General features: G+C 65.9%; 52 protein-coding genes and 1 pseudogene. 22 read left to right on the top strand and 31 right to left on the bottom strand.

Features of this window, described 5'->3' with window-relative positions; genetic code table 11:
- Nucleotides 1–471: 471 nt before the first annotated feature.
- The 8 genes from M2319_RS21505 to M2319_RS21470 all read right to left on the bottom strand — a co-directional run bounded on the left by M2319_RS21505 (nt 472) and on the right by M2319_RS21470 (nt 9706).
- Nucleotides 472–1785, bottom strand: a complete 1314-nt coding sequence (locus M2319_RS21505; RefSeq protein WP_264603528.1) for a glycosyltransferase family 4 protein — start codon at nt 1783–1785, stop codon at nt 472–474.
- Nucleotides 1782–3128 (bottom strand): lipopolysaccharide biosynthesis protein, encoded by a 1347-nt coding sequence (locus M2319_RS21500; protein WP_264603527.1) that lies wholly within the window; start codon nt 3126–3128, stop codon nt 1782–1784. The genes M2319_RS21505 and M2319_RS21500 overlap by 4 nt, the downstream gene beginning before the upstream one ends.
- Nucleotides 3125–3916, bottom strand: a complete 792-nt coding sequence (locus M2319_RS21495) for a polysaccharide deacetylase family protein (RefSeq protein ID WP_264603526.1) — start codon at nt 3914–3916, stop codon at nt 3125–3127. The genes M2319_RS21500 and M2319_RS21495 overlap by 4 nt, the downstream gene beginning before the upstream one ends.
- Entirely contained in the window at nt 3913–5118 is a 1206-nt protein-coding gene (locus tag M2319_RS21490; RefSeq protein WP_264603525.1) for a glycosyltransferase family 4 protein, read from the bottom strand. The genes M2319_RS21495 and M2319_RS21490 overlap by 4 nt, the downstream gene beginning before the upstream one ends.
- Nucleotides 5108–6265, bottom strand: coding sequence for a DegT/DnrJ/EryC1/StrS family aminotransferase (locus M2319_RS21485; protein ID WP_264603524.1), 1158 nt, complete (start codon nt 6263–6265; stop codon nt 5108–5110). Before M2319_RS21485 ends, M2319_RS21490 begins: the two co-directional genes overlap by 11 nt.
- 2 nt (nt 6266–6267) lie before the next feature.
- Complete coding sequence (locus tag M2319_RS21480; protein WP_264603523.1) at nt 6268–6993, bottom strand: nucleotidyltransferase family protein; 726 nt, start codon at nt 6991–6993, stop codon at nt 6268–6270.
- A gap of 88 nt (nt 6994–7081) precedes the next feature.
- On the bottom strand, nt 7082–8200 hold the full coding sequence (locus M2319_RS21475; RefSeq protein ID WP_264603522.1) for an NAD-dependent epimerase/dehydratase family protein: 1119 nt from the start codon (nt 8198–8200) through the stop codon (nt 7082–7084).
- Nucleotides 8201–8236: 36 nt separating this feature from the next.
- On the bottom strand, nt 8237–9706 hold the full coding sequence (locus tag M2319_RS21470; protein ID WP_264603521.1) for an undecaprenyl-phosphate glucose phosphotransferase: 1470 nt from the start codon (nt 9704–9706) through the stop codon (nt 8237–8239).
- A 405-nt stretch (nt 9707–10111) separates the two neighbouring features.
- On the opposite strand from M2319_RS21470, the gene M2319_RS21465 reads away from it, so the two are divergent.
- Nucleotides 10112–11179, top strand: a complete 1068-nt coding sequence (locus tag M2319_RS21465) for a polysaccharide deacetylase family protein (protein WP_264603520.1) — start codon at nt 10112–10114, stop codon at nt 11177–11179.
- A gap of 320 nt (nt 11180–11499) precedes the next feature.
- On the opposite strand, the gene M2319_RS21460 is transcribed toward M2319_RS21465, so the two are convergent.
- Nucleotides 11500–11712: a DUF2842 domain-containing protein gene (locus tag M2319_RS21460; RefSeq protein ID WP_264603519.1), complete on the bottom strand. Its 213-nt coding sequence runs from the start codon at nt 11710–11712 to the stop codon at nt 11500–11502.
- A 195-nt stretch (nt 11713–11907) separates the two neighbouring features.
- Here M2319_RS21460 and M2319_RS21455 point away from each other — a divergent pair, with 195 nt between their 5' ends.
- Entirely contained in the window at nt 11908–12990 is a 1083-nt protein-coding gene (locus M2319_RS21455) for a COX15/CtaA family protein (RefSeq protein ID WP_264603518.1), read from the top strand.
- A 268-nt stretch (nt 12991–13258) separates the two neighbouring features.
- Here the strand turns inward: M2319_RS21455 and M2319_RS21450 are convergent, their stop codons facing one another.
- The 3 genes from M2319_RS21450 to M2319_RS21440 form a co-directional block, all read right to left on the bottom strand.
- The gene (locus tag M2319_RS21450; RefSeq protein ID WP_264603517.1) at nt 13259–13738 is read right to left on the bottom strand and encodes a DUF2214 domain-containing protein; all 480 of its coding nucleotides are present in this window, start codon (nt 13736–13738) and stop codon (nt 13259–13261) included.
- On the bottom strand, nt 13731–14099 hold the full coding sequence (locus M2319_RS21445) for a DUF6152 family protein (protein ID WP_264603516.1): 369 nt from the start codon (nt 14097–14099) through the stop codon (nt 13731–13733). The genes M2319_RS21450 and M2319_RS21445 overlap by 8 nt, the downstream gene beginning before the upstream one ends.
- Nucleotides 14100–14311: 212 nt before the next feature.
- On the bottom strand, nt 14312–15601 hold the full coding sequence (locus tag M2319_RS21440; protein ID WP_264603515.1) for an O-acetylhomoserine aminocarboxypropyltransferase: 1290 nt from the start codon (nt 15599–15601) through the stop codon (nt 14312–14314).
- 255 nt (nt 15602–15856) lie between these two features.
- On the opposite strand from M2319_RS21440, the gene M2319_RS21435 reads away from it, so the two are divergent.
- Complete coding sequence (locus tag M2319_RS21435; RefSeq protein ID WP_264603514.1) at nt 15857–16609, top strand: hypothetical protein; 753 nt, start codon at nt 15857–15859, stop codon at nt 16607–16609.
- A 37-nt stretch (nt 16610–16646) separates the two neighbouring features.
- On the opposite strand, the gene M2319_RS21430 is transcribed toward M2319_RS21435, so the two are convergent.
- Nucleotides 16647–17132 carry a CoA-binding protein gene (locus M2319_RS21430; RefSeq protein WP_264603555.1) on the bottom strand — a complete coding sequence of 162 codons (486 nt, stop codon included), beginning with the start codon at nt 17130–17132 and terminating at the stop codon, nt 16647–16649.
- Between the two features lie 75 nt (nt 17133–17207).
- Nucleotides 17208–18026 (bottom strand): annotated as a pseudogene (locus M2319_RS21425) (enoyl-CoA hydratase); the annotation flags it as partial.
- 169 nt (nt 18027–18195) lie between these two features.
- On the opposite strand from M2319_RS21425, the gene M2319_RS21420 reads away from it, so the two are divergent.
- The 4 genes from M2319_RS21420 (at nt 18196) to M2319_RS21405 (ending at nt 20193) form a co-directional block, all read left to right on the top strand.
- Nucleotides 18196–18633 (top strand): PaaI family thioesterase, encoded by a 438-nt coding sequence (locus M2319_RS21420; RefSeq protein WP_264603513.1) that lies wholly within the window; start codon nt 18196–18198, stop codon nt 18631–18633.
- Between the two features lie 198 nt (nt 18634–18831).
- The gene (rplM, locus tag M2319_RS21415; protein ID WP_264603512.1) at nt 18832–19296 is read left to right on the top strand and encodes a 50S ribosomal protein L13; all 465 of its coding nucleotides are present in this window, start codon (nt 18832–18834) and stop codon (nt 19294–19296) included.
- 2 nt (nt 19297–19298) lie between these two features.
- A complete protein-coding gene (gene rpsI, locus M2319_RS21410) occupies nt 19299–19793 on the top strand; it encodes a 30S ribosomal protein S9 (protein WP_111434294.1) in 495 nt (164 codons plus the stop codon).
- 169 nt (nt 19794–19962) lie between these two features.
- Entirely contained in the window at nt 19963–20193 is a 231-nt protein-coding gene (locus M2319_RS21405; protein WP_264603511.1) for a hypothetical protein, read from the top strand.
- 188 nt (nt 20194–20381) lie between these two features.
- On the opposite strand, the gene M2319_RS21400 is transcribed toward M2319_RS21405, so the two are convergent.
- Both M2319_RS21400 and M2319_RS21395 read right to left on the bottom strand, forming a co-directional pair.
- On the bottom strand, nt 20382–21080 hold the full coding sequence (locus M2319_RS21400; protein ID WP_406682254.1) for a L,D-transpeptidase: 699 nt from the start codon (nt 21078–21080) through the stop codon (nt 20382–20384).
- Nucleotides 21068–22030, bottom strand: a complete 963-nt coding sequence (locus tag M2319_RS21395; RefSeq protein WP_264603509.1) for an ABC transporter substrate-binding protein — start codon at nt 22028–22030, stop codon at nt 21068–21070. The genes M2319_RS21400 and M2319_RS21395 overlap by 13 nt, the downstream gene beginning before the upstream one ends.
- Before the next feature lie 297 nt (nt 22031–22327).
- Here M2319_RS21395 and M2319_RS21390 point away from each other — a divergent pair, with 297 nt between their 5' ends.
- The 3 genes from M2319_RS21390 (at nt 22328) to argC (ending at nt 25164) form a co-directional block, all read left to right on the top strand.
- Nucleotides 22328–22927 carry a 2'-5' RNA ligase family protein gene (locus M2319_RS21390; protein WP_264603508.1) on the top strand — a complete coding sequence of 200 codons (600 nt, stop codon included), beginning with the start codon at nt 22328–22330 and terminating at the stop codon, nt 22925–22927.
- A gap of 106 nt (nt 22928–23033) precedes the next feature.
- Nucleotides 23034–23999, top strand: coding sequence for an agmatinase (speB, locus tag M2319_RS21385; protein ID WP_264603507.1), 966 nt, complete (start codon nt 23034–23036; stop codon nt 23997–23999).
- A 112-nt stretch (nt 24000–24111) separates the two neighbouring features.
- Complete coding sequence (gene argC / locus M2319_RS21380) at nt 24112–25164, top strand: N-acetyl-gamma-glutamyl-phosphate reductase (RefSeq protein WP_264603506.1); 1053 nt, start codon at nt 24112–24114, stop codon at nt 25162–25164.
- Nucleotides 25165–25244: 80 nt separating this feature from the next.
- On the opposite strand, the gene M2319_RS21375 is transcribed toward argC, so the two are convergent.
- Both M2319_RS21375 and phaC read right to left on the bottom strand, forming a co-directional pair.
- Complete coding sequence (locus tag M2319_RS21375) at nt 25245–25838, bottom strand: DUF6653 family protein (protein WP_264603505.1); 594 nt, start codon at nt 25836–25838, stop codon at nt 25245–25247.
- A gap of 96 nt (nt 25839–25934) precedes the next feature.
- Nucleotides 25935–27740: a class I poly(R)-hydroxyalkanoic acid synthase gene (gene phaC / locus M2319_RS21370; protein WP_319801810.1), complete on the bottom strand. Its 1806-nt coding sequence runs from the start codon at nt 27738–27740 to the stop codon at nt 25935–25937.
- A 223-nt stretch (nt 27741–27963) separates the two neighbouring features.
- On the opposite strand from phaC, the gene M2319_RS21365 reads away from it, so the two are divergent.
- The 5 genes from M2319_RS21365 to recJ all read left to right on the top strand — a co-directional run bounded on the left by M2319_RS21365 (nt 27964) and on the right by recJ (nt 34142).
- Nucleotides 27964–28407: a hypothetical protein gene (locus M2319_RS21365; protein ID WP_264603503.1), complete on the top strand. Its 444-nt coding sequence runs from the start codon at nt 27964–27966 to the stop codon at nt 28405–28407.
- Nucleotides 28408–28643: 236 nt separating this feature from the next.
- Nucleotides 28644–29861: an LL-diaminopimelate aminotransferase gene (locus tag M2319_RS21360; RefSeq protein ID WP_264603502.1), complete on the top strand. Its 1218-nt coding sequence runs from the start codon at nt 28644–28646 to the stop codon at nt 29859–29861.
- Nucleotides 29862–29899: 38 nt separating this feature from the next.
- On the top strand, nt 29900–31207 hold the full coding sequence (locus M2319_RS21355) for a homoserine dehydrogenase (protein ID WP_264603501.1): 1308 nt from the start codon (nt 29900–29902) through the stop codon (nt 31205–31207).
- A gap of 53 nt (nt 31208–31260) precedes the next feature.
- Nucleotides 31261–32253, top strand: a complete 993-nt coding sequence (glpX, locus tag M2319_RS21350; protein ID WP_264603500.1) for a class II fructose-bisphosphatase — start codon at nt 31261–31263, stop codon at nt 32251–32253.
- 65 nt (nt 32254–32318) lie between these two features.
- Entirely contained in the window at nt 32319–34142 is a 1824-nt protein-coding gene (gene recJ, locus M2319_RS21345) for a single-stranded-DNA-specific exonuclease RecJ (RefSeq protein WP_264603499.1), read from the top strand.
- Between the two features lie 31 nt (nt 34143–34173).
- Here the strand turns inward: recJ and M2319_RS21340 are convergent, their stop codons facing one another.
- The 6 genes from M2319_RS21340 to M2319_RS21315 all read right to left on the bottom strand — a co-directional run bounded on the left by M2319_RS21340 (nt 34174) and on the right by M2319_RS21315 (nt 40534).
- Nucleotides 34174–35724, bottom strand: a complete 1551-nt coding sequence (locus tag M2319_RS21340; RefSeq protein WP_264603498.1) for a trimethylamine methyltransferase family protein — start codon at nt 35722–35724, stop codon at nt 34174–34176.
- 15 nt (nt 35725–35739) lie between these two features.
- Nucleotides 35740–37821 (bottom strand): ASKHA domain-containing protein, encoded by a 2082-nt coding sequence (locus M2319_RS21335; protein WP_264603497.1) that lies wholly within the window; start codon nt 37819–37821, stop codon nt 35740–35742.
- A 7-nt stretch (nt 37822–37828) separates the two neighbouring features.
- Nucleotides 37829–38746, bottom strand: coding sequence for a methyltetrahydrofolate cobalamin methyltransferase (locus M2319_RS21330; RefSeq protein ID WP_264603496.1), 918 nt, complete (start codon nt 38744–38746; stop codon nt 37829–37831).
- A gap of 33 nt (nt 38747–38779) precedes the next feature.
- A complete protein-coding gene (locus M2319_RS21325) occupies nt 38780–39085 on the bottom strand; it encodes a virulence factor (protein WP_264603495.1) in 306 nt (101 codons plus the stop codon).
- Between the two features lie 110 nt (nt 39086–39195).
- Entirely contained in the window at nt 39196–39822 is a 627-nt protein-coding gene (locus tag M2319_RS21320; protein WP_264603494.1) for a DUF1638 domain-containing protein, read from the bottom strand.
- 10 nt (nt 39823–39832) lie between these two features.
- Nucleotides 39833–40534 (bottom strand): corrinoid protein, encoded by a 702-nt coding sequence (locus tag M2319_RS21315; RefSeq protein ID WP_264603493.1) that lies wholly within the window; start codon nt 40532–40534, stop codon nt 39833–39835.
- Nucleotides 40535–40869: 335 nt separating this feature from the next.
- Between M2319_RS21315 and M2319_RS21310 the strand changes: the two genes are divergently transcribed.
- A complete protein-coding gene (locus M2319_RS21310) occupies nt 40870–41601 on the top strand; it encodes a sulfite exporter TauE/SafE family protein (RefSeq protein WP_264603492.1) in 732 nt (243 codons plus the stop codon).
- 3 nt (nt 41602–41604) lie between these two features.
- On the opposite strand, the gene M2319_RS21305 is transcribed toward M2319_RS21310, so the two are convergent.
- Together M2319_RS21305 and pdxR are read right to left on the bottom strand one after the other, a co-directional pair.
- Nucleotides 41605–42540 carry a bifunctional enoyl-CoA hydratase/phosphate acetyltransferase gene (locus M2319_RS21305; protein WP_264603491.1) on the bottom strand — a complete coding sequence of 312 codons (936 nt, stop codon included), beginning with the start codon at nt 42538–42540 and terminating at the stop codon, nt 41605–41607.
- 197 nt (nt 42541–42737) lie between these two features.
- Entirely contained in the window at nt 42738–44270 is a 1533-nt protein-coding gene (gene pdxR, locus M2319_RS21300) for a MocR-like pyridoxine biosynthesis transcription factor PdxR (protein ID WP_264603490.1), read from the bottom strand.
- 183 nt (nt 44271–44453) lie between these two features.
- Here pdxR and M2319_RS21295 point away from each other — a divergent pair, with 183 nt between their 5' ends.
- The 4 genes from M2319_RS21295 (at nt 44454) to M2319_RS21280 (ending at nt 48952) form a co-directional block, all read left to right on the top strand.
- Nucleotides 44454–45770, top strand: coding sequence for an aspartate aminotransferase family protein (locus M2319_RS21295; protein WP_264603489.1), 1317 nt, complete (start codon nt 44454–44456; stop codon nt 45768–45770).
- A 151-nt stretch (nt 45771–45921) separates the two neighbouring features.
- On the top strand, nt 45922–46938 hold the full coding sequence (gene tauA, locus M2319_RS21290; RefSeq protein WP_264603488.1) for a taurine ABC transporter substrate-binding protein: 1017 nt from the start codon (nt 45922–45924) through the stop codon (nt 46936–46938).
- A gap of 321 nt (nt 46939–47259) precedes the next feature.
- Nucleotides 47260–48099 (top strand): taurine ABC transporter ATP-binding protein, encoded by an 840-nt coding sequence (locus M2319_RS21285; RefSeq protein WP_264603487.1) that lies wholly within the window; start codon nt 47260–47262, stop codon nt 48097–48099.
- A complete protein-coding gene (locus tag M2319_RS21280) occupies nt 48092–48952 on the top strand; it encodes an ABC transporter permease subunit (RefSeq protein ID WP_264603486.1) in 861 nt (286 codons plus the stop codon). Before M2319_RS21285 ends, M2319_RS21280 begins: the two co-directional genes overlap by 8 nt.
- 135 nt (nt 48953–49087) lie before the next feature.
- Here M2319_RS21280 and M2319_RS21275 read toward each other — a convergent pair whose 3' ends face one another.
- Both M2319_RS21275 and soxR read right to left on the bottom strand, forming a co-directional pair.
- The gene (locus M2319_RS21275; protein WP_264603485.1) at nt 49088–50419 is read right to left on the bottom strand and encodes a sodium-dependent transporter; all 1332 of its coding nucleotides are present in this window, start codon (nt 50417–50419) and stop codon (nt 49088–49090) included.
- A 343-nt stretch (nt 50420–50762) separates the two neighbouring features.
- Entirely contained in the window at nt 50763–51215 is a 453-nt protein-coding gene (gene soxR / locus M2319_RS21270) for a redox-sensitive transcriptional activator SoxR (protein WP_264603484.1), read from the bottom strand.
- Nucleotides 51216–51370: 155 nt separating this feature from the next.
- Here soxR and M2319_RS21265 point away from each other — a divergent pair, with 155 nt between their 5' ends.
- Complete coding sequence (locus M2319_RS21265) at nt 51371–52096, top strand: SDR family oxidoreductase (RefSeq protein WP_264603483.1); 726 nt, start codon at nt 51371–51373, stop codon at nt 52094–52096.
- A 141-nt stretch (nt 52097–52237) separates the two neighbouring features.
- On the opposite strand, the gene M2319_RS21260 is transcribed toward M2319_RS21265, so the two are convergent.
- Entirely contained in the window at nt 52238–53173 is a 936-nt protein-coding gene (locus M2319_RS21260; protein WP_264603482.1) for a restriction endonuclease, read from the bottom strand.
- Between the two features lie 844 nt (nt 53174–54017).
- Here M2319_RS21260 and M2319_RS21255 point away from each other — a divergent pair.
- Entirely contained in the window at nt 54018–55211 is a 1194-nt protein-coding gene (locus tag M2319_RS21255) for a tyrosine-type recombinase/integrase (protein WP_264603481.1), read from the top strand.
- On the opposite strand, the gene M2319_RS21250 is transcribed toward M2319_RS21255, so the two are convergent.
- Nucleotides 55201–55407: a helix-turn-helix domain-containing protein gene (locus tag M2319_RS21250; RefSeq protein WP_264603480.1), complete on the bottom strand. Its 207-nt coding sequence runs from the start codon at nt 55405–55407 to the stop codon at nt 55201–55203. The genes M2319_RS21255 and M2319_RS21250 overlap by 11 nt on opposite strands.
- A gap of 3 nt (nt 55408–55410) precedes the next feature.
- Complete coding sequence (locus M2319_RS21245) at nt 55411–55539, bottom strand: hypothetical protein (RefSeq protein ID WP_264603479.1); 129 nt, start codon at nt 55537–55539, stop codon at nt 55411–55413.
- Between the last annotated feature and the right edge of the window lie 127 nt (nt 55540–55666).

The following is a 55666-nucleotide window of genomic DNA, read 5'->3' as shown; positions in this document are numbered from 1 at the left end:
CGGCGATCCAGAGCCGCGCACTCCGAGCAAGCCGCTCTGGATCGCCGCGTCGGCCTTTCGGCCTCCTCGCGATGACGGGGCCCTTTCGGTGTCTTAGAAGACAGCACGCTCCCGCCTGCCAAAACCAACTGCCGTCACCCCGGCCTCCGAGCCGGGGCCTATTGTCCATCTCAACGCGGTATGCCGTTGGTTTGGGGGTAGGGGCATTGGCCCGGAAGATGGATCGTGCTGAGGCCGATGCGGGCTACCGTGCGGAAAGGGGCAATAGGCCCCTGGTCTCCGCTTCGCTCCGCCCGGGGTGACGGGGAGAGTTTGGGGCAACGGGAGCAACAATCGTCGCCGTCATCGCGAGCGAGCAACGCGAGCGCGGCGATCCAGAGCCGCGCACTCCGAGCGAGCCGCTCTGGATCGCCGCGTCGGCCTTTCGGCCTCCTCGCGATGACGGGGAGCTTCGGAAACGGCCAACGCCGTTCAGGCAATCGCCGCCAGCACCCCTTCGGCGAAATTCCGCGCCATGCGCTCGATCGTGTAGTCCTCGACGGAGGCTTTGGCCCCGTCCGACAGCCGCGCCTGGAGGGTGTCGTCGGTGAGGAGGGCGGCGACGGCGTTGGCGTAGTCGGTGACGTTCTCCGGATCGGAGGTGATCAGCCCGTTCTCGCCGTCCTTGAGATACTCGATCTCCGGCGAGTGGTAGGGAACGTCGGTCGTCACCATCGGGCAACCGGCGGCAAAGGAGTCGATGATCGCAAGGCCGACGAGGCCCGGCATGACGAAGGCCTTGGCCATCTTCAGGAGCGTCGCCTTTTCACGCCCGAAGCGCGGGCCGAGGAAGTGGATGTAGTCGCAGCTCGCCGCCGCGATCTGGGCGATCTCCGAATGCGAGCCGGAACCGACCATGACGAGGTGGAAGTCCGGCACCCGCGCGCGGATCTTCTCCGCCGCGTCGATCAGGAACGGCAGCCGCTTTTCCTGGTACATGCCGCCGATATAGATGGCGATGTTGTCCGAGGTGATGCCGAGCTTGGCCTTCTCGGCCGCAATGTCGGCGTCCGTGACGGCCGCAAGCTCGCCCTTCAGCGCACCGGTGTCGATGCTGTTGTAGTTGACGGTGATGCGCTCGCCCGGAAAGCCGTAGTCCTCGACGATCTTCTTCACGCCCGGCGTATAGGCGAACCACCAGTGGACGCGCGTCGCGAGCTGCGCCTTCAGCTTTTCGCGCCAGCCGTCGGGGCGGCTCGCCTGATAATTCTTGCCGTGGCCGAAAAAGGCAAGCCGGCTGCCGCCGAGGAGATAGCGCGCCTGCAGAAGATAGTTCACCAGCAGCTTGTTCTCCTGGGAAATGACGGTCAGCGCCGAGCCGCGGGTCGCGTCGAGCGCGTTCTGCCAGTAAAGGTCGACGCCCGGAACTGGAATGCGCGTCACCGGGATCTTGACCGCCCAGGGCAGTTCCAGCGTGTCGCCTTTCTTGGCATCGGACCCGACCGGATCGCTGTAGATCAGGCGGTAGTTGACGCCGTGCTCGGCGAGGATGTCCCGCACGATGGTGTGGAACGGGATCCGGTAGTGGCTGAGGACGAGCGTCAGGAAGCTGACGGTCGGTGCCGCATCGGCCCCGGCGTGCGCATTGGCTCCGACCTCCGCCCGAAGGGAAGCCCCCGTCCGGGTCGTGCCCGCGGCCCGCTCGCGAAGGGCGAGGCGCCCGAACGCGCGGCGCCGGGCCTCGGCCGTCGGCGCCGGCAGGTCGTGGGGGGTGTCGTCGGGTGTCGTGCGGGAGGAAAGGGTCACGACAGGGCTCCATCTGAATGGGGGCTGATGGGGGGATAGGCGGTGTGGCTCTGCATGCCGCGCCTGGCGCTAGCGGCCCTGCGCTGGTCGCGGATGATGACGGAAAGCACCAGGCTGACGCAGACCGCATGGGCGATGCTGAGGCAGATGGCGACGCCTTCGAGCCCGAAGGTATGCATCAAGGGATAGATCAGGATCACGGCGGCGACCGAGGAGACGGTATAGGACAGGAACACGCTCCTGGTGTCCTCGATGGCGCGCAGATAGTGCGTCCAGATGCTGTTGATGACGATCAGCGAATAGGTGATGCCGAGGATGTGCGTGAGGTGCGCATATTCGGCATATTGCGGCCCGAAGACGGCGGTCAGGAGCTCGCTGGAATAGACCGACACCAGGACGATGAGGGCGATCACCGCGCCGCCGAGAAAGGCGGACTGGCCGAGGAGATAGTCGCGCAGGCCCTCGCGGCCCTTCAGCCGAAGCTGTTCGGCCGCGTTGCGCGGGATGTGGTTCTCCATCGCCAGCGTGATGGTGTGGGTGATGCCGAGCATGTATTGCGCGGCCCTCAGCCCGCCGATGGCGGTATCGCCGAGCTCGACCCCGACGATCACCCAGATCGCCTGCTCCTGGCCGAGCGAGACCAGAAGCATCAGGATCATCCAGCGCGACATCGGCCAGTGGCGGGCAAGAACGGCGGTGAACAGCCGCTTCTTGTAGGGCCCGCGCATCAGGCCGAGCGAGAACGGAACGGTGGCAAGGAGCGCCGAGGCGGCGAGCAGATAGAGTAGCGTCGCGACATCGACGGAAAAGGCTTGCAAGACGATGACGGCGGCGGCGAGCCCCATGACCACCAGGCGCAGGATGTCGAGCCCTGCCGCGAACAGCCGCCGGCGCTGGGCAAACAGGATGCGCCGCAGCATGATCTGCTGGTTCTGGGCAAAGGTGATGGCGGCGCTGGCAAAAAGCACGTCCGGCGAAAAGCTGTCGCCGCGCAGCGCGCCGATAAGGAGGAGGATCAGCATCATCGCGGCGCCGCCGAGAGCGGAGAACACGGCGCCGAGCGCCCAGATCGTCGCGAAATAGCTCTTGGAACGCTGCGGCCGCGAGCCGGCGAACGTCATCATCGGCAGGGTCAGGATATGCCCCTGCGCCACCGCGACGACCATGGCGATCATCAGGATCAGCGTGAAGACGCCGAAATCTGCGATGCCGAGCAGGCGCGCGGCGGCGATGCCGACGGCGAAATTGAAGCCGCTGACGAACACCTGGCTCATCACCGAATAGGTGACGTCCCGCTGCAACAGGCCGGAAAGTCGGGAGGAAAGGCGAGCGGAAAGGCTCATCCGGTGAGGCTCCTTCCGGTCAGCGCGGCATAGAGCGAGCCGTTGATGCGGAGATCCTCCAGGTTTCGCTCAAGGCTGTTCTCGAATTTCCAGCCGGTGCGGTGCAGCGTCAGCGGATCGCGGGCCGACTGGAGCTGCAGGCCGGAAATCGCCGTTGCGATGGTGCGAAAGCCGATTTTGGAGCAGTAGGCCTTGAGGCTTTCGGAGAAGTGCCGCCGCATGCCGTAGGGGTAGGAGAAATCGACGATTTCCTCGCCGAAGAAATCCTCCAGATAGGCCTTGGAGCGGTCGATCTCGTCCGCCCATTCGCCGCGGTCGATCTGCGGCAGTCGCCGGTGGGTGTGGGTGTGGCAGCCGATGGCGTGGCCGGCCTCGTGGATTTCCCTCAGTTCCTGGCGCGACAGGGTCGGGCTTGCGCCCTCATAGCGGATGCGCCCGAAATAGGCGGCGATGTCGGAGGCGGCGGCCTCGTCGCGCATGACGCCGGTATTGACGTAGAAGGTCGCGTTGGCGCCGAGCCGGTCGAGGGAGCGCAGCGCCCGGTGCCAGCTCTGGAAGTTGTCGTCGAAGGAGAGGAACAGGAGCTTTCCGGTCGTGTCGGGGCAGGTGTACTCGCCCGCCGTCACCGTGCGGTAGCCGTGATCGAGGAAATGGCCGACGGCCTCGGAGAATTTTCCGAACTGGGTCGGCTCCAGGTCATGGAAATAGATCGCCACCCGCTCCGGCAGCTCGCGCATCTGGAACGGCACATGGACCGCGCGCAGGGTGGAGAGCACCAGTTGCTTCACGGTCGGACCTCTCCGATGCTCGGGGCAGGCGTCGGCGGAAAGGCGGGCTGCGTGGGATCCCATGACAACTCCTTGAGCACCCGGTTGCGATAGCGGTCCGGGCTGAATTCTTTCAGGTACTGGGTGCGGGCGGCCGCCTTGTCCCGTTCCAGGAGTGCCGGATCGGCCTTATAGGCGGCAAAGATTGTCTCGATCTCGTCGAGGAGCGCGGTTCCGGTGAGCGCCGGATCGAGGACGTTGCCGGCAAGGCGCGGTCCGACCATCTCGGCAAGCCCGCCGACATCGAGCACGATCGGCGCGGCGCCATGGGCGAGCCCTTCGATGAGGGCCAGCGGCGCAAGGTCGTGGCGCGAGAGATAGAGGAAGACGTCGAGACCACCGAGGATGCGGCTTTTGTCGTCTTCGGTGACGCGTCCGGTGACGGTGATCGAGTCCGAAAGGCCGCGTTCGGCGACCCGGGCCTTCAGGTCCTCGACCGAAAGCTGGGCCGTCGGGCCGCCAACCATGGTCGCGGCAACCGGAATGCCGGAATTTTCGAGCCGGCCGATGGCATCGACGAAATCGAGCACGCCTTTTCTGGGATCGAGATTGCCGAGGCAGCCGACCGTAAGCGGGGAATGCGGTGCGGTCGCACGCGCACCCGGGTCGGCCGCGATGTTCGGCAGGTCGATGACGTGGGAAAAGAGGCCCGAGCGACGCCCGAGCCGGCCGGTGTCGGCGGTGATCGCGATCAGTTCGGTGCCGCGCAGCAGGAAGCGCATCAGCGCCGCCTTCCTGCCCGTGCCGGTCAGGATCGCTTCCAGCCCGTCGCCGTGGACGTGCAGCCAGACCCGGTCGGCGAGAAGCCGGGCCATGCCGGCAAGGAGCGCGTCGCGGATCGCGGTGTGCGCCCAGGGCGCCATGCCGAGATAGGCGAGGCGGAACCGGCGGCCGGAAACGAGCATAAAGGCAAGGTCGAGGAGGAGAGCCAGAAAACCGAAATACTTGCCGAGGCTGCGCTTGCCGACATCGTTGTTGCTGGCCGCCCCGCCGCGCCATTTCTGGACGACGTCAAGGCCCGCGTCCCGTTCCAGAATGCCCTTCACGGTCGCGGCAACGGCGGACTGGCCGTGATGCGGCGGCGGCAACTGGGCAAGGAACAGCACCGCGCGGTTGCCCGCGCGGGTGTTTTCAGAACGGAGCTGGCGGGCTTCAGGCTGCATTTCGGGTCAGCTTTTCCGCGATGAGGCCGATGATGTCGCCGGGTGCCGCGTCGGGCAGATAGGCGTGCATCGGCAGGGTGATCATGGTCTCGGCGAATTCTTCCGAGAGCGGAAGGGCGTCGGACGCCGTGTCGGCAAAGGCGGTGAAGAGATGCACCGGCGGATAGTGCAGGCTCGACTGGATGCCGTTGTCGGCGAGCATCTGGCGGATCGGGTTGCGCGCCTCGCGCGGCACGAGGATGCCGGCGAGATGCGCCGTGCCGCCCTCCGGATCGGAGCCGTAGATGTAGCGCATGCCGGCGCCGGAGGCGCGGGCGACAAGGTCGGCATATGCGCGGGCGTGGCCCTGGCGCAGGGCGTTGAGGTCGTCGAGGCGTTCGAGCTGCGCGCGGCCGAGCGCCGAGCGCAAATCGTCGATCCGGTAGTTGTAGCCGTGCGCCGTGACGTCATAGGTCGCCGGCCGGCCGTGGTGGCGGTCCCAGGAGAGCGACGTCATGCCGTGCGAGCGCAGATTGCGGATCTTGGCCGCAAGGGCGTCGTCGTCGGTGGTGACCATGCCGCCTTCGCCGGTCGTCATGTTCTTGTTGGAAAAGAACGAGAAGCAGCCGACGGCACCGAGCGTTCCGAGCGCGCGGCCGGCAAAGTCGTCCATCCGGTAGAGCGGAGCGTGGCAGGCGTCCTCGATCAGCGGCAGGCCGTGCGCCTCGCAGATGTCGAGGATCTCGGCCATGCGGGCCGGATAGCCGCCGAAATGCATGACGACGACGGCCTTCGTGTTCGGCGTGATGCGCCGCTCGATCTCGGCTGGAGCGATGGTCGGCTCGTCGAGGGCGACGATGTCGGCAAAGACCGGCTTGGCGCCGACGGCGTTGGTCATGTTGGCCGCCGCAACGAAGTTGATCGAGGGCTGGATGACCTCGTCGGTCTCGCCAGAGCCGATCTCAAGGGCGGCCATCGCCAGGTGCAGCGCTGCGGTGCCGTTGGCGACCGCAATCGCGTGTTTGGCACCGGTCAGCTCCGAAAATCGCTTCTCGAAGGCCTGCGTATTCGGGCCCATGGAGAGCCAGCCGGACTCAAGGCACGACAGGACCGCGGCTTTTTCCGCGTCGCCGAGCACCGGCTCGGAGAGTGTGTATTTCCAATCCATCGTCATGCTCCGCAAGAGAACCGCATCGGGTCCTGTTCGAAAATGTCCTGGGCGAGGGCGTAGTCGTCGGGCCGGCCGATATCGAGCCAGAAGGCGTCCGACTTGTGGATGCGGACCTTCTCGCCCGCATCGAGCAGCTTCAGCACGAGGTCCGGGAAATCGAGATACTGGTCCTTCTCGATGTAGTTCAGCACCCGGGGCTCGTAGACGTAGACGCCCATGGAGACCGTGTGGGTGTGCTCCGGCTTCTCGATGTAGTTGGTGAGGACGCCGTTGTCGTCGGCCTCCAGGATGCCGAGATCGATCTTGGTCTTCTTCGAATGGGCCGCGATCGTCAGCGCCGCGCCGGACGCCTGGTGGGCATCGCACAGGTCGCGGAAATTGAGGTCGGTCAGGAGATCGCCGTTCATCACCATGAAGGTGCTGTCCAGATTTGGCACGCTGGCGAGCGAGCCCGCCGTGCCGGTCGGCGCCTCTTCTTCGACGAAGGAGAAGTTGATCTTCTCCGCCAGCGTCTTGTGCTGGCCGATGAAGGCACGGAAGAACTCGGCAAGGTGCCCGAGCGTCAGCGTGACGTCGTTGAAGCCTTGCGCGGAAAGCTGGCGCAGAAGCACTTCCAGGATCGGCTTGTCGCCGACCGGAACCAGCGGCTTGGGGAAGGTCGCAGTGAAGGGCCGAAGCCGCGTTCCCTTGCCCCCAGCGAGAATAACGATGCGATTACAAGGCATCTCAATTGTCCCATTCGTGGTCAGTCGGCGAAAGCGTGGCAAGAAGCGCGCCAGGGCGGCGGCAAAGCGGCCCCGGCGCCCGTATCGGTCAGCTCCGGGTGAGTTCGTAGTTACCGAAGAATGAACGGCGCTCCTCGACCTCATCGAGGAGATGGGCCTCAAGCGCCCACAGGATCTCGTCGATGCCGTCCTCGACCGTGTAGCGGCATTCAAAGCCGAGCTTGTCGTGGAGCTTCTGGAAGCTGACCCGGTAGTTCCGCGGGTCGGTGCTGTTCGACTTGTAGGCGACGTTGCGGTCGGGCAGGCGGGTCAACACCAGGTCGACGATCGACTGCTTGGTGTGGTTGTTGGCGTCGCTGCCGGCGTTGAAGACCTCGAAGGCGACCTCGTCGACCGGGAACTCCAGCACGTGCCGGATCAGCCGGCCGAAATCGCTGACATGGCAGTAGGGCCGCCAGGTGTCCGCATCATAGACCAGCAGTTCCTTGTCGAGCGCCAGCTCGCGGGTGAACTCGTTGACGGTGAGGTCGAAGCGCATGCGCGGGGCAAGGCCGAAGGCGGTGGCAAAGCGCAGGATGGTCGGCGCGAAGTCGACCTTGCCCTCAAGCGACAGCAGGTGCTTCTCGATCGCCACCTTGGATTCGGCATAGAGCGACAGCGGCTTCAGCGGGCTATCCTCGCGGGCCAGCGTTCCCTCGTCCATCATGCCGTAATTGGAGCAGGTGGAGACGAAGATGACCTTGTTGAGGCCCTTGCCGTTGAGGTGGTCGATGCATTTCTCAACGGCGACGTCGTTGACCTTGTGGGCCTCTGCCGGGAATTTCTTGGTGATCGGGTCGCCGACCAGGCCGCCGAGGATGACCACGTCGGTGACGTTCTCAAGGGCGCGGTCGAGGTCATCGGGGTTGCCCATGTCGCCGAAGACGAAATCGTAGTCCGGATGGGGCAGGGCGCCCATCATCGCGGACTGGTGATTGTAGACCAGAAGGTCGAGATTGGTGACGGCAACACCATTGCGCAGCAGTTCGGTGGCGACCGGGCCGCCGATATAGCCGGCGCCGCCGACGATCAGCACCCGGCGCTGGCGGTCGGCGCCGTAGCGCGCGGCGAAGCGCTCGGCCTCTGCGGCAATGCCGAGGGCGTTCCGGGTGAGGGCGGCGTCGCCGCTCTTTGCGGCGGGATGCGGGGGCTTGAAGGGCGTGTTCATGTCGGCGCTCACTTTCGCTGTGATGATGTCGGGCGTTTAGAGGGCGTTCTTGTGGACGATGCCGAGGAAGGGCGTCGCGGCGAGGATTTTGAGATCCATCCAGAGCGACCAGTTCTCGATGTAGTCGAGGTCGTATTCGACGCGCTTGCTCATCAGCTCCGGGTCCTCGGTCGGGCCCCGGAACCCGTTGATCTGGGCCCAGCCGGTGATGCCGGGCTTGACCCGGTGGCGGGTCTCGTAGCGCGCCAGCATGCCGGCATACTGGTCGTTGAGGGCGATCGGGTGCGGCCTGGGGCCGACGACCGACATGTCCCCGAGGAGCACGTTGAAGAGCTGCGGCAGTTCGTCGATGGAGGTCTTTCTGAGGAACGCGCCGACCCGGGTGACGCGCGCATCGCCGCGCACCGCCTGGCGGAAGTCGTCGCCGTCCTCCATCACCCGCATGGTGCGGAACTTGAAGACGTTGATGACCCGGTGATTGAAGCCGTGCCGGCGCTGGCGGAAGAAGACGGGGCCCTCGCTGTCCAGCTTGATGGCGATCGCGGCGCCGATCATGATCGGGGCGGCAAGGACGAGCGCGACGCTCGCAACCGCATAGTCCTCGACGATCTTGACCAGATAGGACCAGTCGGAGATCGGCTTGCGCTGGATGTCGAGCAGGCGAAGCTGGTTGAGGGACGAAACGCCCCTTATCGGGACATGGCCGTTGCCGATGCCGAGATAGAGCTGCACCTCGGTCGGCAGCACGGCGAGCGCCGTCAGCATCCGCTCCAGGTCCTTCGGCGACATCATGGAGGCGGCGACGATGATGGTGTCGAGGTGGTTGGCCTGGCCGTATTCCACCAGTTCGCCGATGTCGCCGGCCGGATTGCCGTCGGCCCGCGGCTCCTGGCGCGAGAAGACGCGTGCTACCCGGATGCCGAGGTCGGAGGTTCGGATTTCCTCCGCGATGTCCTTTGCAAGCCCGGCATTGCCGATGATCGCCACCGTCTTCTGGATGAAGCCGCGGGCGGCAAGGCCGGCGAAGATCCGCGCCGCGATGGCGCGCAGCACCGTGACGGAAACGACCGAGGCAAGCAGCCAGGAGACGAACCAGACGCGGGAATAGTCGTTGGCGACGCCGGCAACGAAGCCGATGACGATGACGGCGACGAAGGCAAGGATCACGCAAAGCGCGACCTTGCCGATGGTTGAGGAAAAGCGCCGGAGCTGGGCGAAGTCGTTGAGGCCGCGCTGGCGCTGGAAGAGGGCGGCGAGCACCGGCACGACGAGGAGCGGCGTCAGGTACTCCGCGAAATAGGCATCGACCTGAAGCCGGCCGCGCACATAGATCTCGGCGATGGCGAGCCCGATGAGGAAGATCGCCAGCATTTCCGCCGCGACATAGATGTCGACCGTGATCCGGTCGCCGACAAGCCGCGAAAACCGGCTGGCCCAGGCGCTGCGCGGTCCGAGATCGATCGGCGGCGATCGCATTTCGGACGGATGGATGTGGTCCGTCGACATGGCGGAGTCCTTATTTGGCGGACCGTATCGAAACACCGGAAAGGCATGCCGGATGTATCAATTCGGGCCGGTTCATCATTTTCTGTCGGGAAGGCAGCAAGGACTATGCCATGGGAGGTCTTGGTGCGGCTTCGACCAAGTCGTGACGCGCATGCCGGCGCATTAACCTTATCGCGTCGAAATTAACCTTTACGAAAGATAAACGGACACGCTCCCTTGGTCGCAAAACGTCCTTGCGTCATCTTTGCGGTAAGGGTCGTCCGACGATCGGGATCGATGCGCGCTGCCGGGTTCAAGGTTTTTAAAGGCGCATCGTCTAGTCTTGGTCTGGGCGGCACCGTTTCGCCGGCCGGCGTCGTCGTCGGCGCCACCAATGAGAATTTCGGATCAAGCGGTTTGTGACCGATGGCGACTATGGCGGGATTGTCGAAACGCGATGCCTACAAGGCCGGTCTGAACGCCCTCTATTTCACGGGGACGCACCGGCTTTTGGCGCCGTTCACCCAAGGTCTCGGCGCGATCCTGATGCTGCATCGGGTCGCGCGCGAGCCGGCGAGGGGCTTCAGTCCCAATGCCTTTCTGGAGATCTCCCCGGACTATCTGATCCAGGTGCTGGAGTATCTGCGCGCTGAGGACTACGACATCGTCGCCCTCGACGAGGTCCCCGGGCGGCTCCAGAACCCGGACGGACGGCGCTTCGTCGCCATCACCTTCGACGACGGGTTCCGGGACAATTACGAGATCGCCTATCCGATTCTGAAGCGCTACGGCGCGCCGTTCACGGTGTTCGTGGCGTCCGCCTTTGCCGACCGCACCATCGATCTGTGGTGGGTGGCGCTGGAGCGGATCGTCGCCCACAGCAACGAACTGACCGTGGCGCTGCACGGTCGCGAGCGCTCGTTTGAGTGCGCCCGTCCGGCCGACAAGATGAAGACCTTCGATACCTTGCAGAAATGGCTGACGATGACGGCCAGCGAGGACGAGCAGCGCGAGACCATCCGCCGGATGGCCGAGCGGGCCGACCTCGACCTTGCGGAAATGAACGCCGAACTGGCCATGACCTGGGGCGAGATCAGAGAGCTTTCCGACGATCCGATCGCCACCATCGGCGCCCACACGGTGAATCACTACGCCGTCGCCCGCCTCGACGCCGACCGTGCCCGCGAGGAGATCATCGCCGGCGCCGACCGCATCGCCCGCATGACAGGGAAGCGGCCCGAGCACTTCGCCTATCCCTATGGCAGCGCGATGGCCGCCGGCCCGCGCGATTTCGAGATCGTCCGCGACCTCGGCTTCAAGACCGCCGTGACGACCCGGCCGGGGCTCCTCTATGGCGATCACGTCGATCACATGACGGCGCTGCCGCGGGTCTCCCTCAACGGTGAGTTCCAGGCCATCCGCTACCTCGACATCCTGCTGACCGGCGGCCCGCTCGCCCTCAACAACGGGTTCCGCCGGCTGAACGTCGCGTGATGTTTTTTTGCGGATGCGGAGCAGGGCGGGCGTCACGTCGGTCGCGTCTAATGCCTCAGCGATAGCCACAAACTCCGCCGTCACCCCGGCCCCCCGAGTCGGGGTCTAATGCCCGTCTAACCGCGGTATGCCGTTGATTGGGGCACCGCCGCTCTGGATTGCTTCGCTTCGCTCGCAATGACGGGCGATAGTCTTTAGGTGTCTCAATGTCATTGCGAGGAGGCCGTCAGGCCGACGCGGCAATCCAGTCCGCCTCTCCAAAACGCGCGGTCTCAATTCTGATAATAAGCATAATAAAATCAACAAGAAAAAAGAAAAACCTAAATCACTTTATCAGGTTTCTGCATCCACGAAATGAGCGCCATGGCCGGCAGCACCCAGGCGAAGCCGGCGATGACGTAATAGACGATCTGTACCAGCTTGGTGGTGCCGGGCAGGAGCGCGACGCCAAGGATCATCGCCAGGAACACATAGACGATGACGAAGGCGACGAGGACCAGCGTCCCGACCAGTTTCCGCACCCGTTGCCGCATCGAATTCGCCCGTTTCCGTTGATCACCAAGCAGCGGCCCGGTACCGCCGCCGCCTGCCTACAGCCTTTCGCCCGTCCTTGTCGAGACGCAGCACGCGCGGCATTTCTCCTTGAGCCTCGTTGCCGCCGGGGATATTCGACTGGCAGCACGTCATTCAAGGAGCGGTGAGAGACGATGGTCGCGGCGATTGCTGGAATGGACGAGGGACGACGGGTCGGCAGGTATGGCGCCGACCGCACGCTGATCCGCACCTGGCTCACCGTCGTCGCGGTGCTGATCCTGGCCATGGTCGTCGTCGGCGGCGCCACGCGGCTGACGGATTCGGGCCTTTCGATCACCGAATGGAAGCCGATCCATGGCGCCATCCCGCCGCTCAATGCCAGCGAGTGGCAGGAAGAGTTCGCCAAATACCAGCAGATCCCCGAATACGACCTCGTCAACAAGGGCATGACGATCGATGAGTTCAAGACCATCTTCTGGTGGGAATGGGCGCATCGCCTGCTCGGCCGGCTGATCGGCGTCGTCGTCCTCGTGCCGCTGGTGGTCTTCTGGGCGAGCGGCCGGCTGGAGCCCTGGCTGAAGCCGCGGCTGGCGGTGCTCTTCATCCTCGGCGGGCTGCAGGGCGCTGTCGGCTGGTGGATGGTGGTCTCCGGGCTCGCCGACCGGGTCGACGTCTCGCAATACCGGCTCGCAACCCACCTGACCTTCGCCTGCATCATCTTCGCCTACACGGTCTGGCTCGCCGGCAGCCTCGCTCCGGCAAAGGAGCCGCCCATGCGCGCCGGCTGGGCGAAGGTGACGGCCTATCTGCTGCTCGCCATGGTCTTCGTCCAGATCTATCTCGGCGGGCTGGTCGCCGGCATCAAGGCCGGTCTCATCTACAACACCTGGCCACTGATCGACGGCGCGCTGATCCCGGACGGACTGTTGTTCGAGAGCCCGGCCTGGCGGAATTTCTTTGAGAACCACCTGACGGTGCAGTTCGATCACCGCATGGCCGGTTATCTGTTGTTCGTCCTGGCCCTCCTGCACCTGTGGGCGACGCTGCGCGCCTATGCCGGCACGGCATTCTCTCGCCGAGCCATCGCGCTCGCCGTCCTTGTCCTTGTGCAGGCGACCGTCGGTGTCCTGACGCTTCTGCACGTCGTGCAGATGCACCTGGCGCTGACCCACCAGGCCGGCGCCGTGATCGTGCTCTGGCTCGCCACCCGCCAGCTCCAGTCCGTCACCATCGGCGAGCGCGGGGTGGGCGACGGTAGGGTCGAGCCGGCAGAGTAGAGGGAAGCGTTCCCGGCGGCCCGAACGGTTCGCCGCTCCCCGTTGCCGCAAACTCCGCCGTCACCCCGGCCCCCGAGCCGGGGCCTATTGCCCCTATCCGCTCGGTATGTCGTCGGCAGGCTCATTCGGCAATTGCCACACTGCTGCAGTATGGCAAATCGCGGTCCGCGTACCGTATCGACAGGGGCAATGGGTTCCGGCTCTCCGCTTCGCTACGGCCGGAATGACGGGAGAGGGAATACCGGCGGCGTCACAAACGCGCCCGAACTTACCCCGCAAACGCGATCAACCGCCCGCAGACGAGCGCCGAAAGCCACCACAGGATCGACAGGCCCGGCAACCAGAACCGCTTTTCTTGCGCGCTGCGCTCCAGCCAGAGGCCGTGGCGGGCGTGCAGGGTCAGAGCGGTGACGATACCGGCGGCGACGATTCCCATTTTGGCAAGGAACACCGGTAGCGCGAGATAGTCGGCGGGCTGCACGGAAAACAGCAGCACCCCGCTCGCGATGGCGATGACAAGACCGGTCGCCGCCGTCGGCACCAGCACCCGCACCAGCGACAGCCGGTCGGCGGATTTCCAGAAGCCGAGCAGCTTCAAGTCGAGCGGCAGCACCGCGCCGACGAGGAGCGCGATGCCGAAGATATGTGCCGCACTGACGGCGGCGTAGCCATAGCGCGAGAAGCGCAGATAGTGCGCCACCGCGGTATCCCCGAGGAGCACCGCGGCGGCGAGGAACCCGTCAGTCACGGCCGGGATAGAGCAGGTATTCCCTGTCGCCGAGATAGATCTTCTCGGCCTTCATCAGGCGCTCCTTCATGTCCGCCGACGGCTCACCGACGATGCGGACCTCCACGCCCTCGGCAAGATCGCCGTCCTTGAGCCCCGCGCGCTCGTTGCGCCAGGGCTGGCCGACCTCCACGGTCCACATCTCGCCCTCCGCATCGACCGTCAGGACGCCATGCGGGTTGCCGAGCTTTGCCGTGCGGATGATGCCGGTGAGTTCGATGTTGTCGCCGGTCGTCCAGCGCCAGCCGTGATGGGCAAGCGCGGGGATAGCGGAAAACGCCATCAGGCCGACCAGCGCGGCCATCGTCCAAAGTCGGGTCATCGGGGCCTCCCGTGTCGTGCCAATCCCGGCACAAAGGCCGGGATGCGTTCGGATCGAGGATCGCACGCAAGGCGCACGACCCGAACCGGCAACGCGATCACAAGAGGGTCGGTGCCGTCACGTCTGCGTTATCCGCGCCGGCAGGCACACGAAAAAGGGCCGCACAGGGTTTTCCACCTGCGCGGCCTTGGCGTTCGAAATCGGGACGGCGATCAGCCGATGGCTGAAAGCGCCTGGTCGAGATCGGCGATGATGTCGTCGGCCTCCTCGATGCCGATCGAGACCCGGATCACGTCCGGGCCGGCGCCGGCCGCCACCTTCTGCTCGTCGGATAGCTGGCGGTGGGTGGTCGAGGCCGGGTGGATGATCAGGCTGCGCGTGTCGCCGATATTGGCGAGGTGCGAGAACAGCTCGACATTGGAGACGACGGCAACGCCGGCGTCGTAGCCGCCCTTGACGCCGAAGGTGAAGACGGCGCCTGAACCCTTTGGCATCAGGGCCTTGGCGAGCGCGTGATAGGGCGAGGAGGGCAGGCCCGCATAGGAGACCCAGGCAACGGCCGGATGCGCATCCAGCCATTCGGCGACGAGCTGGGCGTTATCGCAATGCTTCTGCATGCGAAGGCCGAGAGTCTCGATGCCGGTCATGATCTGGAAGGCGTTGAACGGCGAGATGGCGGGCCCCAGATCGCGCAGGCCGAGGACGCGCGCGGCGATGGCGAAGGCGAAATTGCCAAAGGTCTCGTGCAGCACCATGCCCTGATATTCCGGCCGCGGCTCGGACAGGAACGGATAGCGCCCGCCCTTCGACCAGTCGAAGCTGCCACCGTCGACCAGCACGCCACCCATGGAGTTGCCGTGGCCGCCGAGGAATTTCGTCGCCGAATGGACGACGATGTCGGCGCCGTGCTCCAGCGGCTTACAGAGATAGGGCGTCGCCATGGTGTTATCGACGATCAGCGGCACGCCGGCCTTTCGCGCGATATCGGCGATCGCCGCGATGTCGGTGATGCTGCCGCCCGGATTGGCGATGCTCTCGATGAAGATCGCCTTGGTCTTGTCGGTGATAGCGTCGGCAAAGCTCTGCGGGTTGTCGGCGTCGGCCCAGGCGACGTTCCAGCCGAAGCTCTTGAAGGAATGGTTGAACTGGTTGATCGAGCCGCCATAGAGCCGGTTGCCGGCGACGAACTCGTCGCCCGGCGTCAGCATGGTGTGGAAGATCAGCATCTGCGCGGCATGGCCGGAGGCAACCGCCAGGGCCGCCGTCCCGCCCTCAAGCGCCGCGACGCGCTCTTCCAGGACGGCCGTCGTCGGGTTGGTGATGCGGGTGTAGATGTTGCCGAAGGCCTGCAGCCCGAACAGGGACGCGGCGTGGTCGACGTCGTCAAAGACGAAGGACGTGGTCTGGTAGATCGGCGTCACCCGGGCCCCGGTGGTCGGGTCGGGCTGGGCGCCGGCATGGACGGCGAGCGTTGCAAAGCCGGGTTCGCGGTCGGCGGTCATGAAAATTCCCCCTGTTGGTGTCGGCGGGTTGTTGCGTATCTGGTTGTCAGATGTCAGGCGCGTTTGTTGCCGAGAACGGAGCTTCCGTCAAATGAGGCGGGGCTAATTTAGAGGCTGTTGAGAAAGTCGCTTAACCACGGCGACGCCGCCGCCGGATTCAAGCTTGCGGGCGCGCCTCTCAGGATATTTAACCTCTGATTGCGATTTTGAAATCGTGGTCCTGATGGATAGCGCATCGAACGGGTCGAAATCGACATGCCGCGCCCGCCCCGCATGCTTTCACGCGCTTTATTGCTGCGCCTTGCGCTTTGGATGCCGATGGCGGTCGCGGCGTCCCTGATTGTCTATATCTTCCTTGGCGTTGAAGGTCGCACGTGGGTCGCGCAGGCCGTCGATGTTTCCAGAAACGCCGGTTATTTCATAAATTTATTCGGGTTCGTCCTGATCTTGGCGGCGCGGCGGTATTTGTTCCTTGGCGTCAATATCCTCTTTTCGCTGTCGATGCTGGCGTGCGCGGGCCTGGGTGTGCTGGATGCTTTTCCCGGAACCGGAGCGCGGTACGGGAACCACGGGGCCGATGCCACAGCCGCAATCGGATTGGTCAACTATCTCGTGCTGAGCCTGGCCTTGCCGAAGCAAGGCAGGGCGGCATTTGCGGCATTGGCAAGCGCCTTTCCGGTCGTGGCGATAGCCGCGTACGTTGAGATAACCGCTCCCTTGGCGCGAGAATTCGACGCCGTCGACGCCAAAACGACCTGCATGTTTCGCACCCGGCTACCTGTCCGGGGTGCCGCCAAGGTGGAGCGGATCGACGCGTTCTCCGACCTGGATCTGGGCTACGTCGTCGGCGAGCGTTCGCCACGGGTCGCAAAGGTCAAGGGAGGAGAGGCGTATCTGTGGCGATACGGCGCCCGAGAATTCTCAAAGGCGTTCGACGACGCCGGATTGCCATCAACGCTGCCGTCGGACCTGGTTCGCCGATGTGCGGCCGAACGCGAAAATCGCTAGGTTATGCTGCACTTTGCGCGCTTACCTGCTGCATGCATCACGCATGCTTGTGCGGTCCGGCGCGCAGGCCCAGGTGCTGGAAACCCTTCTGCAGCTTGGGGCGCTTTGAGGAGATCGTGCGGCTGTTGACACCGGTCCAGGCGATCTCGTGGGAGAGGCGGCCGTATTCGATCTTCGGGCAGCGGTTCATGACGACGCGGACGCCGGCGTCCTCGGCCCTTGCCGCCGCCTCGTCGTTGCGCACCCCGAGCTGCATCCAGATCGCCCTCGGCCGCGGGTCGAGCCGCAGCGCTTCCTCGGTGATCGCCGCGGCGGCGGCCGAATTGCGGAAGATGTCGACCATGTCGATGCGGCCGGGAATGTCGGTGAGATTGGCGTGGACCGGCTGGCCGAGCAGGTCCTTGCCGGCAAGGCCGGGATTGACCGGGATCACCCGGTAACCCTTGGCGAGCAGATATTTCATCACGAGGTGGCTCGGCCGCGTCGGGTTGGCACTGGCGCCGACGATGGCGACGGTCTTCACGCTATCGAGGATGCCCCGGATATAGGCATCGTCATAGGCGTCGTGGTCGACCGCGACCGGCGCCGCGGCCGGCACATCCTCTTCCCAGACAGGCTTGCGCTTGTCGATGAAGGCGGCAATGCCGATTTCCGCATCCGCCATCATCAGGTTGTCGACAATGACGGTGCTCATCTCCGCATAGGCATCCGTGATGCCGGCCTCGACCTGGCGGTAGAAGGCGGCCTTGCCGAGGGCGACGACCTTGCGGGACTTTTCCGCCGCCTGCCGGGCGAGCGCCAGCGTCACCGAGGAGAGTTCCTCGGCCTGCACGACCCGGTTGACGAGGCCGAGCTCGCGGGCCCGTTCCGCATCGATGATCGTGCCCGTCGTCAGCATCTCCATCGCCGCCTTGCGCGGCACGTTGCGCGACAGTGCCACCATCGGCGTGGAACAGAAGAGGCCCGCATCGACGCCGTTGACCCCAAAGCGGGCAAGGTCCGAGGCGACCGCCATGTCGCAACTGGCAACGAGCTGGCAGCCGGCGGCGGTGGCGATGCCGTGCACCTCGGCAATGACGACGACGGGAAGCCGGGCGATCGTCAGCATGGTCTCGGTGCAGGCGGCGAACAGCGCATCATAAAACGCCTTGCCGCCGTCCTCGTCGGACCGGTGCGCCGTGATCTCTTTCAGGTCGTGGCCGGCGCAAAAGCCGCGCCCGGCGCCGCGGATGATAACCGCGCGCACCTTCGGGTCGGCGCCGACGGAATCGAGCTCGGCCTTCAGCGCCTGAAGCAGCGGCATCGAGAGGCTGTTCAGCGCCTTCGGCCGGTTCAGCGTCAGGATGGCGACGCCCTCGGCGTCCTCGCGGGTCACTGGCGGCTCGGCATCGGCGAAAGGGGCGGCTTCAACCGTCATCGCTTTTCCTCGGACAGGACAGACATTTTCGCGCAACACTAGCGGCCTTCGCCCGCGCCGTCGATGGCGAGGCACCCACATCGAACGGGAATGCGTCAGCCTCCTTGCCATAGCGCCCCGCTTCGGCAAAATGGCGACCAACGACAGAAAAACCGGGGGAGGGGTGCGGATGGCGCTCGAACCGATCATGAGCGCGGACGAGGTCATCGCGCTGCTCGACCGCGAGTTCCCGCAGATCCACGAGGGCGGCCAGTCCTATTTCATCGAGGGCATCGCGCCGGGCGCCGCGAGCCTGCGCCTTCATGCCGCCGCGCGGCACCTGCGCCCCGGCGGCACCGTTTCCGGCCCGGCGATGATGACGCTCTGCGATCTCGCCGCCTATGTGGTGATCCTCGCCCATATCGGCCCGGTGGCATTGGCCGTCACCACCAATCTCAACATCAATTTCCTGTCGAAGCCCGAGCCGGGCGACATCGTCGCCGACTGCCGGCTCCTGAAACTCGGCAAGCGGCTAGCCGTCACCGAATGCCGGATGCACTCGGTCGCCTCCGACACCATCGTCGCCCACGCCACGGCGACCTATTCGATCCCGCCCCGGGACAAATGAGTATTATTTTACCGCAATGGCAAATGACTGGTTTTGAACGTTTTTTTGAAGAAAGCGCTTGACGGCGGGGCGTCGCTCCCGTACATCACGCGGCGATTGGCGGCGGCCGGCTCGGCCGCCTTTCGCGTTTTTCCCGTCAAGGGGACTGCGCGCCGACCGATAAAACCCGATCGAAACACGAAAACCAGGGCTGATCGCATGAAGACCTATTCGGCCAAAGCGTCCGAGATCGAGAAGAAATGGATCTTGATCGACGCCGAGGGCGCCGTCGTCGGCCGTCTTGCCGCTTTCGTCGCAAATCGTTTGCGCGGCAAGCACAAGGCGACCTTCACGCCCCATATGGACTGCGGTGACAACGTCATCATCGTCAATGCGGACAAGGTGGTGTTCACCGGCCGCAAATATACCGACAAAGTCTACTACTGGCACACCGGCTATCCGGGCGGCATCAAGGATCGCACCGCGCGTGAGATCCTGGAAGGCCGGTTCCCCGAGCGCGTCGTCGAAGCGGCGATCAAGCGCATGATGCCGGGTGGCCCGCTGAGCCGCACCCAGCTCAAGAACCTGCGCATCTATGCCGGCGCCGAGCATCCGCACGAGGCCCAGCAGCCCGAGGCCGTCGACCTGGCGAGCTTCAATGCCAAGAACAAGAGGAGTGCCTGAGAATGGCCGACGAAATCCAATCTCTTGAGGATCTGGGTACGGCACTCGGCACCACGCCGGTCGCCGCCGCCGAGTCCGAGGGCCCGGTCCACGTCCAGAAGCTGGACGCCCAGGGCCGCTCCTACGCCACCGGCAAGCGCAAGGACGCGGTCGCCCGCGTCTGGCTGAAGCCGGGCAGTGGCCGCATCACCGTCAACAAGAAGGACTTCACCGAGTATTTCGGTCGTCCGGTGCTGCAGCTCATCGTCCGCCAGCCGATCCTCGCGGCTGACCGCGACGGCCAGTACGACATCGTCGCCACCGTCTCCGGCGGCGGCCTGTCCGGCCAGGCCGGCGCGCTGCGCCACGGTATCTCCAAGGCGCTCACCTATTACGAGCCGGACCTGCGCGGCATCCTCAAGAAGGGCGGCTTCCTGACCCGCGACTCCCGCGTCGTGGAACGCAAGAAATACGGCCGCGCCAAGGCCCGCCGGAGCTTCCAGTTCTCCAAGCGCTAAGGCGTTTTGCGAGACTGCACGAATTGGGAAAGGGCCGCGCACCGCGCGGCCCTTTCTGTTTGTGTCGACCAAAATCCGATGGGCTGACAAATGTCAGCCCGTCGGCGCTTTTTCTTCCGGTTACAATCGGCGATGATTGATCGGAAAGCGGGCAAGATGTGGCGGACACATGGGACGACGACTGCGCAACAAACGCTTCAACGAGCGCCTCAAGGCCGTCGGCGGCGCCTTGCGGCTCGCCGGACTTTTCGTCATTTCATGGGCGTTCGTCGCACCGGTGATCGGTCAGGGCGACACGGAAAGGCTTTCCGACTGGTCCGTTTGGGTTTGGATTTTCGTCGGCTTTGCCCTACTTTTAGCGGAATGGATTGCTTTGGGTTTCCTGCGAGAAGAAGACTAGCATGACCCTTTTGCCACTTTGGCCGCCATTGCTATTGCTCGCCGCCGCAGCGATGGTGCTTGTCGGCATCTACATCTATAGCCGGCGCCTGGACCGCCAGGATCACTCTCGTTCCCATCACTGAGGCGAGGCCGAGGTTAGACCAAGCGAGCACAGTCACTTCTCCAACTGCGCAATTTTGGCCTGACCTACGACTCATACAACGCCGCCCCCGACATCAGCACGATGACCTTCGAGCCGACGCCGACGCGGGTGTAAAGGTCCTTGATGTCCTCGTTGTTGAGGCGGATGCAGCCGGACGAGACGTTGAGGCCGATCGACCAGGGCTCGTTGGTGCCGTGGATTCGGTAGAGCGTGTCCTTGCCGCCGTAGTGCAGGTACATCGCCCGCGCGCCGAGCGGGTTTTCCGGCCCGCCGGGCATGCCGCTGGCATATTTCACCAGCTTCGGATCGCGCTCGATCATGTCGGTCGGCGGTGTCCAGGTCGGCCATTCGGCCTTGCGCCCGATGGTGACGACGCCGGACCAGCCGAAGCCGTCGCGGCCGACGCCGACGCCGTAGCGGATCGCTTTGAAGCCGGGCTGGACGAGATAAAGGAAATGCTGGTCGGCATCGATGATGATGGTGCCCGGCCGCTCCGCCGTCTCGAAGTCGACGACCGTGCGGCGGAACCGCTTCGGCGTGCCGCCCTGCGCCGTCGCCGCCTCTTGGACGCGCTTCGGATTGTAGACGATCCACTTCTTGGAGACAGGATCCCAGTAGCGGGATGCCTCGGCGACGGCCGCGGCCGAAATCCCGGCAATGCCGAGGATCGCGACCGCAAGGAACGCAGCCCTCTTCAGCCGGGAGAGGGGGGCGGTGTGAGTTCTCTCGGTCATTTCAGCCACCCCTCGATGCGCTCCGCATTGTCGGCGACCCACTCGCCGGCGAACTCCGCCGGGTCCTTGCGCTCCGCGACGAGGGCGTAGGTCATTGCCGAGATCGTGTCGGTGTCGAGCTCCACATTGGCGAGCAGCTTGGCGACGTCGGGATGGGCCTCCTCCAGCGCCTTCTGGTAGTGGATGTGCAGGAACGAGACGTCCCAGGCGACCGGTGCCGACGAATTCTTCAGCCAGTCCGGGTCGTCAGACGGCGTGTGCACGATCCACTTCGTCGGGTCGTGCGCCGGCTCGTCCAGGAGCTTGACGTCGTGGAGCTGGAACAAATGGTGCGGCGCGTAGCAGTAAAACACCAGCGGTTTGCCAGTCGCCGCCGCCACGTCGATCATCGCCATCGCCACCGTCTCCTCGCCCTCAAGCAGCGTCATGGTGGCGTCGTAGCCGTAGCTCTTGGCGCGGATCTTCTCGATCCGGGTCGAGGCCCAGTCCTTGTCGCCGATCCAGACCTCGCCCTTGCCGTTGCTGTCGGTGTCGAAGATCTTGACCTTTTCCGGGTCGGCGAGGTCGGAGATCGAGGCGATGTGGTATTTCTCCGCCGTCGCCGCCGTCGTGCACATCCCTTGCGTTGCCGGCACGCCGTGCCGGTTCATCGCCACCGTCTTGCGGCCGTTGACATAGTCGAGCATCAGGGCGCGGTGGTTCGGCAGCCAGACCTCCGGATGGACCTGCATTTCTCCGCTGTCCATGGCCGCGAAAATCTCCTCGTTGGTGCCGGCCTTGTAGGCGACCGAGACGCCGAACTTCTGGTGGATGATTTCGCCGAGAACGTGCGCCGTCGCCTCGGCCGAGGACCAACTCGGCACGCCGATGACGATATCGGCGGCCCGCGCCGGGCCATGGGTCGCCAGTGCGGCCAACATCACCGCAAGTGCTGCAAGAAAAACGCGTCGTTTTGCCATCAGAGCCGCCATCTCCGTCCATAGCCGACATGCACCCGACCCGATCGACCGCCGGGTCCGGAGGTCACACGCTACAAACTACCGGGCGTAGCTCGAAGTTTCTACATGTTTCCATTTAGGGTGGTGGATCCAACGCGTCGCCGAGTGCGCAGCGCGCCTCCGGACTGTTCGAACGGGTCCGCGTGAGCACCCGTCGACGGCGCATGTGCGAACGGGCGATGCCGTGGCGGCGCTGCCACGAAAAGAGTCGACATCGACGCCGTGCAATGAGAACATATAGAGAACAAATAGGGCGCGTTGGATAACGAGATGGCGGGCGGTCAGCTTTTTCTCGATCTGGGCATGCAGGAGCGGCCGGATCTCCTCTATTTCGCCCTGCGCCCGAACGCCGGCGCTGCAGCGGCGATGCTCGACGTCGCGCGGCGATGCAAGGAGCGTCACGGCCTTTCGGAGCGCCCCTTCGGCGCCGATCGGCTGCATGTTTCGCTCGTGCCGGCGATCTCCGGGCGTGGCGTCCGCAGGGACGATGCCGCGGCGGCTGTTCGCGCCGGCGCCTGCGTCAGGGCGGCGCCGTTTCCGGTGGTCTTCGATCGCCTGTGCACCTTCGGCGGTGCGCAGAAGCGTCCCGTGGTGCTCTGCAGTCGCTGCCGGATCGCGGCGCTGGAGGAGTTGCGGCAGGCGCTGCGGGGCGAACTCGTGAAGGCCGGGCTCTGGCAGGGTCCGGCGCTGTTCCGGCCGCACGCCACCTTGTTGTGGGGCCGGCGGCCGGTGCCGGACACCCGCCTCGACGAGGCGATCGGCTGGCTCTGCGACGGCTTCGTGCTGGTGAAAAGCCTGGTGGGCCAACGCCGCCACGTCGACCTCGGGCGGTGGCCGCTCGACGGCGCGGACGGGTGAGGGCGCCCCGACCCGATCGTTCGCGCAGCCAGGCGGCTTTACAGCCGGCATTTGCAACGTCAGGATCGTTTGCCGCGCAACACCGATTATTGTGAGCCGAGAACCGTTGAGCACAAAATCCGGACCGCCCAGAACCGACAATGCCGTCCACGGTACCTCGCTCTATGGCGGCAGCCACGAGCCGGCCTATTGCGGCGCGCTCTCCTTCATGCGCCGGCGCTACAGCCGCGACCTCGACGGCGTCGACGTGGCGGTCTGGGGCGTCCCGTTCGATGCCGCCGTCTCCGACCGGCCGGGCGCCCGCTTCGGACCGCAGGGCATCCGCAAGGCGTCTGCCACCTTCTGCGGCGACCCGAACTACCCCTTCGCCTTCGACATCTTCGAGACGCTCGCGGTCGTCGACTATGGCGACTGCGCCTTCGACTACGCACGCCATGCCGAGATCCCCGGCCATATCCGCCGCCAGGCGAGCGAAATCCTCGATGCCGGCTGTCACCTGTTCTCCATGGGCGGCGACCACTACGTCACCTGGCCGCTGCTCCAGGCCCATGCCGAGCGCCACGGCCCGCTCGCCATCGTCCAGTTCGACGCCCACCAGGACACCTGGGACGACGACGGCGACCGCATCGACCATGGCACCATGATCGCCCGGGCGGTGAAGGAGGGGATCATCGATCCGGCCGGCTCGATCCAGATCGGCATCCGCAGCCACGCGCCGGACGATTTCGGCATCGAGATCGTCTATGGCGACGAGATCGAGACCCTCGGCGTCAAGGGCATCATCGACGCCATCGTCACCCGCGTCGGCGACCGCCGCGCCTATATGACCTTCGACATCGACTGCCTCGATCCCGCCTTCGCTCCGGGAACCGGGACGCCCGTCGCCGGCGGGCTGTCGAGCCGCGAGGCGCTGTCGGTCCTGCGCGGCCTCGGCGCTATCGAATTCGTTGGCGGCGATGTCGTGGAAGTCGCGCCGGCCTATGACCACGCCGACGTCACGTCCTTGGCGGCCGCGTCCATCGCCCAGACCTATCTCGGCCTCCTTGCCGAGCGACGCCGCAACGGAAGCTGACGCCGATCCCCCGCGACAGGATTTTTGCCGCCGGGGCACTGGCGGCGGCGGTGCTGCTGGCGTAAAAGGCGCCGCGAGAAAGACATTTCCCGACAGTCAGATGGAGACGGCAATGGTCGAGAGTATCCGCATCGGCGTTTTGGGCGCGTCCGGTTATACGGGCGCCGACATGGTGCGCCTTGCCGCCCGCCACCCGCGGATCGAGATCGCCGCGCTGACGGCCAATACCCATGCCGGCAAGGAGATGGCGGAGGTGTTTCCCCATCTCGGCGTCCTCGACCTGCCGACCCTGCAGAACTGGGAGGAGGTCGACTGGGGCACGGTCGACGCCATCGTCTGCGGCCTGCCGCACGGCACCACCCAGGACATCACCAAGCAGATCCTGGCGGCCCATCCGCGCACCCGGATCATTGACATGTCGGCCGATTTCCGGCTGCGCGACACCTCCGTCTATGCCAGCACTTACGGCCAGAACCACCGCGCCCCGGAGATCCAGCCGGAAGCCGTCTACGGCCTGTCGGAGCACTATCGTGCCGAGATCGCCGGCGCCCGGCTCGTCGCCTGTCCCGGCTGCTATCCGACGGCCGTGCTGACGGCGCTCTTGCCGATCGTTGCCGCCGGCATCGTCGATGCCACCGATCTCGTCATCGACGCCAAGTCCGGCGTCTCCGGCGCCGGCCGCGGCCTGAAGCAGAACACGCTGTTTTGCGAGGCGGGCGAGGGGCTCTCGCCCTATTCCGTCGGCACCCACCGGCACGCGCCGGAGATCGAGCAGGAGATCACCCGGGCGGCCGGTGAGGCGGTGCGGGTCAACTTCACGCCGCACCTGGTGCCGATGAGCCGCGGCGAGCTGGTCACCTGCTACGTGAAGCTGACCAACGGCGCGTCCCCCGCCGACGTGCGCGAGGCGCTCAGGCGGCGCTATGCGGAAGAGCCCTTCGTCCATGTCCTGCCGGAGGGCGGCATTCCCGCCACCCAGGCCGTGCGCGGCTCCAACCACGTCATGGTCGGCGTCTTCCCCGACCGCATTCCCGGCCGCGCCATCGTCATCGGTGCGCTGGATAACCTGGTGAAGGGCTCGGCCGGCCAGGCGCTGCAGAACCTCAACCTCGCCTTCGGCATCGAGGAGACCGAGGGCCTGATGCAGATCGCGATGTTCCCGTAAGGGCTTCCGCGCTCCAGTCCGTCAGCCTTTGACGGCCATCGTGGAAACCGGGCTGTGCGGGCGATAGGGACGGGCGGGGCTTACCCCTCCCGCCGCTTCCGCCGCGGCCATTTGCGGGCCGCTTCGTTGTCGTTGACCGGGATGCGCTCCCAGGAGCGGTAGATCGGGTCCATGTCCTTCATGTCCTGGTAGAGCCAGACCATGCGGTCGAGGAACCAGAATTTTCCCAAAAGCACGATGACGATGCCGATGAGCGTCGGCCAGAACGCGGCGAGGAACGTGCCCCAGAGCGCGATCACCGCGCCGGTCGCGGCGATGCCTGCAAGGATATGCGCGACGACCGCATGGTGGCGCGGGATCGGGATGCGGTGGCGATTGAGCCAGACCCGCTCGCCGAAGGTCGCCCGCGCGTGCCAGGTGTCGGTGCGCTTGGGCGCAGGGAAGATGCGCGGATTGAGATAGGTCCAGACGGCGACGAGCCCGACGAGGGAGAGCGCGCCGCCGATGCCGACCCAGCGATGGCTCCAGACCGCGAGCACCAGGAGCGGCAGGCTCGCCGCCCGGGTCCAGACGCTCCAGCCGCTGGCGTGCCGGCGCCAGACGCCGTCATCCATCCGGAACAGGCGGCTCAGCCACTCGTCGTAGCGCAGTCGGTCCTTGTTGCCTTTCTTCATCGACGATTTCCGCCTCAATGGGGTCGCATCGCCCGCCCGCATGGTTGTCCGGCCTTTTGCCGCGATCGTCAACAATCGCGACGATGGCGCCCGCCCTCAGTCCCGCATCCTGACATAGCTGCCGGGCGCGTCCTCGATCGGCTTCAGCTTGCCGCCGCCCGGCTTTCGCGCCTTCACCTTTTCACCGGCAAGGCCTGAGACCCATTGCTGCCAGTAGGGCCACCAGGAGCCGGGCGTCTCCTTTGCCTTGCCGACCCAGCTCTCGAAGCTGCCGGTCGGTTTGCCGCCCGTCCAGTACTGGTACTTGTTGCGCGACGGCGGGTTGACGACGCCGGCGATATGGCCGGACCCGGCCATGACGTATTCGACCGGCCCGCCGAAGGAGGTGCAGCCGAGGAACACCGATTTCGCCGGCGCGATGTGATCCTCGCGGGCGGCAAGGTTGAAGATCGGCACCTTCGACTTGGAAAGGTCGAGGGTGACGCCGCCGACCACCATCCGCTTCTGGCTGAGATTGTTCTCCAGATAGCAGTTGCGCAGGTAGAAGGAGTGGTTCGCAGCCGGCATCCGTGTGGCGTCGGAGTTCCAGTAGAGGAGGTCGAAGGGGAACGGCTCGCGCCCCTTCAGGTAGTTGTTGACCACATAGGGCCAGATCAGGTCGTTGGAGCGCAGAAGGTTGAAGGCGTTGGCCATGCGCCTGCCTTCCAGATAGCCGCGCTCGGCCATCCGCCGCTCCACCGCCTCGATCTGCTCCTCGTCGACGAAGACCTTCAGGTCGCCGGCATGGGTGAAGTCGATCTGGGTGGTGAAGAAGGTGGCGCTGGCGATCCGCTTGTCCTTCTTGGCCGCCAGATAGGCGAGGGTAACGGCCAGCAGCGTGCCGCCCACGCAGTAGCCGACGGCGTTGACCTGCTTTTCCCCGGTCGCCTGTTCGACGACCTTCAGCGCTTCCAGCACGCCTTCCAGCATGTAGTGCTCGAAGCTCTTGCGGGCGAGGCGCTGGTCCGGGTTGACCCAGGAGATGACGAAGACGGTGTGGCCCTCGCCGACCGCCCATCGGATGAAGGATTTGTCCGCGTTGAGGTCGAGGATGTAGAACTTGTTGATCCAGGGCGGCACGATCAGGAGCGGCCGCTTCAGCACCTCGTCCGTCGTCGGCGTGTATTGCAGCACCTGGCAGATGTCGTTCTGGAAGATCACCTTGCCGGGCGTCGTCGCCAGGTTCTCTCCGACCTTGAACTTCGTCGGGTCGGACTGGCGCAGCCGCAGGTCGCCGCCGCCCGCCTTGATGTCCTCGGCCAGCATGTGCATGCCGCGCACCAGGTTCTCGCCGTTGGAATCCAGCGTCTCGCGCAAAAGTTCCGGATTGGTCAGGATGAAGTTGGTCGGCGACAGCGCATTGGCGATCTGCTTGACGTAGAAATCGGCCTTGTGCCGCGTGTGCTCGTCGAGGTCGGCGGCGTCGGCGACCATCGTCTCGGCCCATTGCGAGGTGATGAGATAGGCCTGCTTCAAGAAGTCGAAGAACTGGTTCTTCTGCCACTCCGGATCCTGGAAGCGCTTGTCGCGCGGATCGGGCTCGATCGTCGGCGAGGAGGCCTCGCCCAGCATGCGGCGCATGGAAGCGCCCCAAAGCTCCATGAAGCCGCTCCAAAGCCGCATCTGCGCCTCGAAGGTGCGCTGGGGATCGGACAGCCAGTATTCGCCGACCCGCGACAGGGTCTTGATAATCTCGGCGATGGTATCGGCAAGGTCGGACTGGATCTCGCCCTTTTCCCGCGGCTCCGAATAGGCGGCCATCGCCTTTCCGGCCTCCTCGATGACGCGGGCCAGATTCTGCGCAAAGACTTCGGGATCCTTGACGAGATAGGGCAGATTGGTGTCGTCGGTGCCGGACTCCATGCCCGTTTCCTCCCCGGTACTCTGGTGCATTCTTCAGGGAACTCCGCTCGATGAATCCGCCGGATGCAACCGTTTTGATTATAATAGGCAGCGATGGACCGCCCAATGCAAGGGCGCGTCGAGTTTTTGCCACGAACGGTGCGCAGTGTTATCGCACGTGACTGTGACAGCCGGTGGGGCCGGCGGACCGGCAATACCGGCTTCGATGAGATTCGCAAGACCTATGACCGATCAATATGTTGCGCTGCCGCGAAGGAGCCTTGCCGTGTGTCTCCTGTGCCTCGGTGCCCTTGCCGGGGCCGTAGGGAACGCGCGCGCGGACGACGGGCCGATGCAGCTTCTGCCGGAAGGGTTCCTCTCCGGCGCGCCGGTTGCAACCGAGGCCGCGCCGGCGGCGCCCTCGGACGGCGCTGCGCCGGCGACGTCCCGGCCTGTCGCCCCGGCAGCGTCGTCCGGACGCCAAGAGGGCGCGCCCGTCTTTGACGCTTCGGGCCGCCCGGACCTCCTGAAGGAGGAGGAAAAGGACCGCACCATCGAGGACCTGCGCGCGCTGGCGGCCCGCAACGCCGCCCGCGCCGGCGCCCGCGGGCCGGCCTTCGCCACCCGTCTGAAACGCCTCGGCGAGAGCCACGGCAAGGAGGCGCTGGAAGAGATCGAGAACAACTGACCCCGTTTCCCTTCCGTCAGGTGCTGCAGCGACAATTCGCGGGCCGACCGCCATTTCACGTTGAAAGGCGGCATCAGGTCCGGCACCATGCCGGGATTCAAGGGAAAACAGCCGAATCGGCGGGCCCGCTGACGCGCCGCCCCGCCGGACCGCTCTGAAACCAAGGGCCGTTCCGAACCGCGCAACCGCTGCAAAGCCGCCTGCGCCGCCGTTCGACCAAGCCTCCGGACGAGAAAATGGACGAATTCCACAAGATCCGCCGCCTGCCGCCTTACGTCTTTGAACACGTCAACCGCCTGAAGGCGAGCGCACGTGCCGCCGGCGCCGATATCATCGACCTCGGCATGGGCAATCCCGACCTGCCGACGCCCGAGCACATCGTGGAGAAGATGGTGGAGACCGTGCGCAAGCCGCGCACCAACCGCTATTCCGCGTCCAAGGGCATTCCGGGCCTGCGCCGCGCCCAGGCCGCCTATTACGACCGCCGCTTCGGCGTCAAGCTCGATCCGGAGACCCAGGTCGTTGCCACGCTCGGCTCCAAGGAAGGTTTCGCCAACATGGCCCAGGCGATCACCGCGCCGGGCGACGTGGTGCTGGTCCCCAATCCGAGCTATCCGATCCACGCCTTCGGGTTTTTGATGGCCGGCGGCGTCATCCGCTCCATCCCGAGCGAGCCGGGCCCGGATTTCTTCTTCGCCCTGGAGCGGGCGATCCACCATTCGACGCCGAAGCCGATTGCGGTGATCCTCTGCTACCCGTCGAACCCGACCGCCTGCGTCGCCGACATCGAGTTCTATCGCGATGTCGTCGCCTTCGCCCGCCAGCACGAGATCTTCGTGCTGTCCGATCTCGCCTATTCGGAGATCTATTTCACCGAGACGCCGCCGCCCTCGCTGTTGCAGGTGCCGGGCGCCATGGACATCGCGGTCGAATTCACCTCCATGTCGAAGACCTATTCCATGCCCGGCTGGCGCATGGGCTTTGCCGTCGGCAACGAGCGGCTCATTTCCGCGCTGGCCCGCGTAAAATCCTATCTCGACTACGGCGCCTTCACGCCGATCCAGGTCGCCGCCGCCGCCGCCCTCAACGGGCCGCAGGACTGCGTTGCCGAGTTCCGCGAGACCTATCGCAAGCGCCGCGACGCCATGGTCGACGCCTTCGCCCGCGCCGGCTGGGAGATCCCGGCGCCCGAGGCCTCCATGTTCGCCTGGGCGCCGCTGCCGGAACGCTTCCGCGAGATCGGCTCGCTGGAGTTCTCCAAGCTCCTCGTTGAAAAGGCCGACGTCGCCGTTGCGCCGGGAATCGGCTTCGGCGAGCACGGCGAGGGCTATGTCCGCATCGCCATGGTGGAAAACGAGCAGCGAATCCGCCAGGCCGCCCGCAATGTGCGCCGGTTCCTTGAAACGGCGGAGGAAACGTTGCACAACGTGGTCCCGATCAGCGCCCGCGGTTAGCCACGGGCGCGCGCCAGTTTTAGCGGACCACCTTCACCATGCAGGAAGTGCTCAGAGCCGGCCTTGCAGGCCTTGGAACGGTCGGTGCCTCGGTCGTTCGGCTGATCGCCCGCCATGAAAACGATCTCGCCGTGCGCTGCGGCCGCCCGATGCGGGTGGCCGCCGTCTCCGCCCGCAGCCGCGACAAGGACCGCGGCATCGACATCTCGGCCATGGAGTGGTTCGACGATCCGGTGGCGCTGGCGACGAGCGACGGCATCGACGTCTTCGTGGAGCTGATCGGCGGCGACAGCGGCCCGGCCGAGGACGCCGTGCGCGCCGCCCTCAAGGCCGGCAAACATGTCGTTACCGCCAACAAGGCGCTGCTCGCCAAGCACGGCGTTGAGCTTGCCCGCCTTGCCGAGGAGAACGGCGCCAGCCTCAATTTCGAGGCCGCGGTCGCCGGCGGCATTCCGATCGTCAAGGTGATGCGGGAGTCGCTCGCCGGCAACGCCGTCAACCGCGTCTACGGCATCCTCAACGGCACCTGCAACTACATCCTGACCCAGATGGAGCAGGAGCAGCGCTCCTTCGAGGAATGCCTCGCCGAAGCCCAGCGGCTCGGCTATGCCGAGGCCGATCCGACCTTCGACATCGAGGGCAACGACACCGCCCACAAGCTGGCGATCCTGACCAGCCTTGCCTTCGGCACCGAGATCGACGACGCCTCGATCTATATCGAGGGCATCAGTTCCATCACGCTTGCCGACATCGAGGCCGCCGACGAACTCGGCTACCGCATCAAGCTCCTCGGCGTCGCCCAGCGCACCGAGACCGGCATCGAGCAGCGCGTCCATCCGACCATGGTGCCGAAATCCTCGGCGATTGCCCGCATCGACGGTGTCCTCAACGCGATCGCGGTCGATGCCGATTTCGTCGGCGAGATCGTGCTCGTCGGACCCGGTGCCGGCGGCGAGGCGACGGCCTCTTCGGTGGTCGGCGACATGGCCGATCTGGGCCGCGGCCTCTCCGTGCCTGTGCTCGGCCGCCCGGCCGGCGAGCTGGAGCCCTACCGCCGCGCCCGCATGCGCCTGCACGAGGGCGGCTATTACATCCGCCTGGAGGTCTACGACCGGCCCGGCGCCTTCGCCAGGATCGCCGCGCGCATGGCCGAGAAGGAAATCTCGCTGGAATCCATCGTCCAGCGCCGCGAGGAAGGCCCGAACGGCAAGGGCAAGCCGACGCCGGTAATTCTGATAACCTACGAGACCACCGAGGCGGCGATTCGCGAGGCCATGGAACAGATCGCGGACGAGAACGTGATCGCGGCCGCGCCGCAGGTCATCCGTATTGAGAAAATGGTTTAGTTAGCTCCGTTAAAGGATTGATTTAACTCCATTCTGACCCTTTTGGTGAGAGAATGTCGAAGAAGAAGATCAGCGCCACAATCGACCGCATCCTGACCATCGAGCTGGTCCGGGTCACCGAGCGCGCCGCGGTGGCCGCCGCCCGGATGCGCGGCCGCGGCGACGAGCGCGCCGCCGATCTCGCCGCCATCGACGCCATGGAGCGCGAACTCAACCACCTGCCGATCGACGGCACCATCGTCATCGGCGAGGGCGCCGAGGACGCCGTCGACCACCTCTATATCGGCGAGAAGGTCGGCACGCTCAAAGGCCCGGAGGTCGACGTCGCCGCCGTGGCGCTGGAAGGCGCGACGCTGTGCGCCAAGAACCTGCCGAACGCGCTCACCGTCGTCGCCATGGCGACGGGCGGCAGCTTCCTCAACGTGCCCGACGTCTACATGGAAAAGATCGCCGTCGGCGGCGGGCTTCCCGACGGGCTCATCGATCTCGACGCGACCCCGGCCGAGAACCTTGCCGCGCTCGCCAGGGCCAAGGGCGTTGCGGTCGAGGACCTCTCGGTCTGCATCCTCGACCGGCCGCGCCACGCGCGCCTCATCGAAGAGGTGCGCGAGGCGGGCGCCGCCATCCGCCTCATCGGCGACGGCGACGTCTCCGGCGTCTTCCACACCACGAGCCCCGAACGGTCCGGCGTCGACATCTATATGGGCACCGGCGGCGCCTCGGAGGGCATCCTTGCCGCCGCCGCGCTGCGTTGCATCGGCGGCCAGATGCAGGGACGCCTGGTGCCGCGCAACAAGGAAGAGCGCGACAGGATCAAGGCCGTCGGCCTCAAGGACGTGGAGCGCAAATACGCCATCGAGGACATGGTGCCGGCCGACGTCTATTTCGCCGCGACCGGCGTTACCGACGGCAATCTCGTGCGCGGCGTCCATTTCCGCGGCGACGAGATCCGCACCCACAGCGTGGTGATGCGCTCCTCCACCGGCACCGTGCGCTGGGTCGATGCCTGCCACCACCGGCTGGAAAAATTCCACCTGAACAGGTGAGCCGGGGGACGGGCTAGCGCAGCCGGACCGGCCGACATTTGTGACGAACCGGAGGGACACCGGCGGTGCTCCAGCCAACGGGCTTTTGTGACGATCCCGAGACCCGTGCCGTTCTCGGCGTCACCCGCTCCGTCAGCGGCCGCGTCTGGCGCGAGCGGCTCGATGCGCCCGCGGCCCTGGCGGCCGAGACCATCGCCCAGCGCCACGGCCTTCCCGACATCATCGCAAGGGTGATCGCGGCACGGGGCGTCGCCCCCGATGCCGCCGAAGGTTTCTTGGAGCCGCGCCTCAAGACGCTGATGTGCGATCCGTCCGTGCTCACCGACATGGACGCTGCGGCCGCCCGCATCGCCGATGCTGTGATGGCGGGAACGCAGATCGCCGTCTTCGCCGACTACGACGTCGATGGTGCCACGTCATCCGCGCTCCTTGCCCGCTTCCTGAGGTCGCTCGGCGCCGATCCTCTCATCCGCATCCCGGACCGTATTGCGGAAGGCTACGGCCCGAACCCGGAAGCGGTTTCAGAGTTCGCCGAAGCCGGTGCAAAACTCCTCGTCACCGTCGACTGCGGCACCAGCCCCTGCGCGGCATTCGAGGAGGCGGCGAAACGCGGGCTCGACGTCGTCGTCCTCGATCACCACCAGGCCGGGCTCGACCTTCCGGCGGTCTCGGCCCTCGTCAATCCGAACCGCCAGGACGACCTCTCCGGCGAGGGGCACCTCGCCGCCGTCGGCGTCACGTTCCTCGCCGTCGTCGCCGTCAACCGCGAGCTTCGCCGCCGCGGCTTCTACGCCCGCACGGGAACGCCCGAACCCAACCTCATCTCCTGGCTCGATCTCGTAGCGCTCGGCACCGTCGCCGACGTCGTTCCGCTGAAGGGCCTCAACCGTGCCTTCGTCGTCCAGGGCCTCGACATCCTGCGCCGGCGCGGCAATGTCGGGCTCGCCGCGCTCGCCGACATCGCCCGGCTGTCCGGCCCGCCGTCTCCCTATCACCTCGGCTTTTTGCTCGGGCCCCGCATCAATGCCGGCGGCCGCATCGGCGATGCGGAGATGGGCATGCGGCTGCTGACGTCGGACGATGCCGCCGAGGCCGCCGACATCGCGCGCCAGCTCGACACCCTCAACGCCGAGCGCCAGGCGCTGGAGGCCGAGACGCTGATAGAAGCCGATGCCCAGGTCGCGGTCGTGGCTAGCGGCGGCAACCGCCAGGTCATCGTCGCCCATGGCGAGGGCTGGCACGCCGGCGTCGTCGGCCTCGTCGCCTCGCGCCTGAAGGAGCGCTATCGCCGCCCGGCCTTCGCCATCGCCTTTTCCGGCGATACCGGCACGGGTTCCGGCCGCTCCGTCTCCGGCGTCGACCTCGGTGCGGCGGTCCGCAAGGCCGCCGCGGAGGGTCTTCTCGTCAAGGGCGGGGGCCACGCCATGGCCGCCGGCCTGACGCTCTCAAAAGACCGGCTGGAAGATTTCGAGGCTTTTTTGGAAGAAGCCCTTGGCGAAGCGGCGATGGCCGCCCGCGAAAACGATGCGCTTTCCATCGACGGCGCGCTGACCGCCGGCGGCGCGACGACGGAACTCTGCGAGATGCTGGAAAAGGCCGGCCCCTTCGGCGCCGGGCATCCGCAGCCGGTGTTCGCCTTTCCCGCACATCGCGTGACCTATGCCGAGCCCGTCGGCAACGGCCATGTCCGCTGCACCATCGCCGGCTCCGGCGGCGTCTCCCTGAAGGGCATTGCGTTCCGCGCCGCGGAAGAGCCTCTCGGTGAGGCGCTTCTGTCCGCCCGCGGCGGCGCACTCCACCTCGCCGGCTCCATCGGCCTCGACCATTGGCGCGGCCAGAAGAAGGTCCAGCTCCGGCTTATCGATGCGGCCGACCCGCTGAAGGGCTGATCCCCACCGCGATCGCCGCCTTTTCGAAAAACTAATGCCAGGCGTCGGGCATTGATTCCTTGCGCTTCGAAATGAACTCCTGAAGCGCCGCGTCGCGGTCGGGGTCGATCTCCGGCGGCACATAGGAGTCCAGCATCGCCTTCCAGCGCTCGTGGGCGCGCATGTTGGCGTCCTTCTCGCCGCCGTCGTGCCACTGCTCGAAGGATTCGGAATCCGTCAGCGGCGGGTTGATATAGGCGGTCTCGAAATTGGCCATGGTGTGGGCGCAGCCGAGGAAGTGGTTGCCGGGCCCGACCTCGGCGAAGGCGTCCATGCCGAAGCCGTTGTCGTCGAGGTCGATGCCCTCGAGATAGCGCGCCATCATGCCGAGCCGGTCGGCATCGAGCACGAATTTCTCGTAGCCCATGACGAGCCCGCCTTCGAGCCAGCCGGCGGCGTGCAGCACGAAGTTGACGCCCGACTGCACCGCCGGCACCAGCGAGTCGACGCTCTCTTGGGCGGCCTGGAAATCGGCCACCTTGGACGCCGTCAGGGAGCCGCCGCAGCGCAGCGGCACGCCGATCCGCCGGGCGAGCTGGCCGATGGCGAGATAGGAGAGCGCCGGCTCCGGCATGCCGAAGGTCGGCGCGCCCGTCTTCAGCGACAGCGAGGAAAAGAAGTTGCCGTAGATCACCGGCGCCCCCGGCCGGATGAGCTGGGTGAGGGCAATGCCGACCCGCGCTTCCGCATGGGCCTGGGCGAGCGCGGCGGCGATCGTCACCGGCCCCATGGCGCCGCCGAGGATGAACGGCGTGACGATGCAGCACTGGTTGGCCGCGGCATAGACCCGGAGCGCCGACGACATGACGTTGTCGAAGACGAGCGGCGAGTTGATGTTGATGAGGTTGGTGACGACGCAGTTCTGGTCGACGAAGTCGGCACCGAACAGGACCTTGCACATCTCCACGGTGTCCTGGGCCCGCTCCGGCGCCGTTACGGAGCCCATGAACGGCTTGTCGGACCAGCGCATATGGGCATAGACCATGTCCAGATGGCGCTTGTTGACCGGGATCTCGACCGGCTCGCAGATCGTGCCCCCCGAATGGTGCAGGTGCGGCGTCATATAGGCGAGCTTGACGAAGTTCTCGAAATCCTTCAGCGAGGCGTAGCGCCGCCCACCCTCAAGGTCGCGCACGAAAGGCGGGCCGTAAGCGGGCACGAAAACGGTATGGTCGCCGCCGATCTGGACCGACCGGGCCGGATTGCGGGCGTGCTGGGTGAACACCGGCTGGACGTTCTCGGCGATGATCCTGTCGAGCATGCCCTTGGGGAACCGCACCCGCTCGCCGTCGATCTCCGCCGCCGTTCCCTTCCAGAGGGCGAGGGCTTCGGGATCGCCGCGGAACTCGATGCCGACCTCGGCAAGGATGCGGTCGGAATGGTGGACGATCCTGTCGAGCTCTTCCTCGCGCAACAGGTCCACATAGCCGATCCTGCGGGTGAGATAGGCCGGCGCCACCGAGCGCGCGGCATCCCTCTGGGCCCGCTTGGCGCTGCGCCCGCCCCGTCCGCGCCGCGAGGCGCCTTCCGTGTCTGATGCCATCGCCGTTTCTCCAGATCAGGTCTCGTCCGGCTGGGTCTCGCCGGTTCTTGCTTGTGGGGTGCCGCGCCGCCGCCGGCGCCGCTCGCCGCCGCGCGCCGCCCCGGCCGATGCCGTGCGCTCCGGCAGCGGTACTTTCGAGGCGAGCCGGGCATAGGGGTCGGTCTTGTGGGGGATCGCCATGGCGGCGACGAAATGCTCCTGGAAGGCGGGCTCCACGGCCGTTTCCACCTTCTCGATGCGGGTCACAACGTCCTCGATCTCGGTCCGGGCGCGCGTATCGAGCAGCGCCATCTGGGCGCCGGTGCCGGCCGCATTGCCGATGGAAGTGACCTTGTCGAGGTCACAGTCCGGGATCATGCCGAGCAGCATGGCGTATTTGACGTCGATATGGCTGCCGAAGGCGCCGGCGAGCCGGATCCGGTCGACGGAGGCGGCGCCGAGCCGGTCCATCAGGAGCTGGATGCCGGCGCGCAGCGCGGCCTTGGCAAGCTGGATGGCGCGGATGTCGTTCTGGGTGATGCGAAGGGCCGGGGGGCCATCGGCGAGGACGTAGGAAAAGGTCCGCCCGTCGCCGACGACGCGGGGAGAGACGGCGGCCTTGGCGCCGTCGATGATGCCGTCGGTGGTGAGGAGGCCGGCAAGGAACATCTCGCCGATCGCCTCGATGATGCCGGAGCCGCAGATGCCGGTAACGCCGGTGACCGCGACGGCCTCCTCGAAGCCGTCCTCGGTCGACCACAGATCGCAGCCGATGACCTTGAAGCGCGGCTCCAGCGTCTCCGCATCGATCCGCACGCGCTCGATGGCGCCGGGGGCCGCCCGTTGGCCGGAGGTCAGTTCGGCGCCTTCGAATGCCGGCCCGGTCGGCGAGGAACAGGCAAGCACGCGCTCCGAATTGCCGAGCACGATCTCCGCATTGGTGCCGACATCGACGATCAGCGTCAGGAGATCGTCCCGGTAGGGCTTTTCGGAGAGGATGACAGCGGCGGCATCGGCGCCCACATGGCCGGCGATGCAGGGAAGGGTGTAGACGCTGGCGCCTCTTGCGAGTTCCAGGGCGAGGTCGCTGGCGGCAAGGGTCTGAGCCCCGGAAGTGGCGAGCGCAAAGGGCGCCCCTCCGAGCTCCGTCGGGTCGATGCCCAGCAGCAGGTGGTGCATCACCGGATTGCCGACGAAGACGGCTTCCAGGACGTCGCTGCGCTCCGCGCCCACATCGGCGACGACCTTGCCGACGAGCGCGTCGATCGCCTCGCGCACCGCGCCGACCAGATCGTCAAGGCTGTCCGGGTTCATCATGATGTAGGAGACCCGGCTCATCAGGTCCTCGCCGAAGCGGATCTGCGGGTTCATGATGCCGGAGGAGGTGAGGGTGCGGCCTCGGTTGAGGTCCATCAGGTGGCAGGCGATGGTGGTCGAGCCGACATCGACGGCAATGCCGAGGAGCTTGTTGTGGCTGCCGGGCCAGGCGGCGACGATCGTCGGCGGCCCCCGTCCGTCGTCATGGACGGCGACGGTGACCTTCCAGTCGCCGGCGCGAAGGGTCTTTTGCAGGGACCGCAGCACAGAGGGCGCGCAGCGCTCGACCTTGACCTCGAAGCGGCTTTCCAGCGCTGTGACCAGCCGTTCCAGATCGCCGCTCGGATGGTGCATGTCCGGCTCGTCGACGGCGACGGTGTAGAGCTTTGTGGCCGGATGAAGCGGCAGCTTGCGGCCCTCGGCGCGCTTGCGCACGACCTGCCGGTGCATTTCGGAATCCGGCGGCACGTCGACGACCATGTCGCCGAGGATGCGCGTCTGGCAGCCGAGGCGCCGGTCGGGCCTCAGCCCGAAATCGGTCTTGAACCGGGCCTCCACGTCCGAAAAGGCGGTGATGTGGTCGGGCTGGGACTCAATGTTGTGCTTGGCAAAGGATCCGAAGACCGGAAGGAGTTGGCAGCGCCCGCAGATCGCCCGCCCGCCGCAGGCCGATTCCAGATAGACGCCGAGCGAGCGCGCCGCATCCAAGAGCGTCGTGCCGTGCGCAAACGTGCCCCGCCGGCCGCTCGGCAGGAACACCACGCGGGCCGTCTCGCTCTCCGGGGGACGCTCCTCGGCCATTGCGGGCTCAGCCGGCCCGGCGCCGGCGCCGTTCGCGCCGGCCGCCCGCCGCGCCGTCACCCTCGGGGGCGGGTTCGCGATAGGTGCGGATCCAGGTGGCGCAGTTCCTGTCGGTCGACATCAGCACGTCGGCCGCGCGCACCGCTTCCATCTCCTGGGGCCTCAGCGGGTTCATGATCGCCGACGTCATGCCCGAGGCGATCGCCATCGGCAGGAAGGCGGCGTTGATGCCATGACGGTGCGGCAGGCCGAAGGAGACGTTGGAGGCGCCGCAGGTCGTGTTGACCCTCAGCTCCTCGCGCAGCCGGCGCACCAGCGCGAACACCTGCAGCCCGGCGGTCGCCATGGCGCCGATCGGCATCACCAGCGGATCGACGACGATGTCCTCCGGCTTGATGCCGAAGTCCTGCGCCCGCTCCACGATCTTCTTGGCGACCGCAAAGCGCACGTCCGGGTCTTCGGAAATGCCGTTCTCGTCATTGGAGATCGCCACCACCGGCACGTCGTATTTCTTCACCAGCGGCAGGATCAGCTCCAGCTTCTCCTCCTCGCCGGTAACGGAGTTGATCAGCGGCCGGCCCTTGCAGACCTGGAGCCCGGCTTCGAGCGCGGCCGAGACCGAGGAATCGAGCGACAGCGGCACGTCGACGAGGTTCTGAACCAGTTCCACGGTCTTGGCCAGGAGCGGCGGCTCCGTCACGTTCGGGTCGACCGAGGTGACGCCCGCATTGACGTCGAGCATCGTCGCGCCGGCCGCGACCTGGGCGATGGCGTCGGCTTCCACGGTGGAGAAGTCGCCGTCCTGCATTTCCGCGGCAAGCTTCTTGCGGCCGGTCGGGTTGATGCGTTCGCCGATGACGCAGAACGGTGCATCGAAGCCGATGACGGCTTCCCTGGTGGCGGAGGCGACGATGGTGCGGGTCATGGCGATGCTCCGGAAAAAGCGGCAAAAGGCCGGTCAGGGCGCGCTGTCGCGCCCGCCGGCGGCGATCAATGTTTTGAGCCGTTCCATGTCATAATCGGCCTCGATGGCGGCGGCGGCTTCGCCAGCGACGGCTTCGAGATCACCTGCGACATCCTCCGCCTCGCCGCGCCGCCAGTCGGCGAGATAGGCATCGGTGCCGGCCGCGCCGGTGCGCATGGCGCACTGGTCGATGGCCTTTTCGAAACGCTCGGGGAGCACCCGCTTGGCGGTCTTGCGGCCCTCGCGCGCGATCACCTGGGCCGGGATATCGCGCCAGTAGACGATCTGCAGCTTGGCCATCGGACGGCCCTCCGCTCGAACGGGACACGCGCGGTCCATGCCGCGACCCACGTAGTGTTACGTATGACGCGGGCGCCGGGCGACGATGGAAACGACGTTGCGTTTTCGGATTACGACACGGCTTCCAAAGCGCGCGCAGGAACCGCTTCTGCGGCATCGGAGAGCGCCGATACCAGGTCGCCATAGCCGGTGAGGCGGCGCTCGAAGGCGAGCCCGAGCCGGTCAGCGGCCGCGCGGGCCTTTTCGGTCAGCACCGGGTCCTCGGTCTGGGCGAGATAGACCAGCTTTTCGTAATTGCCGAAATACATGTCCGCGAGTTCCGGATGGCGGTCGAGGCCGAGCGGCTTGATCACCATCGCCTCGAACTGGCGGGCGAGGAAATCGGTCAGGTAGAACGCCGTGATCTCGTCTTCTGCCACCTTTGCGAACGCGTCCACGCCGGAGAAGAACGAATAGCAGTGCGGGCCGTCGATCCGCTCCGCGCCTTCCTCGGCCAGCACGGCATCAAGCCGCCAGCCGGTGCCGCAATCGGCATAGGCAACGAAGATACGGCCATAGACCGGCCGCATCGCCCTTATCGCCTCGCGCACGGCGGCCGGGATCCGCTCCGGCGTGTTGTGGAGCTGGGCGGAGAGGCAGGTGAGCGTCACGTGCTCCCAGCCGTTGAGATCGATGACGGCGCGGATTTCCCGCGCCAGCGCCCCGCAGGCAATGATCAGGAGCGGTTCGGGGACCATGTCGGCCGGCTCAGGCGATCTGGCGCTGGTTGTGCTTGCGCATCATCAGCTCCTTGGCCGTCTCGACCGTCACCGCCGCGTCGCGGCAATAGGCATCGGCACCGACCGCCTTGCCGAATTCCTCGTTGAGCGGCGCGCCGCCGACCAGCACGATGTAGTCGTCGCGCACGCCCTTTTCGACGAGCGTGTCGATGACGACCTTCATGTAGGGCATGGTGGTCGTCAGAAGCGCCGACATGCCGAGGATGTCCGGCTGGTGTTCCTCGATCGCGGCGAGATAGTCCTCCACCGGATTGTTGATGCCGATGTCGACGACCTCAAAACCCGCGCCCTCCATCATCATGGAGACGAGGTTCTTGCCGATGTCGTGGATGTCGCCCTTGACCGTGCCGATGACCATCTTGCCGACCTTCGGCGCTCCGGTCTGGGCGAGCAGGGGCCTGAGGATCGCCATTCCGGCCTTCATGGCGTTGGCGGCCAGCAGCACCTCCGGCACGAACAGGATGCCGTCGCGGAAGTCGACGCCGACGATGCGCATGCCTTCGACGAGTCCTTCGGTCAGCACCTTGTAGGGCTGCCAGCCGCGTTCCAGGAGGATGTTGACGGCCTCGACGATCTCGTCCTTGAGGCCGTCATAGAGGTCGTCATGCATCTGCTCGATGAGTTCCTCATCGCTCAGTTCGTTGAGGTCCAGATCGTCTTCGTCACTCATCGGGCATCTTCCTGATCGGCGCGGGCGCGGGAGGCATGGGTAAAACCACGTTGCCGCAACCGCCGCGACGTGATGCGACAGGAAGCGACAGCCGGCATCTGGAATGCGACACCCTGGCGCACGCGCTCGTCGCTGCCGGATCGTCCGGACGGAGCCGTCGTCAAGAAAAAGGGGCGGATTTTCGGGCCGGTCGGGCCATCGGCGAGGGCGGGCTTGATTGCGCCCGCGCCGCGGCGCATGGTGCACCGACTCGCGGCAGCCCGCCGACGCATTCACTGTATATATCCCCTGACGAAGCCGCGGCGCAGGCGCGCCTGCGGCCCGGAGTCTTCCCCATGATCGCCGACCTGCCGCTCTGGATGCTCGGCCTCGCCAGCCTGATCGTCGTTCTCGGCGTCATCGTCCAGACGACGACGGGCATGGGTTTCGGGCTGACGTCGGCGCCGCTGCTGGCCATGATCGACACCCATTTCGTGCCGATCCCCATCATCGTTCTCGGCATCGTCACGGCGAGCCTTGCGGCGACCAAGGAACGTGGTCAGGTGCGGATGGACGAGGTCGGCGTCGCGCTCGCCGGCCGCTTCGCCGGCATGCTGTGCGCGATCGCTGTGCTCCTGGTGCTGCCGGGAAAGGACAGCTTCGCGGTGCTGTTTTCCGCCGGCATCCTCTTTGCCGTCGCCCTCAGCCTTGCCGGCTTTCGGCTGGCGCTGACGCGCGGAGCACTGGTCTCCATGGGCTTCATTTCCGGCCTCATGGGGACCATCACCTCCGTCGGCGCGCCGCCGATGGCGTTGATCTACCAGGATGTGAAGGCCGACCACGCTCGGTCGACTCTGAACGCGTTCTTTGCCATCGGCGCGGCGGTCTCGCTTTTCGGGCTGATCGCCATCGGCCGGGTGCACTGGAGCGATGCGGTGCTGATCGCCGTGCTCGCGCCGGTGATGCTGGTGGCGAGCTATTTCGCACCAAGGCTCAATGCCCGCGTCGCCCGCCGCTACCGGCCGGTGGTCCTGGCGTTGTCCGCCGTCGCCGCGATCAATCTCCTCGCCCGCGCCTTCCTGTGGTAGGCCTCACGCCCCGTCCTGCTGTTTCATATGGGCGTTGACGACGCTGCCGAGGGCTGCCGAGGCGAGCCGGGCCGCCGGCGGGTCGGCGCGGCTGGTCAACAGGATCGGCACCTTGGCGCCGAGGACGAGCCCGGCCGCGCAGGCGCCCATGAAATAGACCATCATCTTGAAGAGGGCATTGCCGGAGACGATGTCCGGCACGATCAGGATGTCGGCATTGCCGGCCACCGGATGGTCGACGCCCTTGATGCGCCCGGCATCGGGCGAGACCGCGAGGTCGAAGGCGAGCGGCCCGAACACCTCGGCGTCGGCGACGTTCTCGCTCGCCCAGTCTGACAGTCTCTGTGCCTCGATGGAGGAGGGGATGGTCTCCGTCGCCTCCTCGGTCGCCGACAGGATCGCCACATGCGGCCGCTGGTTGCCGAGGGCGCGGGACATCAGAACGGCGTTCTTCAGGATCGACTTGCGGGTCTCGAAGTCCGGATGGACATTGACCGCGCCGTCGGAGATCAGCAGCGAGCCCTCCCGGTCCGGCGCCGTCATGTGGAAGACATGGGTGTAGCGCGCGCCGGTGCGCATGCCGGAGGCCTTGGAGACCATCGCCCGCATGAAGACGTCGGTGTGGATATGGCCCTTCATGACCATGCCGACATCGCCGCGCCCGCCCCAGGCCGCCGCCTCTTTGGCCGCGTCCGCCTCGTTGTCGGTCGCGACGATGCGGTAGCCGGAGATGTCCCAGTCGAGTTCCAGGGCATGGTGGGTGATGGCGTCCGGATCGCCGAAGAACACCGGCTCGATCAGGTTGAGGCGGGTGGCATCGTGGGCGCTCAGCATCGCAAGCTGGGCGCCGGCATTGACGATCGCGGTCGGCGTTGCCGGCAGCGGTTCGGCGAGTTCCAGGAGCGAGGGCGGGCAGGTGACGGCCTGTCGGCTGAGCATGGCTGGAGTCCTTGTTGTCTTGTCCGAGGCGGCCCGTTTTTTCGTTTTCGTGCGGCAACGGTCTTGGGATGCCGGTGCCGGAAGCCGGTGCGAACGCCCCGGCTTAGGGGAGAGATACCGTCATCGGAAGCGATCGCAAATGCGAGTAGGTCCAATTCGCAGGATTCGATAGGGCCAGACGGGCTCTCAAACGCCGCTCAGGCCTCCTGCGCGGCCGCCTGGGGCGGCAAGATCTCTGCGCCGCCCTGCCGGGTTTGCCGCGTGGCGAGCTGGCCCTCGATCAGCCGCGCAAGGATCGCGATCCCCGGTTCGATCCAGTCATGGGCGATGGAGGAAAAGCCGAGCCGGAAGCAGTTCTTCGGCGCCGGCTGGCGGGCGAAGTTGACGCTGCCGGATTCGATGACGACGCCGTGGGAGAGGGCGTCCTCGCGCAGGAGATCGGCATCGAGGTCTTCGGGGCCGGCGACCCAGTAGCTGGTGCCGCCGAAGCTCGGCACCGCGCCGGCATTCGGCAGGTGCCTGTCGAGCGCGCGGCCGAGCTCCTCCCAGCGCCGCCGGTAGACCCGGTGCAGCTTGCGGATCAGCGCGTCGTGGTGGCCGAGGGCGAGGAACAGGGCGACGGTGCGCTGATTGTTGCTCGGCGGGTGGCGCACCATCAGCCGGCGCAGCGCCCGCGCCTCGCGGATCAGTTCCTTGGAGCCGACGAGGAAGCCGAGCCGAAGCCCCGGAAACAGCGTCTTGGAGAGGCTTCCCACATAGACCACCCGGCCGCGCGTATCGATCGACTTCAGCGCCGGCGTCGGCTCGGTGACGTAGTTGGTCTCGAACTCGTAGTCGTCCTCGATGATGACGAAATCGTGCGTCTCCGCCGCCTCAAGCAGCGCCGTGCGGCGTGTCCGCGACAGGGTCGCGGTCGTCGGAAACTGGTGGCTGGGCGTGACGAAGACGACGTCGCAGGCCTTCACTTCCGGGCCGACCTGGATGCCCTCGTTGTCGACGGGGATCGGCACCATCCGGTCGGAGTGGATGCGGATGATGTTGCGGGCATCGGGATAGCCCGGCTCCTCCATGCCGACCCGCGTGTCGCGGGACATCAGCAGCGTCGCCAGCAGGAAGAGCGCGTTCTGGGCACCGAGGGTGACGAGGATCTCCTCATCGTCGGCAAGGATGCCCCGCCGCGGCAGGATGCGCTTGCGGATCTGCTCCACCAGCATCGGATCGTCGAGGTCGCGCAGATCGTCAGCCCAGACGTCGAGCCACTGCTTGCCGAGCGCCTGTCGCGAGCATTCCCGCCATTCGGAGATCGGAAACAGCGACGGGTCGATCTGGCCGTAGATGAACGGGTAGGGGTATTGCCGCCAGTTGGCCGGCTTGGAGATGTTGCGCATGGTGGCCGGGCGGACGGTGAGGGGACCCTTCCAGTCCGGCCGGTCGCCGGCCACCGGCGCCGCCTCGCCGTCGCTCGCCGCATAGCCGGCCGCGGTCCGGCCGTTGACGAAATAGCCGGAGCGTTCGGAGGCGATCAGGAATTCGTCGTCGATCAGGCTCTGATAGGCGAGCATGACAGTGTTGCGCGAAACGCCGAGCGAGCGGGCGAGCTCGCGGCTCGACGGCAACCGCTCGTTTTCCAGGAGGTGCCCGGCCAGGATGGCGGTGACCAGCGTCTCGCGGATCTGCGATTGCAGGCTGACGGAGGAGGACCGGTCAAGCTGGAAGAGGATGTTCGACACCAACTGGCCTCATGAAAACCACGTATCTGGTCCTATAACATGGTACCAGCGGCAGCGTACCGTTCGGACCAATCAAAAACAAGGAACCGCGCGGGTAGCCGGACCGATCGTGACCGGCCATGACAGCGCCATGGCCGTTCGCCTTTCGGGTCGCCAGGCCCGTCAATTGAGGACATGCGACTAATGAATATCGCGGCCAATTCCCTCGAGCATCACTGGATGCCCTTCACTGCCAACCGGGCCTTCAAGTCCGACCCGCGCCTCGTCGTCAAGAGCGAGGGGGTCCATCTGTGGGACCACCGCGGCGGCCAGCTTCTCGACGGCTCGTCGGGCCTGTTCTGCGTTGCCGCCGGGCACGGCCGGACCGAGATCGCCGACGCGGTCCACGCCCAGCTCCAGACCAACGACTACATGTCGCCGTTCGCCTCCGGCACGCCTGGCTCGTTCGAACTGGCGCGCAAGCTCGCCGCGATCCTGCCGGAAGGCATCGACCACGTCTTCTTCGTCAATTCCGGCTCGGAGGCGGTCGATACCGCGCTGAAGGTCGCCATGGCCTATAACCGCGCCAGGGGCGAGGGCCAGCGCATCCGGTTCGTGTCGCGCGAGCGCGCCTATCACGGCGTCAACATCGGCGGCGTGTCGCTCAGCGGCATGGTCAAGAACCGCGAGACCTTCCCGGTGGTGATGCCGAACGTCGTCCTGATGCGCCACACCTGGTCGCCGAACGAGCGCTTCGTGCGCGGCCAGCCGGAAGGGGGCGCGGAGCTTGCCGAAGACCTGCAGCGCATGATCGACGCCTACGGCGCCAGCACCATCGGCGCCTGCATCGTCGAGCCGATCGCCGGCTCCACCGGTATCCTGGTGCCGCCGAAGGGCTATCTGGAACGCCTGCGCGAGATTTGCGACACCTACGGCATCCTTCTCATCTTCGACGAGGTCATCTGCGGCTTCGGACGCACCGGCAAGGCGTTCGCGTCCCAGTCCTTCGGCGTCACGCCGGACATCATGACCATGGCCAAGGCGCTGACCAACGGTGCCCAGCCGATGGGCGCGGTCGCCGTCAGCGACAAGGTTTACGACACCATCGTCGATGCGGCGCCGGAGAACGCCATCGAGTTCTTCCACGGCTACACCTATTCCGGCCACCCGGCCGCCTGCGCCGCCGGCATCGCCACCCTCGACATCTACGAGAACGAGAAGCTGTTCGAGCGCGCCGCGGCGCTTTCGGACTATTTCCTCGACAAGATGTTCGAGCTGCAGGACATCGACCTGATCACCGATATCCGCGGCTACGGCCTGCTCGCCGGCATCGACCTGGCGCCGGGCGCCGCCCCGGGCCTGCGCGGTTCGGAAGTGCAGACCAGGCTGTTCTGGAACGGCCTGCACGTGAAGTTCACCGGCGATTGCGGGATCATTGCTCCGCCGCTCGTTGCGGAGCGCTCGCATGTCGACGAGATTTGTTCCATCATCAGAAAGACACTGGAGGAAACCGGCCACTGAGAGAGGGCCCACATTCGCTTGGGGAACAGCGCATTGCCCGGACAGTCCGGCTGCCGTAGCTTCGGCGGCGTAATGGACGGTTCGCAATGACAGGAACGCCGCACCGATGGCAAAGAACCACGGGTGGCATCATGCAAATCAGGAGAACAACATGTTGAAACGTGTAATCGGTTCCATCGCTGCGGTCGCGACCGCCGCCGTGCTGTCGGCCGGCGTCGCTTCGGCCGCCGACAAGGAGGTAACCATCGGCTACCAGACCATCTACAATCCGTGGAAGGTCGCCATCGCCGATGGCAAGTTCGAGGAAGCGACCGGCTACAAGATCAAATGGGCCAAGTTCTCGTCCGGCGCCAAGGTGATCAACGCCATGGCCTCCGGCGACGTGCAGATTGCGCTTGCCGGCTCCAGCCCGATCGCCGCGGGCGTCTCGCGCGGCCTCGACATCGAGCTGTTCTGGATCACCGAGGACATCGCCTCCGCCGAGGCGCTGGTCGTGCGCGACGGCTCCGGCATCACGGCGCCGCAGGACCTGAAGGGCAAGACGCTCGGCGTGCCGTTCGTCTCCACCACCCACTTCCACACCCTGTTCGCGCTCGAGCAGTTCGGCATCGACCCCTCCGAGGTCAAGATCCTCAACATGCAGCCGAACTCCATCGCCGCCGCCTGGGAGCGCGGTGACATCGACGCCGCCTTCATCTGGGATCCGGCCCTCGGCCGCATCAAGGAGAGCGGCAAGGTGCTGATCACCTCCGGCACCCTGTCGAGCTGGGGCAAGGCGACCTTCGACGGCATGGTCGTCAACAAGACCTGGGCAGGCGAAAACAAGGACTTCATGACGACCTTCGTGAAGACCATCGCCGACGCCGACGAGGCCTATCGCAGCAATCCGGACGCCTTCGGCGCCGATTCCGAGAACGCCAAGAAGATCGTCAGCCTGGTCGGCGGCGAAGCCGCGGACGTTCCGGGCGTGCTCGCCCTTTACGGCTTCCCGACGCTCGAGGAGCAGGCCTCCAGCCGCTGGCTCGGCGGCGGGGCGGAAGGCGGTGCCGCCAAGGCGCTCTACTTCACCTCCGAGTTCCTGAAGGGTGAGGGCAAGATCGACAAGATGCTCGACGACTACGGCACCGTGGTGACCGACGAGTTCGCCAAGGCCGCCCTCGGCCAATAAGACTGGCAGAAAAACACGCCCTTGGCGGGCCGCGGCCTCAGATGGCTGCGGTCCGCCGGGGCATTTCGGGCATCGGCGCCAAAGGGGACGCGCCGGGGCGGACCGCAATTCCTCCCGTTGCGGCGCCGCCCGATCGGGGCTCCATTCCAAGGAAAACAGCCGGTTCGCCGCGTTTTTTTGAGGCTGGACTGCCGGGCAATTCCGGCCTCCGGCCGACGCCGCCGTCCTTTCCGAGCCGCGGCGTCCTCGATTTTCGCTGCGGCCGCGCCGATGCGGTGCTACTCAACGGACTCCCGGACCATGCCAGCGAAAGGGGCTATCATGGCAGAAACACAAGGTGCAGCTCCCGTACCTGCTGCCAGCAAGACGCTGAAGGCAGAGGACGTCACGGTCATCTACCCGACAAAGGGTGGCGGCGACGGCGTTCATGCCCTGGAAAAGGTCTCTCTCACCATCCAGGACGGCGATTTCGTCGTCGCACTCGGCGCCTCCGGCTGTGGCAAGACCACCTTCCTCAACCTGCTCGCCGGCTTCATCCAGCCGAGCTACGGCACCGTCACCCTCGGCGGCAAGCGGGTGAACGGCCCCGGCGCGGACCGCGGCGTGGTGTTCCAGAAGCACGCGCTGATGCCCTGGCTGACGGTCCTGAAGAACGTCACCTTCGGCCTCAAGCTGCAGGGCGTTGGCCAGACCGAGCGCCGCGAGATCGCCCGCAAATACCTGAAGCTGGTGGGCCTGGAGGATTTCGAGACCCGCAACATCTACGAGTTGTCGGGCGGCATGCAGCAGCGCGTCGGCCTTGCCCGCGCGCTGACCTCCGATCCGGATGCGCTCCTTATGGACGAGCCGCTCGGCGCCCTCGATGCGCTGACCCGCGAGTCCATGCAGGAACTCATCCTCGACGTCTGGCGCGAGACCAACAAGATGGTCTTCTTCATCACCCACAGCGTCGAGGAGGCCCTGTTCATGGCGACGCGGCTGATCGTCATGTCGCCGCGTCCGGGCCGTATCACCCACGAATACGAGCTCGATTTCTGCCACCGCTTCTTCGAGACCCGCAACGCGCGGGCCGTGAAGTCCGATCCGGACTTCATCGCCATGCGCGAGAAGATCCTGTCGATCATCCACGGCGACGAAATGGGCGGAGGCGCCAATGTCTGACCAGTCCCGATCCAATGGCTTTTCCGGCTCAATCGGCAACATCTTCGGCGCCGGCCCGGTGCAGCCCGGCGAGTCCTACGGCGCACCCGGCTCCGGCCGCAGCCTCAGCATTTCCATCGTCACAGCGATCCTCATCCTCGGCCTGTGGTGGGTGGCCTCCAACTACGAGTGGGTGAAACCGCTGTTCCTGCCGACGCCGGAATCCGTGTTCCACCGCTTCATCTCCATCTCGCAGGAGCCGTTTTCCGGCGGCACCCTGTGGGATCACACCTCCCAGAGCCTGATGCGAGTGTTCTCCGCCTTTTTCCTCGCCTGCATCACGGCGATACCGGTCGGCCTTGCCATGGGCATCAACCGCATCGCCCGCGGCATCTTCGATCCGCCGATCGAGTTCTACCGGCCGATCCCGCCGCTGGCCTATCTGCCGCTGACCATCATCTGGCTCGGCATCGACGAGAGCCAGAAGATCTCGCTGATCTTCCTGGCCATCTTCGCGCCGATGGCGCTGGCCGCAAGGGCCGGTGTGCGCTCGGTGCAGATCGAGCAGATCCACGCGGCCTATTCCATGGGCGCCTCGCGCTTCCAGGTCATCTGGCACGTCATCTTCAAGGCGGCGCTGCCGGAGATCCTGACCGGCATGCGCATCGGCATCGGCTTCGGCTGGACGACCCTTGTGGCGGCCGAAATGGTCGCCGCTCAGGTCGGCCTCGGCCACATGGTGCTCGACGCCGCAGAGTTCCTGGTCACCGAGGTGGTGTTCATGGGCATCATCGTCATCGGCGCCATCGCCTATATCTTCGACCTGATGATGCGCCTGGTCGAAAAGAAGCTGGTGCCCTGGAAGGGGCGGTAGCACCAGGTAAGTTCCGAGAGGCTGGCATGGCGACAGTGCTGTGCCGCAAGAACAAGGCCCGGGATGGCGATCGACCGTCCCGGGCCTTTTCGGTTTTTCATGCCCCTGCCTGGCGCAGGAACATCGCGCGTGGTGCTACATCAGCCCGTTGATGAGGATCGCCAGGATGGCGACCGGTGCCACGAAGCGCAGGATGAAGATCCATACCGTCAGCAGGATGCCAGGATGCTCGCCGTCCATGGTCACCTCGTCGGCGGCCCGCGGCCCCATCACCCAGCCGACGAAGATCGCCAGCATCAGGCCGGAGACCGGCAGCATGATGTTGGAGGTCAGGAAGTCCAGGAGGTCGAGGAAGCCCATGCCGAAGAGCCTGTAGTCGGCCCAGATGCCCTGTGACAGCGAGGACGGGACGCCGAGCAGGAAGGTGACGCAGCCGATGGCGATCGTCGTCGGGACACGGCCGAAGCCGCGGTCCCGGAACAGGGCAACGAGCGGCTCCAGCAGCGAGACCGACGAGGTCAGCGCCGCGATCAGGAGCAGCACGAAGAAGGCGGGCCCGAAGATCGCGCCGCCCGGCATTGCCTGGAACACCGTCGGCAGGGTGATGAAGGTCAGCGCCGGCCCGGCCTTGGGGTCGAGGCCGAAGGCAAAGACCGCCGGCAGGATGGCAAGGCCGGCCAGCACCGCCACCATCGTATCGAGGGAGACGATGTACCAGGCCGAGCGGCCGATGCGCGTGTTGCGGTCCAGATAGGAGCCGTAGGTCAGCATCGCCGCCATGCCGATGGACAGCGAAAAGAAGGCCTGGCCGAGGGCGGCCATGAAGACGGCGCCGTTGATTTTGGAAAAGTCCGGCGCCAGGAAGAACCTGAGGCCGGCTTCCGCGCCCGGCAGGGTCAGCGAGCGGGCGACAAGGGCGATGAGGATGAAGAACAGGATCGGCATCAGGATCTTGCTGACCCGCTCGATGCCGGAGGCGACACCCTTCAGCACCACGAAGACGGTCAGGACGACGAAGATCGCCTGGTAGATCACTGGCTGCCAGGGGTTTGAGATGAAGTCGACGAAGGAGTTGCCGATCGCGCCGATATCGAGGCCGCTGAAGGCGCCGTCCGCGGACTTGATCACATAGGCGATCGTCCAGCCGGCAATCACCGAATAGAACGACAGGATGAGGAAGGCGACGGTGAGGCCGATCGCGCCGACCACGGTCCAGCCCCTGTGGCCGAGCACCTTGAAGGCCGAAAGGGCATCGGTCTGGCCGGCGCGGCCGACGGCGACCTCGGCCAGCAGGACGGACAGGCCGATGGTGAAGACGATGGCCAGATAGAGCAGGAGGAACGCCGCGCCGCCGTTCTCGCCGGTGATGTAGGGAAACTTCCAGATGTTGCCGAGGCCGACGGCGGAGCCGGCAGCGGCGACGACGAAGCCGATGCGGGAATGCCACTTTTCTCGCGGTGCGTTCATGAATCGATCCTGTGGAGTGTTTCGCATGCCAACCGGCCGTCGCATGGCCGGCCTCGATGCGGTCGTGTGGTGGATACCGGCGCAGGGGAGGGAGTGTCGTGCGACCGGCTCGGGCTGCCGGCCTTAAAACCCGGTCCGGGACCGAAAGTCGATGATCGAGAACAAAAAAAGGGCGTTCATTGCCGATTTTATGGGCATCTGAGCAACTTCGCCACATGTCGGCACACCCGATGCCCCCAATGGCGGGCGTTGCCGACGCCGCAAGGGCAGGGCATGGCGACACTGCCGCCCCGCAAATGCACGTCCCGGGATGGAGATTTTCCGTCCCGCACGTTTTGCGTCGTCATTCCCCCGCTTGCCCCAGCAGCACGGCGCCCGTGCCGTGGGTGGCCAGTTCGTCGGACGGGTTGCGGAGCGGGCACTCGGTGAGCGACAGGCAACCGCAGCCGATGCAGCCATCGAGCTTGTCGCGCAGCTCCGCCAGATCGTCGATGCGCTTTTGGATCGCCAGACGCCAGTCGGCCACCATCTCCTTGACGTCGGCTGCGCTCGGCGACTGGCCCTCCGGGATCGGCTTCAGCAGCGGGGCGATCTCCGCCAGCGAAAAGCCGAGATCGCGCGCCACCCGGATGATGGCGATGCGGCGAAGGATGTCGCGCGAATAGCGGCGCTGGTTGCCGCGGGTACGGGCCGCCGAGATCAGCCCCTTGGCCTCGTAGAAGTGCAGGGCCGAGACCGGGACGCCGCTGCGCTCGGAAACCTCGCCGACCGTAAGGAATGATCCGGGCTGTGCCATTTTGTCCGGGGCTGTTTTCTTGACCTCAACCAAGCTTGAGGTTTTATACGCAAAGACGGTTTGCCGGCGCAAGCCCTTCGGTTCTCCTCCCGGCCGAAGTGACTTGCCGGAGTCGATGCGCGTGCACCTCCGGCCCATTTGGAGCAAACGTTGACATGGAAAACAGCAAACTGATTGCGCTCGTCAGCGGCGGCAATCGCGGCATCGGCGAGGCCGTGACCGTTGCCCTCGCGCGCCAGGGCGTACACGTGCTGATGGGCTGTCGCGACGTCGCCCTCGGCGAGGCCGCCGCCGCCCCGATGCGGGCCGAGGGGTTGTCCGTTCAGCCCGTCCAACTCGACACCACGGACGACGCCAGCGTCGCCGGCCTTGCCGCCCTCATCGAGCGCGATTTCGGCCACCTCGACATCCTCGTCAACAATGCCGGCGTCGGCCTCGACTACGACCCGACCCTGACGGTGCTGGAGAAGCTGGAGCGCACGCTTGAGGTCAATGTCGTCGGCACGGTGCGCGTGACCGAGGCGATGATCCCGATGCTGTCGGCATCGAAGGCCCCGCGCATCGTCAACGTCTCGTCGGAACTCGCCTCCTTCGGCCTGCACTTCACGCCGGACTGGGAACACTCCGACAAGAAGATGCCGACCTACAAGGCCTCCAAGGCGGCCCTCAACTCCCTGACCCTCAGCTACGCCGACCAGCTCCAGGACAAGGGCATCAAGGTCAACGCCATCTGCCCGGGCTACACGGCAACCGCCGCCACGAATTTCGGCCCCTCCCGCACCCCCGCCGAGGCCGCCGTCATCGTCGTCCGCATGGCGCTTCTGGACAATGACGGCCCAACGGCGAGTTTCCACAACGACGTGTGTGAGTTGCCCTGGTAGGGGGCGCACAGACCGCCTGAGCATCCTTGCAGGCACAAGAAAAACTAGCGGCGCGGGAGTGGGCCTTCCGCGCCGTTTTCAGGTGGTCCTGCCGCAATTGACCAGCTGCAAATCAGACGGTCCCGGAACCGGTCGATTGCCTCAGCCGTCCTCGGAGAAGAAGTCCTCGTCGAGGCGCTGGACCTGGATGGTGCGGTGGGGACGGGTTCCGACGCCGTGTTCGATCATCAGATCGGCGAGCCGGTTGCCGTCGATCAGGATGACCCGCTGTGGCAGATTCTTGGCGTAGCTGACGGCGCCGCTGGAGAAAGTGGAGGCGGTGACGAAGACACCCTTGGTGGCGCCGAAACCGACCAGCGAGCCGACGAAGCCCTGAACGGCCGGCCGGCAGATGGTGTTCTCCTCCGCATAGCGCTTGGCCTGGACGTAGATGCGGTCGAGGCCGAGCCGGTCCTCGTTGATGACGCCGTCCACACCGCCATCGCCAGAGCGGCCCAGTTGCTCGGCCGCGTTCCGGTGCGAGCCGCCATAGCCCATGGCGACCAGCAGATCGACGATGAGCTTTTCGAAGAAGGCCGGGGAGTTCTCCCGGATGCGGTCGAGGAGGTCGGCCCTCAGCGCCGCGTTCAGCGAGCGGTAAGCGGCCTCGATCTGCTCCTCGGGTGTCTCGGTTTCGTCCACGACGATGGCGGGTTCTTGGTCAGGGGATCGATCGCTGCCGCTGCCCTTGCTGTGGCTGTTCTCGTAAAATTCCAGGAACCCCGGATAGTCCATCAGCATCCGGGTATCGAGGCGGGTGGGGTCGGTTGCGAGCAATGCCCGGCCGGCCTCGGATGCAAGGAAACGGCCGCGCGCCGGGCTGTCGATCAGACCGGCCTTGGTCATGTAGAATTTCGCCCAGTGGATGCGGTTGTGCAGCACCCGCTGGCGCCCGCTCGGCAACATCTCCTCGCGCTCGTCGGGTGCGAGCCCCAACTCGTCGGCCATCTTTTCGGCGACCTCCGGCACCCGCGTTTCGCCCTTAGCGGCAATGCGCAGCACGGGAAGCATCAAGGTCTGGTAGTCCGGGATCGCCATGTCGCTCCAACTTTGCCTCTGGGTTCCGCCGCGGTCGAACCGCCAGGAGGCGTGACCGTCATCGGGAGAGCGTAGTTGCCTGCGTCTCACTCTTCAATTGAGAGCTGGGTCGCACAAAGAGTCAGATCGGTCGGCTTCGGTCCTCGTGCAGCCACCCATTGTGAGACCTTTGCTTGCTGCTGTCCCAGGCAAGCATTAGGTCGAGCCGCCGGAAAAACGGGGCTTACGCGGCGAATGGAACATTGATGCGTGTCACTCGACTTGGAGTCACCGGAGGCGTCGAGCGAAGCGAGACTGTCGTGAGCGAACTAACGAACCGTCAGGTTCGCAAGCACGACCGTGCGCCGGCCGGTCAGGCCGCCCCGCCGGAGGCGATGAGCGCAGCGAATTCGTCGTGAGGCAAAAAATGGCGCTCCCTAGGGGAGCCCAATATCCGTCCGTGGCCGTTCGCCAGCGTTCGCGATGCCTCTGAATCCTTGCCTTCTTTTATCGTTTTGTGTTCATTGACGTTCGCAGCCGTTCGCTGCAATCCGCGTCGGATGTTAGGGTATTTGTTAGGGTGCTGGCAGCCCCGGAAGATGCGTCCACTGCTTCGGTTCGACGGTCATCAGAAAGTCGCAACCAGGCCATGGGGCCACCATCCACGCCCAACATCCGGGATATGCCCGGTGGCGCTTCCATTGCGCGATGACAATTCCCCCCTCTACTTCAACGACGATTTTGGTGCCGTCCGTTGGCGCGCTGTCCATTGACCGCCAAGTCGTTTCCATGATTGCTTCCGTTACCATTTATTCTCGATGCCTTTCCAGTTGAAGCCCCCGCCCCGCCGTGGTTCCATCCTCACATGGTGAGGCAGGTCAAAAAGCTCTCTGCCCGGTTTGTGGCGTCCGTCGCCGGGCCGGGGCAGTACAGCGACGGCGGAAATCTCTATTTGATCGTGGACGCCAGCGGCGCGAAGCGCTGGACGTTCATCTTTCGGTGGCAGGGCCGGCGCCGGGAGATGGGCCTCGGCGGCACCGACACAATTTCCCTCGCCGAAGCGCGAGAATTGGCCGCACAGGCGCGAAAGCAGGTATCCGCGGGTGTTGATCCGATCCGGACGCGCCGGGCCGCACGGACCTCCCAGGGCGCTGTCACGTTCGGTGATTTCGCCGACCAGGTGTTTGCCGATCTTCTCCCGAGCTTCAGGAGCGAGAAAAGCCGGCGAAGCTGGGAATGGACGATGGCCGAATACGCCAAGCCCATCCGGGGAAAGCCGATCGACGCCATTGAGACAGCGGATATCCTGTCCCTGCTGAAGCCTATATGGCTGGCGAAGGCGGAAACGGCATCCCGCGTTCGCGGGCGGATAGAACGCATCCTGGACGCGGCCAAGGCGACGGGCCTGCGATCCGGCGACAACCCCGCGCGCTGGCGCGGGCATCTTGACCACCTGCTCCCGAAAAGACAAAGGCTGCAGCGCGGCCACCACGCGGCCATGCCTTTTGCAGAGGTTCCGGCGTTCATGGAGCGACTGCGGGGGCTGGACAGCGCGTCGGTGCGGGCGCTCGAATTCACGATCCTCACGGCCTGCCGATCGGGCGAGGTTCGGCTCGCCACATGGGATGAGTTCGACCTTGACGGAGAGGTGTGGACGATTCCCGGTGGCCGGATGAAGGCGGGCAGGGAGCATCGCGCTCCAATCACCCCGCGCATGGCCGAAATCCTCACCAGCCAACGGGGCGCGGCGCCCTTTGTTTTCGAGGGAGCGAGGTCCGGCCGGCCGCTCTCCAACATGTCCTTCACGATGGTCCTGAGGCGTATGGGGCATCCCTACACCGTGCATGGCTTCCGGTCCTCTTTCCGCGACTGGGCCGGCGAAACCACGTCGTTCGCCAGAGAGGTCGCCGAGGCCGCGCTTGCCCACACGGTCGGAGACGAGACCGAGCGCGCATATCGCCGGGGCGATGCGCTAGCAAAGCGCCGCCGGTTGATGCTGGCGTGGGAGCGGTATTGTCTCGGCGAAGAGCGCGGCAAGGTGGTTTCCATCACTCGGTAGCCTGTGGCAGGCGTTCCAAAAACCCTTCCAGATCCCGCCTCAGTATCAGCGTCTTTGTGCCCAGCTTTCGGGGCGTTAGATGCCCCGCCTTGATCGCCGCATAGAGCGTCGTCTTTCCGATTCCGCACGCGCGACAAGCCTCCTGCACCGAATAGGCGAGGGTGTCGGCTTGGTCTCTGCGGGCGGCTTCGGCCATCGGTTAGTCGGCCTTGTTTTTCATCGTCGGCCCAGGCAGAGGCGAATGCTTCGGTTTGGCGGCCTGCTTGGCGCGGATCTGGTCGATCTTTGTCCATACCCGCTTCAGTTCTGCGTCTCCTGCAGCCGTCATATCGATCTCCACGGCATTGCAAAGCGCGGCAAGGGTAGTGTCTCAGTTTGAAAATCAATGAGCTTGACGTCTCTTCCGACCTTGCCCACCTCTAGTGAGCATGCTTTTCGCTAAGCATGTCGATTTG

It is taken from the genome of Rhodobium gokarnense, assembly GCF_025961475.1.
Taxonomy (GTDB): Bacteria; Pseudomonadota; Alphaproteobacteria; order Rhizobiales; family Rhodobiaceae; genus Rhodobium; species Rhodobium gokarnense.
Note: the sequence above shows the minus strand (reverse complement) of the source record. Positions and strands in the feature narration are given on the sequence as shown.

What these genes read in the sequence shown, in the direction of transcription:
- M2319_RS21485 (WP_264603524.1), bottom strand. Translation starts at nt 6,265, where the DNA reads ATGGATTGGAAATACACACTCTCCGAGCCGGTGCTCGGCGACGCGGAA.
- rplM (WP_264603512.1), top strand. Translation starts at nt 18,832, where the DNA reads ATGAAGACCTATTCGGCCAAAGCGTCCGAGATCGAGAAGAAATGGATC.
- M2319_RS21320 (WP_264603494.1), bottom strand. Translation starts at nt 39,822, where the DNA reads ATGGTCCCCGAACCGCTCCTGATCATTGCCTGCGGGGCGCTGGCGCGG.
- M2319_RS21295 (WP_264603489.1), top strand. Translation starts at nt 44,454, where the DNA reads ATGAATATCGCGGCCAATTCCCTCGAGCATCACTGGATGCCCTTCACT.
- phaC (WP_319801810.1), bottom strand. Translation starts at nt 27,740, where the DNA reads ATGGAGTCCGGCACCGACGACACCAATCTGCCCTATCTCGTCAAGGAT.
- M2319_RS21435 (WP_264603514.1), top strand. Translation starts at nt 15,857, where the DNA reads ATGCCGCGCCCGCCCCGCATGCTTTCACGCGCTTTATTGCTGCGCCTT.
- M2319_RS21315 (WP_264603493.1), bottom strand. Translation starts at nt 40,534, where the DNA reads ATGAGTGACGAAGACGATCTGGACCTCAACGAACTGAGCGATGAGGAA.
- M2319_RS21330 (WP_264603496.1), bottom strand. Translation starts at nt 38,746, where the DNA reads ATGACCCGCACCATCGTCGCCTCCGCCACCAGGGAAGCCGTCATCGGC.
- glpX (WP_264603500.1), top strand. Translation starts at nt 31,261, where the DNA reads ATGTCGAAGAAGAAGATCAGCGCCACAATCGACCGCATCCTGACCATC.
- M2319_RS21475 (WP_264603522.1), bottom strand. Translation starts at nt 8,200, where the DNA reads ATGAACACGCCCTTCAAGCCCCCGCATCCCGCCGCAAAGAGCGGCGAC.
- M2319_RS21460 (WP_264603519.1), bottom strand. Translation starts at nt 11,712, where the DNA reads ATGCGGCAACGGGTGCGGAAACTGGTCGGGACGCTGGTCCTCGTCGCC.
- M2319_RS21480 (WP_264603523.1), bottom strand. Translation starts at nt 6,993, where the DNA reads ATGCCTTGTAATCGCATCGTTATTCTCGCTGGGGGCAAGGGAACGCGG.
- M2319_RS21265 (WP_264603483.1), top strand. Translation starts at nt 51,371, where the DNA reads ATGGAAAACAGCAAACTGATTGCGCTCGTCAGCGGCGGCAATCGCGGC.
- M2319_RS21275 (WP_264603485.1), bottom strand. Translation starts at nt 50,419, where the DNA reads ATGAACGCACCGCGAGAAAAGTGGCATTCCCGCATCGGCTTCGTCGTC.
- M2319_RS21395 (WP_264603509.1), bottom strand. Translation starts at nt 22,030, where the DNA reads ATGGCAAAACGACGCGTTTTTCTTGCAGCACTTGCGGTGATGTTGGCC.
- M2319_RS21465 (WP_264603520.1), top strand. Translation starts at nt 10,112, where the DNA reads ATGGCGACTATGGCGGGATTGTCGAAACGCGATGCCTACAAGGCCGGT.
- M2319_RS21255 (WP_264603481.1), top strand. Translation starts at nt 54,018, where the DNA reads ATGGTGAGGCAGGTCAAAAAGCTCTCTGCCCGGTTTGTGGCGTCCGTC.
- M2319_RS21470 (WP_264603521.1), bottom strand. Translation starts at nt 9,706, where the DNA reads ATGTCGACGGACCACATCCATCCGTCCGAAATGCGATCGCCGCCGATC.
- M2319_RS21335 (WP_264603497.1), bottom strand. Translation starts at nt 37,821, where the DNA reads ATGGCCGAGGAGCGTCCCCCGGAGAGCGAGACGGCCCGCGTGGTGTTC.
- M2319_RS21285 (WP_264603487.1), top strand. Translation starts at nt 47,260, where the DNA reads ATGGCAGAAACACAAGGTGCAGCTCCCGTACCTGCTGCCAGCAAGACG.
- M2319_RS21340 (WP_264603498.1), bottom strand. Translation starts at nt 35,724, where the DNA reads ATGGCATCAGACACGGAAGGCGCCTCGCGGCGCGGACGGGGCGGGCGC.
- M2319_RS21360 (WP_264603502.1), top strand. Translation starts at nt 28,644, where the DNA reads ATGGACGAATTCCACAAGATCCGCCGCCTGCCGCCTTACGTCTTTGAA.
- M2319_RS21355 (WP_264603501.1), top strand. Translation starts at nt 29,900, where the DNA reads ATGCAGGAAGTGCTCAGAGCCGGCCTTGCAGGCCTTGGAACGGTCGGT.
- M2319_RS21490 (WP_264603525.1), bottom strand. Translation starts at nt 5,118, where the DNA reads ATGCAGCCTGAAGCCCGCCAGCTCCGTTCTGAAAACACCCGCGCGGGC.
- M2319_RS21310 (WP_264603492.1), top strand. Translation starts at nt 40,870, where the DNA reads ATGATCGCCGACCTGCCGCTCTGGATGCTCGGCCTCGCCAGCCTGATC.
- M2319_RS21445 (WP_264603516.1), bottom strand. Translation starts at nt 14,099, where the DNA reads ATGACCCGACTTTGGACGATGGCCGCGCTGGTCGGCCTGATGGCGTTT.
- M2319_RS21375 (WP_264603505.1), bottom strand. Translation starts at nt 25,838, where the DNA reads ATGAAGAAAGGCAACAAGGACCGACTGCGCTACGACGAGTGGCTGAGC.
- M2319_RS21280 (WP_264603486.1), top strand. Translation starts at nt 48,092, where the DNA reads ATGTCTGACCAGTCCCGATCCAATGGCTTTTCCGGCTCAATCGGCAAC.
- M2319_RS21305 (WP_264603491.1), bottom strand. Translation starts at nt 42,540, where the DNA reads ATGCTCAGCCGACAGGCCGTCACCTGCCCGCCCTCGCTCCTGGAACTC.
- M2319_RS21455 (WP_264603518.1), top strand. Translation starts at nt 11,908, where the DNA reads ATGGACGAGGGACGACGGGTCGGCAGGTATGGCGCCGACCGCACGCTG.
- argC (WP_264603506.1), top strand. Translation starts at nt 24,112, where the DNA reads ATGGTCGAGAGTATCCGCATCGGCGTTTTGGGCGCGTCCGGTTATACG.
- M2319_RS21405 (WP_264603511.1), top strand. Translation starts at nt 19,963, where the DNA reads ATGGGACGACGACTGCGCAACAAACGCTTCAACGAGCGCCTCAAGGCC.
- soxR (WP_264603484.1), bottom strand. Translation starts at nt 51,215, where the DNA reads ATGGCACAGCCCGGATCATTCCTTACGGTCGGCGAGGTTTCCGAGCGC.
- M2319_RS21500 (WP_264603527.1), bottom strand. Translation starts at nt 3,128, where the DNA reads ATGAGCCTTTCCGCTCGCCTTTCCTCCCGACTTTCCGGCCTGTTGCAG.
- M2319_RS21250 (WP_264603480.1), bottom strand. Translation starts at nt 55,407, where the DNA reads ATGGCCGAAGCCGCCCGCAGAGACCAAGCCGACACCCTCGCCTATTCG.
- M2319_RS21420 (WP_264603513.1), top strand. Translation starts at nt 18,196, where the DNA reads ATGGCGCTCGAACCGATCATGAGCGCGGACGAGGTCATCGCGCTGCTC.
- tauA (WP_264603488.1), top strand. Translation starts at nt 45,922, where the DNA reads ATGTTGAAACGTGTAATCGGTTCCATCGCTGCGGTCGCGACCGCCGCC.
- rpsI (WP_111434294.1), top strand. Translation starts at nt 19,299, where the DNA reads ATGGCCGACGAAATCCAATCTCTTGAGGATCTGGGTACGGCACTCGGC.
- M2319_RS21245 (WP_264603479.1), bottom strand. Translation starts at nt 55,539, where the DNA reads ATGACGGCTGCAGGAGACGCAGAACTGAAGCGGGTATGGACAAAGATC.
- M2319_RS21260 (WP_264603482.1), bottom strand. Translation starts at nt 53,173, where the DNA reads ATGGCGATCCCGGACTACCAGACCTTGATGCTTCCCGTGCTGCGCATT.
- M2319_RS21325 (WP_264603495.1), bottom strand. Translation starts at nt 39,085, where the DNA reads ATGGCCAAGCTGCAGATCGTCTACTGGCGCGATATCCCGGCCCAGGTG.
- M2319_RS21440 (WP_264603515.1), bottom strand. Translation starts at nt 15,601, where the DNA reads ATGACCGCCGACCGCGAACCCGGCTTTGCAACGCTCGCCGTCCATGCC.
- M2319_RS21365 (WP_264603503.1), top strand. Translation starts at nt 27,964, where the DNA reads ATGACCGATCAATATGTTGCGCTGCCGCGAAGGAGCCTTGCCGTGTGT.